Genomic DNA, 49,008 nt, shown 5'->3' with positions numbered 1-49,008 from the left:
GCCTCTTGGAATCGTGTTCTTGGCGGAACGTATTGATTACCTTAGAGATTACCATTCACTATTTTTGTTTTCAGGCCTGCCTCGTGAATAACCCGGGATGAAGTGAATGGGCTTGCCACTGACGCGGTGCTTATCGGCGTAGCCTTTGGCTTTGGAATGCCGCCATTGCCATGGTGGCCAAAACGTAGCAGCTTCGGTCCAATAGCGCTTTCGCTTGTTATCACCATGAGGTTTCTGTGTCTGAACTCACCCGCGAACAATGCCATGGCGCTGTTTATTGCCCTCCACCAGTGTGATTGCCCTTCCTCCCAGTGCGACAGGCAAACCGGGCGAGCAGGAATCGCTCAAGCAGCGTTGGGATAAGTGGATCAAGGAACTGGCGCAGCCTTCGGTACCTGCGGGTGATGAAAATCGCGTCGAGGCGACGTATCGTCTTGTGTTGTTTTTGGACAGCCACGGGCGGGCCAGAGGAAATAATAACCGCCTGTCTCAGCCATGGTGTGAATCAAGGGCGTCTTATCGACATAGCAAACCGGCCCTTGCGCAGCTTCTCAAAGGACTGAATGCCAATGGGCAGTGTCTGACAATCAGCAGATGACATTGAGGCCTCCCATGACGAAACCGTTCGCGTGTTGGCGTTGATGGGGAGTTTAGCACGGTGGTAGATAGGGCAGGTTTTGTGTGTGATGCATCGGTTACACTGACCCCAAACGATCACCAACCGACAACTGTTGAGCAGAGAGTTAGCCAAATGAAAGAGAGTGTCGTATTGCTCGATGGCGGGATGGGCCAGGAGCTTAGAAAACGCAGTAACCGTCCCGTGACACCGCTTTGGTCGGCGCAGGTCATGCTTGATGAGCCTCATCTGGTGGTGGCGGCGCACCGTGATTACATCGAAGCAGGCGCTCAGGTGATCAAGCTCAATAATTACAGCGCAACGCCGCAGCGCCTGGCGCGTGATGGCGACCCTGCCATGTTTGAGGCGTTGCATGCCGCCGCACTGAAAGCCGCGCACCAGGGGCGTCAAGAAAGTGGCCGTGAGGTTCGCATTGCCGGCTGTCTGCCACCCCTGGTGGCGAGCTATCACCCCGATAGCGTGCCCGATGAAGCCACTTGTCAGCGAGATTACCGTCGCCTGGTAGCGGAGCAGCAAGGAGGCGTTGAGCTTTTTCTGTGTGAAACCATGTCGCTGGCCCGTGAGGCGTTGGCGGCCACTCAGGCCGCGGTGGAAAGTCAGCTCCCGGTATGGGTGGCCTTTTCTGTCGACGACAACGACGGTACGCGTTTGCGTTCTGGCGAGTCCTTGGCTTTTGCAGCCCAGACGGTAGTTGACGCTGGCGCGCAAGCGGTGCTGGTGAATTGCTCGGTGCCTGAAGCGGTGACCACGGCGATGCGTGAACTGTCCGGTCTTGGTGTGCCGTTCGGGGGCTACGCCAATGGCTTTACTTCGGTCGGGCCGCTGCAACCCGGGGGAACCGTGGATAAACTAACCTCGCGCCAAGATCTTGACCCTGCCGCTTACGCCGAGATTGCCTTAGGCTGGGTTGAGCAGGGTGCCATCCTGGTAGGGGGCTGTTGCGAAGTTGGCCCAGCGCATATCGCAGCACTGGCCAAGCGCCTAGCGGAATCCGAGCGTAACGGGACGTAAGCCACGCTCTTACCCCAGGCCAATCAACAGCCGCAGATGATTCTGCGCCTGCGGGAAGGGCTGTAGAAATTCTGGCGTCGCTTGCTTATGCGCTTGATGGTTCAGGAACCTGCTCCCGACGGAATTGCTGAGAAACTCCCTGGCGGTAAGCATCAGATAACTTCTATAGTTCACTGGATATAGAAGTTCATTGGATATAGCGCATTGGATCATCAAGGACGCTACCGCTAAAGAGAGCTGCAAAATGCCCCAAACAACACTGCTTCCCACCGATGCGGTTCGCGACCGTTTCTCCAAGGCCATGTCGGCCATGTATCAAGCCGAAGTGCCGCAGTACGGCACGCTGCTGGAACTTGTGGCAAGCGTTAACCAGGAAACGCTCAGCCAGCAACCTGAACTGCATCGCCGCCTGGAAGCCCAGGGCGAGCTGGCACGTTTGAGCGTCGAGCGTCACGGGGCCATCCGTGTGGGAAACGCCGCAGAGCTTTCCATGCTTCGCCGCCTGTTTGCCGTGATGGGGATGTATCCGGTGGGGTATTACGATCTTTCCGAAGCGGGGGTGCCGGTTCATTCAACCGCCTTTCGGCCTGTCGACGATGATGCGCTGGCAATGAACCCTTTCCGCGTTTTTACCTCGCTACTGCGTTTAGAGTTAATCGAAAGCGAGACGCTACGCCAGCGTTCAGAAGCCATTCTGGCCCAGCGCGATATTTTTACCCCAGGCGCGCGGGCGCTCATTGAGCGTCATGAAGCTCAGGGTGGGTTAACCAGCGAAGAGGCCGACCAGTTCGTAAACGAAGCCCTGGAAACCTTCCGTTGGCACCAGGATGCGACGGTCGATCTGGATACCTATCAGGCCCTACATGATGAGCACCGTTTGATTGCCGATGTGGTGTGCTTCCGCGGGCCGCATATTAATCACTTAACGCCGCGTACCTTGGATATCGACGAAGTACAGCGTCGCATGCCGGCGTTGGGCATGAACCCCAAGGCCGTCATTGAAGGGCCGCCGCGTCGTGAATGCCCCATTTTGTTGCGCCAAACCAGCTTTAAAGCGTTAGAAGAGTCGATTCGCTTTGCCGGTGACGCCGAAGGGACGCATACGGCGCGCTTTGGTGAAATCGAGCAGCGTGGCGTGGCGCTAACGCCAAAAGGCCGTGCGCTGTATGACCAGTTGCTCAATGAAGGCCGCAAACAAACCGCAGGGCTGGATAATGAGGCGCATCAAGCGGTCATGGGCAAGGTATTTGCCGCGTTTCCCGATAACGCCGACGCAATGCGCCGGGAGGGCTTGGCGTACTTTCACTATCACCTGACAGCCGCAGGCCAGGCCGCTAACGAAAATGCCGGTCGCGATATCGAAGCGTTGATCGAACAAGGTCTAGTGGAAGCCCAGCCGATCACCTATGAAGACTTTCTACCGGTGAGCGCGGCGGGTATTTTCCAATCGAACCTGGGGGGAGGGCAGAGCGAGGCCTATGCGGGTAACGCGAATCGCGGTGCCTTTGAAGACGCGCTCGGTGCTTCGGTCACCGACGAACTGTCGCTCTACGCAGAGCGCGAGCGGGCATCGAAAGCGAGTGTGTTGGCGGGGTTGCAAACGGTGTGTTACTAGCGGGCGGTGCGGCAATAACCAGCTAAGTTTCTTCAACAAGACCGGGCGGGCCATTCTCAAAAAGGAATTCGAGACGGATGCTGGGGGATCAATTCGTCAATGTCATCACTGACGAAGGTGCCATAACGCAAAAACCCCGCACTTGGCGGGGTTTTTGACTTACCGGGCTAGCCGGCAATTAACATCACAGTTCGGATATTAATCCAGAACCTTGATGTTAGAAGCCTGAAGGCCTTTTTTGCCCTGAGTGACGTCAAAAGAAACCTTTTGGCCGTCTTGCAGAGATTTAAAGCCGTCTGCTTGAATTTCAGAGAAATGTGCGAACAGATCGTCGCCATTGTCTTCCGGAGCGATGAAGCCGAAGCCTTTAGTATCGTTGAACCACTTTACTGTACCAGTTGCCATGATCGAAATCCTCGATGTAGCGAAATTAAGCCGGGAAATACCCGAATTGCCGTGGGTAGAACAAGAAACTTTCACCAGACTCAATGCTATATGCTTCGATACTGCTGACAACGTTCGACTTGCTAACCAACTGCGAACATCTTGCACCTTTAATGGGGTGCCCGTCAATAGTGAATGTGAAAAATGTTAGTTGCACTCGCGGCGCTCTTTGCTGATACTGTTTTCATATACAGTTAAAGGGCCGCGAGTATGTCGTTGACCGTTTCATGGATAGGCAGGGCAGACCCCGCTGCCGTACCGCATTCATTGCCATTTTTCTCCAGTGCCGTTCGCGCGGGGTTTCCCAGCCCGGCGGATGATCACCTTGATACCGACTTGGATCTGCATCGTCATGTGGTGAAACGCCCGGCGTCGACGTATTTTGTCCGCGCCGAAGGCGACTCCATGATTGGCGACGGTATTCACCACGGGGACCTGCTGGTTGTCGACCGCAGCCTGGACGCGCTGCCAGGGCGCATCATTGTGATTGCCGTCGATGGCGAGCTGACGGTCAAGCGCTTAGAGCGCGTTGGGCAGCGGGCGTACCTGCGGGCCAGTAACCCGGCTTACCCACTAATCCCGTTGGAAGGGCGTGAGGCCCACGTGTGGGGCGTCGTCACCCACGTGCTGCACAGCCTGCCGGGAGCCCCGCTGCCATGATGGCCCTGGTGGATTGCAACAACTTCTATGTATCGTGCGAGCGGGTGTTTAATCCGGCGCTGGAAGGCCGCCCGGTCGGGGTGCTCTCCAATAACGACGGCTGCATTGTCGCGCGCTCAAGCGAGCTCAAAGCGTTGGGCGTGGAGATGGGCACCGCCATGCACCTGCTGCCCCCACCGATACGACGCCAAACGGTACTGCTATCGAGCAATTATGCGCTGTATGGCGATATGTCGCGGCGCGTCACCGAGGTGCTTGCGGCGTTTTCGCCGCATGTTGAGGTGTACTCCATCGACGAAAGCTTTATGGGGTTTCAAGGCTTCGACTCGGCGACGCTTCAAGCGCGCGGGCGGCAGCTTCGCGACACCGTGCGAAAGTGGACGGGCATCCCGGTATCGGTGGGGTTTGCCCCCACGCGGGTACTGGCCAAAATCGCCAACCACATGGCCAAAAAGCACCCGGCGTACCACGCCACCGGCGTGTGCCAATTAGACGCCGATAGCCCCGCCACTCACGCCGTACTCAACCAGCTACCGGTGACTGAGCTTTGGGGCGTGGCGCGACGTACCGCCGAACGGCTCAACGTGATGGGGATTAACACCGCTTGGCAGCTGCGCGAAGCCGACCCAAAACAAGTCCGCAAGCGATTCTCCGTGGTGCAGGAACGCATGGTGTGGGAGCTGCGCGGCCAGCCGATGATTCAGCTGGATGACATGAACGCGCCCAAACAGCAGATCATGGTCTCGCGCTCCTTTGGGCGGCTCACCGGCAACCCGCATGATCTCCGCGAAGCGCTCCGCCACCACGCTGCCCGCGCAGGAGAGAAGCTGCGCAAGCAAGAGAGCGTGACCAGTGCCGTCATGGTGTTTATGCGCACCAACCCGTTTCGCCCCGATTTGCCGCAGTACCGCCACCGCGTCATTGTCTCGCTGGATCGCCCCACCGATGACAGCCGCGACCTTATCGCGGCCGCCGTTCAAGGGCTCAGGCACCTATGGCGCAAAGGGTATCAATACCAAAAAGTCGGCGTGATACTGCTGGACCTTTCCCCCAAAGCCAATCGTCAACTCACGCTGAATGAGACGCCGCAAACGGCCGCCGAGGCAAAACGCAGCGAGCGGCTCATGGCCACGGTCGATAAGCTCAACCGTGAACTGGGTAAAGGCACGATTCAGCTGGGCTTGCCTCGCCAAGGCAACGCCTGGGCATTACGCAGCGAACGCCGCACGCCGCGTTACACGACCCAGTGGAGCGAACTCACCAAGGTAAAGCTGTAAAGCTGCGTTTATGCGTTAACGATCATCCTTGTTAATGGGTGGTGCCATCGGCGTATTATGACCTTAGCGTACAAGGAGGATGCCACGCCATGGCTCGACCCCGCACCTTATTCAATGCTGTTTTCCTGCTGCTCCCTCGGGTGGCTGGCTTCGCTTGGCGCGTACTGTGCCATTTCCTGAAAAACCGCGGGATCCTGCTGGCCGGTGGGGTGGGCTACAATATTTTGCTTTCCATCGTGCCGCTGTTTGCGTTGCTGGTCGTGCTGTTGACCCAAGTGGTGGACGAGCAGCATTTGCTCAGTGTGCTGAGCGTACAAGTGCGCCATCTCGCGCCGGCCCATGCCGAGGTTCTGCTGGACGCCGTCCGTGACCTGCTAGATTCCGGCGATGTTATCGGCATCCTCAGCTTTCCTATCCTGCTGCTTTTCAGCTCTTTTGCGTTTCGTATGCTCGAAGACGCCCTGGCGATTATCTTCCATATGCCAGAGAGCTCGCATACAAAGCGCAGTGCCTGGGTCTCCGTGATGCTGCCTTATGCCTTCATGCTGGTGCTGGGGGCAGGGCTAATGGCATTAACGTTGGCGGTCACTTTGGCCAGCTCGCTCAATACGCTGATACTGGCGATTTTCGAGCGGGAACTGCCGTTGGCCGGGCTTTCCGAACCGGTGCTTAACCTAAGCAGTTTTATCGGGATGTTTTTGTTGTTCAGTGCCATTTACAAGGTGCTCCCGGTCGTGCGCATCGCCTTACGCCGAGCGGTGATCGGGGGCTTTGTGGCAGCGCTACTGTGGGAAGGGGTGCGGCTGGTGCTAGTTTACTATTTCGCCAATCTCTCGTTCGTCAACACCGTCTACGGCTCGTTGGCGACGCTGGTGGTCGTGCTGCTGAGCTTGGAAGTGGGCGCCATCATCCTGCTACTGGGCGCCCAGGTGATCGCCGATTTGGAGCGCAATACCCGCCTTGGCCTGCCGTGGTATGTCGACCCCAAACGCCAGGCGATTACCCGAATCGACTGATCAATACGCGCGCTTGGTGGTTTTCGGGGTCTAGGTACGAAGGCTCGCCAGCGAGTCATTAATGATCGACAGACCTTGTTCCGCCTCATGGGCGGTTACCACGCAAGGCGGTACCACATGAATACGATTGGCCACCACGAAAGGCAATAAACCACGTTCGATCATGGCCGCTTTGAGCTGCCCCATTGCCTTGGCGTTCAACGGCTGCCGGGTTGCCCGGTCTTCCACCAGTTCGATGGCCTGGAAAACACCCAGCCCGCGGACGTCGCCAACGTTCTCGTGGCGTTCGGCTATCTGCTTGAGCCCTGGGGCTAACACGTTCGCGCCAATGCGTGCGGCGTTGCCGACGATGTCTTCTTCTTCCATCGTATCGAGCGTTGCACAAATCGCGGCCATGGCGAGCGGGTGGCCTGAGTAAGTCAGCCCGCCGAAGAACATGCTGTCATTAAAGTGACGGGAAATCTTTTCTGAAATGAGCACACCGCCCGCGGGGACATAACCTGAATTGACACCTTTGGCGAACGTGATCAAATCGGGCGTGACGCCAAAGTGGTCGAGTGCCAACCATTCGCCGGTGCGGCCGAAGCCTGCCATTACCTCATCAAAAATCAGCGCGATACCAAACTCATCGGCAAGGGCTCTCACGCCGGCTAGATAGCCGTTAGGCGGAACCAGAATGCCCGCAGTACCCGGCACGGTTTCAAGCAGAATGGCGGCAACGGCCGTCGTGCCCTCCGCTTCAATAACGCGGCGCAGGTGCTGAAGTGCTCGCACCGCTTCTTCCTCTTCGTTTTGCGCCCAAAAGTCGCTGCGGTAGAGGTAGGGGCTGAAGAAGTGAACGTGACCACGGGCATACTCGTTAGGCACGCGGCGGAAGTCCCCCGTGGCCGCAATCGCGGACCCCGTGCCCCCGTGGTAGGAGCGGTAAGCCGAGAGTACCTTTTCCCGCCCGGTGGCGGCACGGGCCATGCGAATCGCATTTTCGTTCGCGTCAGCCCCGCCGTTGGTGAAGAAAACTTTATCAAAGCCCGCCGGGGCGCGGGCAAGCACCTTTTCAGCCGCTAAACCGCGCGCATAATTGGCATGCGAAGGGGCTATCGTGGTCAATTCATCTACCTGCGCTTTGATGGCGTTGAGCACTTTGGGGTGCTGGTGACCGATATTGGTATTGACCAGCTGGCTGGAAAAATCGAGATACTCGCGGCCTTCGTAATCCCATAGCCAGCAACCACGGCCGCTTTTGATAACCAGCGGGTCGAGCGAACCCTGCACAGACCAGGAGTAAAATACCCCTTTACGGTCCAGCTGCTTAACCGTTTGATTGTTAAGCGCTGTATGAACAGACGTTGTTGTCATGGTTGCTACCTATCGCGTTGGCATGGGGTATGAGAGTGTCACTTTGCTAAGCGCTTAAGCAGCTGCTGGCGCCGGTCTTCGCCCATAAACGCCTCTTCAATGGCGTTACGAGTGAGACGACGAAATACCGCTTCATCCCAACCAAATGCCTCTGCACAGGCCAGATGGTTGGCCAGTAGCCCGCCGCCGAAATAGGCCGGATCGTCCGAGCTGATGGTGACGTTTAGCTGTTCCGCCAACAGCTTGGGCAGCGGGTGGTCGCGCAGGTGATCGACGACTTTCAAACTCACATTGGAAAGCGGGCAGACGGTCAGCACGGTTTGGCTTTCGCGTAAGCGCTGCACTAAGGCGTCGCTCTCTAAACAGCGAACCCCGTGATCGATGCGCTGCACGTCAAGGAGATCCAGCGCCTGCTCGATGTAGTCAGCAGGCCCTTCTTCGCCGGCATGGGCAACCCGCACCAGGCCGAGCGCTTTGGCTCGCGCAAACAGCGCCTGAAACTTCTCAGGCGGGTTGCCGCGCTCGGCACTGTCTAGGCCAATCGCGTCGAGAAACGTCCAGTACGGCGCGGCTTGTTCCAGCACGTCAAGCGCCTCGTCGGCGGGCCGGTCGCGTAAAAAGGCCATGATCATTCCGACCGACAAATCGAGCGAGGCCTCGGCGTCTTTTTTTGCGCGCAGCAAGCCCGCCATGACCACTTCCAACGGCACGCCGCGCTGAAGGTGCGCTTGCGGGTCAAAGTGCATATCAATATGCACAACGCCCTCTGCCCTGGCGCGTTTGAAATAATCCATCGCCAGGTCATAAAAGTCTTGCTCGGTTTGCAGAACGGTCATGCCCTGAAAGTAAATATCTAAAAAGCCTTGCAGGTCATGAAAGTGATACGCCGCTTTCGCCTCCGCGATGGTCGCATACGGGAGTGTCATGTGGTTCCGCTCGGCCAGCGCAAACATAAGCTCAGGCTCAAGCGAGCCTTCAATGTGCAGGTGGAGCTCGACGTTGGGTAACTGCGTTAAAAAATCCTGCATAGCGGGCGCCTTCTTGCGTAGAAAGGGGAATATGGCGCCAGTATTGGTAATCAAAGCGTTTTCAGCAAGTGGCCCGCGCAGGGCGGCCTTTAACTGCTAGGCACTTTTAACTGCTAGGGACTTTCCCCCGCAGAGCTTTGGTCTTGCCTTTACGCGTTTTGGCATCCACCCGTTTACGCTTGGCGGACCGTGAGGGGCGTGTCGGCTTGCGCGCTTTTTGCTGTTTTACCGCTTCGCGAATGATCTCGCGCAGGCGGTTGAGCGCATCCTCGCGGTTATGCTCTTGGGTGCGAAAGCGCTGCGCTTTGATGATCACCACGCCCTCTTGGGTGATGCGTTGATCCGTCAGCGCCAATAGCCGCTCTTTGTAGAAGGGCGGCAGGCTCGAACGGTGAATATCGAAACGTAAGTGGATGGCGGACGCGACCTTGTTAACGTTCTGGCCGCCGGCGCCCTGGGCGCGAATCGGGTGCAGTTCGATTTCCCAATCGCCCAGTTCCACGGTGTTGGAAATGCGCAGCATAAGGCTCCTTAACGCGATGGCTGATTGACGCTTTGAGCAGCGTGATAAAAACGTAGCTTAGCATGCCCTTTGGTTAGCTCTCTTCGACAAGCTCAGGGTGAACGAGCCCTTATGCGGGGTGAATGCGCGGCGTATAGCGCGTAAAATGGCGGACTTTTGCACTTCAACTGGACCCTTCCGTGATCGCAACCGCCAATATCACCATGCAGTTTGGGGCTAAGCCCTTGTTTGAAAACGTTTCCGTCAAATTCGGTAACGGCAATCGCTACGGCCTGATCGGGGCCAACGGGTGCGGCAAGTCGACCTTTATGAAGATTCTTGGCGGTGACCTGGAGCCGACCGCCGGGCAGGTCATGGTGGATGCCAGCGCCCGGCTGGGTAAACTGCGCCAGGATCAGTTCGCGTTTGAGAACGAGCGCGTCATCGACACCGTGATCATGGGCAACACCGAGCTTTCGCAGGTCGCGGCGGAGCGTGAACGCATCTATTCGCTGCCGGAAATGATCGAAGAAGACGGCATGGCGGTGGCTGACTTGGAGGTGCGCTTCGCCGAGCTTGACGGCTATACCGCCGAGGCGCGCGCCGGGGAATTGCTGCTGGGGCTCGGCATCCCGCTGGAGCAGCATTTTGGCCCCATGAGCGAGGTGTCGCCGGGCTGGAAGCTGCGGGTGCTGCTGGCCCAGGCGCTATTTTCCGACCCCGATGTGCTGCTGCTCGACGAGCCAACCAACCACCTGGATATCAACACCATCCGCTGGCTGGAAGACGTGCTCAAGGCGCGTAGCAGTACCATGATCATCATTTCGCACGACCGCCACTTTTTGAACAGCGTCTGCACCCACATGGCGGACCTGGACTATGGCGAGATCACGCTGTTCCCCGGCAACTACGACGACTACATGACCGCGGCCACCGCCGTGCGCGAACGCCAGCACGCCGACAACGCCAAGAAAAAGGCGCAGATCGCTGAGCTGCAGCAGTTCGTCAGCCGCTTCTCGGCCAACGCCTCCAAAGCCAAGCAGGCCACCTCGCGGGCGCGCCAGATCGACAAGATCAAGCTTGAGGACATCAAACCTTCAAGCCGGGTAAGCCCGTTTATCCGCTTCGACCAAGCCAGAAAGATTCACCGCAATGCGGTCAACGTCGAGGCGATCACCAAAGGCTACGACAACACCCCACTGTTTGAGCGGTTTTCCATGACGGTTGAGGCCGGCGAGCGCATTGCCATCATTGGCCCTAACGGCATCGGTAAGACCACGCTGCTCAAAACCTTGGCTGGCGAGCTGCGCCCGGACGCCGGGGAAGTGAAGTGGACCGACAGTGCGGATGTGGGCGTCTTCGCCCAGGAGCACGGCGACGATTTCGCCGTCGATGCCACGCTGTTCGAATGGATGGCCCAGTGGACCCAAGGCGGCGAGCAGATCGTGCGCGGCGCGCTCGGGCGGATGCTGTTTTCCAGCGACGAGATCGATAAATCGGTGAAAGTGATTTCCGGTGGCGAGCAAGGACGCATGCTGTTTGGCAAATTGACGCTGACCCAGCCCAACGTGCTGCTGATGGACGAGCCCACCAACCACCTGGATATGGAGTCCATCGAGGCGCTCAACCTGGCCCTGGAAAACTACCCCGGCACGCTGATTTTCGTCAGCCACGATCGTGAATTCGTGTCCTCGCTTGCCACCCGCGTGCTCGACATGAGCGGCGACGGCATCGTCGATTTCAGCGGCAGCTACGACGACTACCTGCGCAGCCAAGGCGTGATCTGATAAAGCGCTGATCGCTAGGCGAGCTTGTTAAACGCTTACCAGCCTTGCCTGGCTGGTGCCGTTGCCGAGCGGTTCGATCTGGATTTGCACCGGGATGCGCTCGTGCATTTCCTGCACGTGGGAAATCACCCCAACGCGGCGGCCAAGTGCTTGCAGGCCGTCGAGCGCGTCCATCGCCAGCGCCAGCGATTGCGGGTCGAGGCTGCCAAAGCCTTCATCGATAAACAGCGACTCAATCACCAGCTCCCCCGAAGCCATGGAGGCGAGCCCGAGCGCCAGCGCCAGCGAGACCAAAAACGTCTCGCCGCCGGAAAGCGAATGCACCGAACGGCGCTCGTCGGCCATGTCCAGATCCTCCACCAGCAGGCCCAGCTCGCTGCCGCCGCGCACCAGCCGGTAACGGCGGCTCAGGCCTGCCAGGTGCGCGTTGGCGTGCTCCAGTAACTGTTCCAGGTTATACGCTTGCGCGATGCGCCGAAATGCCTTGCCGTCGGCGGAGCCAATCAGCTCGCTAATTTGCCCCCAGCGGCGGTATTCAGCGCGGGCGGCGTCGAGCTCGGCCTGGCCGGCCTGCTGGCGCTCGCGTTTACGCTCGTCGTCGCGCAGCGCATGGGCGGCCTCGTCGCGCGCTTGCTGGGCCTCTGCTAGCCGCGGGGTGAGCGCGCGCTGTTCGGCTTCAAGCGCCTCAAGGCGAGGGGGGAGCTCGGCCGCCGCGCCGCTGGCCGGCGGCCCTTTTTCACGCTCAAGTTGGGCTTGGTCGTTTTGGAGTTGGGTTAACCGCTCGGCGGCGGTGTTGGCCCGCTCGTCTAGCTGCAGCGCCGTTTGCGCGGCCGCGTGCTGCTGATCGCTGGCGGTGTCGCGCGCGCGCTGCGCTTTTGTGACCTGAGTATCGAGCGCTTGCTGCCAGGCATCGGGGCTTGCGTGGTCACCAAGCAGGCTCGCCAGCTGCTGCTGGCAGGCATCCCGCTGAGCGTGAAGCGGCGGCAGCTGCGCGTCAAACGTCGTTAGCTGCTGCTCGGCGCTGTTCTTTTCGGTCTCCAGTCGCGCCAGCGCTAGCGCGTCATCGTGCAGGGCCTTTTCCAGCGGCGCCAGGGCATCTTCGGCCTCGGCCAGCTGAGTGAGCGTTTGCTCGTGGCGCTTGCGCGTGGTGTCGCTTGCTTGGTGCTGCGTTTGCAACCAGGTATCGCGCTTATCTATCTCAACATTGGCAAGCTCGTCGTAGAGCGAGTGCGCCGTGAGCGCTTGGTCGGCGGCGTCGCGCTGCTGGCGCGTGTGTTCAAGCTCAAGGGTGTGCTGCTTGAGCGCGGCGTCCACGGCGCTGTATTGGCTATAAAGCCGGTCGCGGTGTTCGCGGGCCGTGTCCAGCGCCTGTTGGGCCTCTTGCAGTTGCTGGGCTTCGTCGGCTTCTTGCGCAGCCAGCTGGGCGGCTTCTGGCGTGGCGGGTGGGTGATGGCGAAACGGGTGCTCAAGCCCGCCGCACACCGGGCAGGGCTCGCCTTCCTGTAGCGCGGCGCGAAGGGTGATAACGCTATCGCTACGTACGGCGCGGGCGCGCTCAACAAACGCGCTAACGCTATCGAAATGGCGCTGGCGAACGTCAAGTTGCTGGCGCGCCGTTTTGCCCGCGTTCAGTAGCTGTTCGCGCTGGGTTTGCGCCTGCTTACTCTGCGCGCTAAGGCGCTGGTGGGCTCGCTCAGCTTGAGTCAACGTCTGCCAGCGGTGGGCGAGCGTCTCCAACGCCAACTGGCGGTTGGCGGCGTGGTCTAGCGCCTCGCGGGTGGCGCGGCGGGCGTGATCCAGGTGTGGCGCCTCGCCGAGCAGCGTTTTCAGCGTGGCCCGCCACGCCTCAAGCTCGCGTTGGTGGGCGTGTTGCGTTCGCTGCGCCTTGTGGAAGTCGTCGGTGAGCGTGGCGACAAGGCGCTGTTGCTTACGTTGGGCGTCTTGCTGTTCGCGCAACTGCTCGTCGACACGGGCAAGGGTCAGCGCCTGCTTACGCGCTTGGTTTAAAGCGGGGGTGGCGGTCTCGCGGTTTGTGTGGGCGCGAGCGAGCGCGGCGTCGGCGTGTTCCAGCGCGGTTATCGCCTCGGCGTGCTCGGTACGGGCGCGCGCTTGGGCGCGGCGCGTTTCCTCCAGCGTGGCGGTAAGGCGCGCCGCCTCGGTGGCGATCTCAACCTGGCGGGTGAGGGCCTGGCGCTTGTCAGCGAGGGCGTTAAGCGCTTGCTGGCTTTCGCGGGTGGTGCGCTCTAGCTCGGCCCGGGCATCGGCATTGGCGGGTACGTCGTCGGCAAGCCGCGTTTGTAACGCCTCGACCGCGCGTTTGGCAGTGCTTGCGCGGCGGTAAGCCGCTTTGGAAATCTCGGAGTACTCGGCGGTGCCGGTCAAGCGCTCAAGCAAATCACTGCGAGTATTGTCGTCGGCGGTGAGAAACGCCGCGAACTCGCTTTGGGCGAGCAGCACCGCGCGGGTGAACTGGTCAAAGTTTAACCCCAAACGCTCAACGAGCAGGCGGTCGAACTCGCGTTTCTGGGTGGTTAATAGCTGATCCGTCTCAAGGTCGCGCAACGACTGCTCGACACTTTGCAGCTTGCCGTCGGCTCTCTTCCGGGCGCGGCGCACGAACCAGCGGGCGCGGTAGCGCCGCCCATCGCGGCCGAGAAAATCCACCTCGGCGTAGCCACTGGCGGTGCCGCGACGCAGCAGGGTGCGTGGGTCGCTGGTGCCGATGGTGTCTTCGCCTATGTCCGGCAGCGGGGCATTCTGCCCCGGCGCCTGGCGAAGCCGTGGCGTGTTGCCGTAAAGCGCCAAGCACAGCGCATCCAATAGCGTGCTTTTGCCCGCACCGGTGGGGCCAGTAATGGCAAAAAGCCCCGCCTCCGCCAGCGGCGCGGCGGTAAAATCAAGCTCAAGCGGGCCGGGCAGCGAGGCCAAGTTTTCCAAGCGTAGGGCGAGAATTTTCACACGCGGCCCTCCTGGGACTCAACGCTATCCTCGCCGTCGAGCACCTCTTGCTGCAGACGGTCGAAATCGGCGAGCACCTCGTCCCCCGGCGGCGTGCCCCAGCGGGCTTCCCAGGTTGTCGCGAACAGCTTGCGCGGGCCTAACGTCTCCAGGCTGACCGGCGCGGTGGCGCCTTTCTCGGTAACTTGGGGCAGGCGGCGCTCTAATCGCAGCAGGCGCAGCGCGCGGCCCTCCAGGGCGGCATCAATGCGGGAGCGCAAATCAGGCAGCGGGGCGTCGAGCGCCACGCGTACCTCAAGCCAGGGCCAGCGTTCTTTGGGCAGCGCCGGGTCGTCGTTTAAGGCGTTAAGCTGGGCGAGGACGTCGTCAAGCGGCGCGGGGCCGATGCGGTGCATGGCCACCGGGCGCGGCACCGGGATCGTCTCAATACCGGCGAGCGTATCGCCGTCAAGGGTGACCGCGACCACTTGGTGCGGGTAATCGACCTCGCTGAAATCCAGCGGCAAGGGGCTGCCGCTATAGCGGATGCGCGGCTCGCCCACGTGCTGGGCGCGGTGCAGGTGGCCAAGGGCCACGTAGGCAATCTCCGGCGGAAAAAGCGCGGCGGAAATCGACTCCTCGCCGCCGATCACAATCGGGCGCTCGCTCGCCTCTGACACCGCCGCGCCGTGCAGGTGAGCGTGGCTCATCGCCACCAGCGCCTGGCCGGGGGCGCGCTGGGCTTTTGCCGCGTCGATCAGCTCACGATGCACCCGCGTGATACCGCTCACGTAGTCGTTATCGGCGGGCTCGTGCTCCTCGTTTGGCTGGGCAACGCCCGTGACTTCCGCCGGGCGCAAAAAAGGCAGCGCCAGGCACCAAGCGCGGGTGTCGCCCGCCGCATCGGTCAACGGCACCAGCAGGCGTTTGGCATCCAGGTGGCCGTCATCCTGCCAGTTCACTCGGCCTAACGCGTGGGCGCGCAGGCGCTTCATCAACGGCGCGGGCAACTCGATACGGTTGCCGCTGTCGTGGTTACCGGCGATCAGCACAATATCAAGGCTCGGCAGCCGTTCGTGAGCGCTGACGATAAAATCATAAAACAGCGCTTGGGCGCGCAATGATGGGTTCACTACATCGAAAATATCTCCCGCCACCAGCAAGGCATCCGGCGCGCGCTCGGTGAGAGTATCCAAAAGCCAGGTAAGAAAAGCGCGGTGCTCGGCGTGGCGCTCCTGGCCGTGAAAGCTCTGGCCCAGGTGCCAATCCGCGGTGTGAAGCAGCTGCATGGGTATCCATTCCCTCATAACGGGGTCGCATGGTCGAAAAGTGCGTATACGATACCCATGATCTCAATACCGTGCACGCCCCTCTTTCGCCCGATAAATCGGGCTCTCACAAGAGCGGTCCAAGTTGGAGCGCCATTAGAAAACGTCATCATTCACCATTGCTTTGACGGTGGCGGGTAGGGTGGCTCGCGGGTATGGTGTTGAAAGTATTCCTTGTCAGGCGCGGGTGAATAGAGAGGAAAACACGATGGATATAAACGATTTACTCGATACCGTGGAAGGCATTGCCCGCGAGGCGGGTGATGCCATCATGGCGGTATATGCGCGCGACTTTAGCGTGGAAGAAAAGGAAGACAAAAGCCCGCTAACCGAGGCGGATAAAGCCGCGCATCACATTATCATGAATCGCCTTGATGCATTGCCGCAGAGTATACCGGTGTTATCCGAAGAAGATGTACAGGGCTTTGCCGGGCCGGATGTGGACGGCCGCTATTGGCTGGTAGACCCGCTTGATGGCACTAAAGAGTTCATTAAGCGCAATGACGAGTTCACCGTTAATATTGCGCTGATCGAACAGGGTAAGCCTGTGTTGGGCGTGGTGGTCGCGCCCGCGTTAGGCACGGCGTATCTGGCGGCAAAAGGCGTTGGTGCGGTTAAAATCGATGAACATGGCGTGCGCCATACCCTGCACGTGGCCGGAAAGCCCGATGCCAATACGCCGTGGCGCGTGATGGGGAGTCGCTCGCACGCTAGCCCGGCGCTTGCCGGTTGGCTTAAAAAGCTCGGCGAGCACACTATTCGGCCCCTGGGCAGCTCGCTGAAACTCTGTGTGATTGCCGAAGGCAAGGCCGATGTTTACCCGCGCTTAGGGCCAACTTGCTTGTGGGATACCGGTGCCGCGCAAGCGGTGGTTGAGCAGGCGGGTGGTCGAGTGGTAACGCTGCAAGGTGAGCCGCTTTCTTACGCCACACCAAGCGAGACACTCAACCCGGACTTTGTGGTGTGGGGTTACGGAAAAACCTAATATGATATAACTCAATGTTATTGAGCCGCTTTGTCGGCGACAATAACGTGTCACTTAATATCGAGAACGTCATGGATCCGACAACACTCCCGCTTTTAATCGCGATTTTGGCGGGTTGGGTAAGCCTTAATTGCGGCTTGGTAGTGATTTACCTGCTGTTCACGGGGGAGTCCCTGAACTTAAGTTTCGGCTTTCGTAAGCGCGCACCCCGCAAGCAAGCAGGCAGTGTGGCTAAAGCCTCAACCCCTGACGTTGATTCCCCCGTGTTGGTGGATGAAAACGCGGGGGCTTGGGGGCTTTTTGTGATGTTTGACGACCCGACCCTTGCGCTAAATGAGCGCCTGGGTATTTTGCTTGGTGCCGCAGGCGCGGTGTATGAGAGCAGCAGTAAATCCTTCACCGTGGCAGGCGAATCGCCGCGCAACCCGATTTATATTGCCAATGCGTACCCACCGGGGCGGCTACCGTCTTTTAATAATGATAACGGTCAGTTTCCGATTAAAGGCGTCAGCGTGAAGATGCTGAAAAAAAGCAGCACCTCCACCCCCAACAAGCTGCAGCTGGTACGTTTGGTGAATCTTTCAAAAGAGCTCGCCCGTGCCGGTGGCAAGGTGGTAGATGCGGAAAAGCAACCCGTGACGGCCAGCGGTCTTCAGGCCGTTATCGATGGCAACGCGAAGGTGTGAATGAACTCCATTCCTCATAACCTAGTCGTGATGTGCTATTTTCGGTAACGCTGATATTTTTTGCCGTTTCTGGGGGCGTTGTGAGCCAAGCTGTTACTAATATTTCCGCGTATGAGGTGGTTTATGACCTCGTTCCTAAACTCAACACCATGAAAAAAGAAGTGAGCACGACACTCAAAGTGTTGGTGGACGCGAGCAAAACGGCGGAGCATAAGGCGCGCTATGAGTCGCTGCAATCGGAATTTGAGCTAGAGCTTATGATGATTCGCCTGAACCTGGAGCATCTGCTAAACCGCTACCAGAGCGAATTAGAGGCCGTGACGCAAGATAAGCGCCAAGACATTTACCTAACGCTGGATGCCCACGAGACAACCGCCGTTGAAAGCGCAAAAGCGCTTTACCAGCGACTACAAGCGCTAACCCAAGCGGAGCAATAAGTGGATAGGTTGCTATGGATAGTTGCCATAGATGGTTGTGATGGATGGTTGTGATGGATGGTTGTGATGGGTCGTTGTGATGAATCGTCGCCAGCTGACGTTACATGCTGATACATAAAAAGTGGCACTTAGGGTCAAGTTCGCAATCACAACGCCGAGTGTTTACAGTATGAGTTAATTGAGCAGGGCGCATCAGGCGTCGAATGCACCATATTACGCTCCGCCGGTGTTTGTCAGTGTGGCTTAGTAGAAGCGGGTCAGTGGCTTGGCAGAAGAAGTCGCACCGCGAAAAAAAGGATAGTTGGTATGTCGATTTCATCACTTGGCATTGGCTCTGGGCTTGACCTTAACGGTCTTCTGGATCAGCTGCGTAGCGCAGAGCGCGAAAAGCTAGCACCCATTGAGCAGCAGCTAGAGACCGAGCAGACCAAGATTTCCGCTTATGGCAAGTTAGAAGGCGCGCTTTCTGAGTTTCAGAGCAGCGCCAGTGCGTTAGGCGATACTTCGCTCTACGAGAGCCTTTCTACCAACACCAGCGGCGAAGCGGTAAGCGCAGCCGCGGATGAAACGGCGATGCCGGGCAGCTACAACATTGACGTCACCTCGCTTGCCACGCGCGGCACGTTGGCATCAGATGGCGTTGATAATGCTGAAGATCCGATCTCTGGCACTGATGCCCAGCAGATGGAGTTTACCTTTGGCGATGGTTCGACGCGAAATGTTGCCATCGCAGCAGATAGCTCGCTTGAAGATATCCGCGATGCGATCAACGCCGATGAAAATGCGGGCGTCAACGCGACCATTATTAACGACGGCAGCGGCACCAATGAGTTTCGCTTGGCGCTGAGTTCGCGTGAAACCGGCGCAGATGCTTCGATCTCAAGTTTTTCGTTTGATGGTGCGGAGCCAGCGCCTTTCACCTCCGACACCGACAATACCCACCAAGCGGGTACCGATGCGAGCCTGGACGTCAACGGCATCACCATCACCAGCGCTAACAATCAAGTAGAGGGCGCGATTCAAGGCGTGACCTTGAACCTGCAAAGCGAAGGCACCGGCACGGTTTCTGTTGAACAAGATACCTTGGCAGTGCGTGAGGCGGTGACAGGCTTTGTGGATTCCTACAACTCGCTTAAAACTTCTATCGGTGAGCTGACCTCCTTTAATCAAGAAACCGGGCAGGCCGGAGAGTTAAACGGCGACAACACGGTCCGTAGGGTTGAGTCGACGTTGCGCAGCGCGCTAAGCGGCGGTGTTGCCGCGGGCGGTGATGGCTTTTCGATGCTGAGCGATATCGGTATTTCGCTGGAACTTGATGGCACGCTTTCCGTGGACGAAGGGCGTTTGGACGACGTGATCGCTAACGAACAACAGGCGTTATCGGATTTCTTCGCCGGAGGCGAGAACGCTACCGGCTTGGCTGAGCAAATCGACACAAGCGTCGGCCAAATGCTGAGCAGTTATGGCACCGTTCAGGGGGCCATTAACGGCTCTGAAAATCGGGTGGAGTCATTAGGTGATCGCTATACGCGTATGGAGCAGTCGGTTGAGCAGACCATTGGTCGCTACCGCGAGCAGTTTAGTCAGCTTGACGGCATGATCGCCGAAATGAACCAGACCAGCGACTACCTGACTAACCAGTTTGCCGCGCTAGAGTCGCAAATGAGTGCGGGTTGATCAACGCCGATAGCCTAACCGGCCAGTAAGCCCACCAAAGCCCGCTCATGAGCGGGCTTTTTGCTCTATGGCAGTGGGCGATGAGGAAAAAAGTGCTGTGTTCGCCTATCCGCTGTTACACTTAAAGAACAAAAAGGCGCTAAAGATAGCGTCTTTTTAGTCGATAGTAAAACTAACGACAATTAACCGACAGTGCGCACTGTCCGCTTTTATGCTGGCGAAGCGCAATACGTGTTGGGTTTAGCCTTGAACACTGAGGAATTCCAGTATGGCGACAATAACCTCTCTCGGTATTGGCTCCGGCCTAGACCTTAATGGCCTGCTTGATCAGCTAAAAGACGCTGAGCGCGGCAAGCTTGCGCCCATTACGCGTCAGCAAGAGCAGCAAAATGCCAAAATTTCCGCTTACGGCAAAATCCAGTCTTCCCTGGATGGGCTGAAAGAGGCCGTCGATGGGCTAAAAGACCCCAAGCTTTACCAGAGCCTTTCGGCCAGTGTGCGCGGCGATGAGATTACCGCCACCACCGACGCGGACGCGCTGCCGGGCAGTTATCGCGTGGAAGTCGCCCAGCTTGCTACCAGCGGCACCCTCGCCTCTAGCGGGGTGGCAGATGCCAGCGAAGCGCTAACGCTTAACGGTGCAACGCAGCTGGAGCTTACGTTTAATGGTAAAAAGAGCATCGCCATTGAGATAGCGGCGGATAGCAGCCTAGAAGAGATCCGTGATGCCATTAATGCCAAGAAAGACGCGGGGGTGAATGCCAGCGTGATTTTCGATGGCACAGATTACCGACTGGCCCTAAGTTCAAGCGAGACTGGCGACCATGCGTCGATTAAAGGTTTTGCGTTCTACGCTGGGGATGACCGAGCAACAGCTATCGATGTAACCGATTCGGATAACCAAACGCTGACAAGTGGCACTGCTATCAGCGGCAAAAACGCAGCTTTAACTGTTAATGGCATAGACATCACCAGCGATAGTAACGAAGTCAAAGGCGCGATTCAGGGAGTCACCCTTAACCTTGGCGAGCTGAATATTGGCGTGGACGAAACGGCAAGCAGTACCGTCACCGTCGAGCGCAATACGCTAAAAATCCGTGAAGCTATCGGCGGCTTTGTTAAAGCCTTCAATGAAATGAAAGGCACGATTGGCTCGTTGACGACGTTTTCCGGTGATCAGGAAACCGCTGGCGAGCTGGTGGGCGATAGTGCGGTGCGCACCATTGAAGGGCGGTTGCGCAGCACGTTGACAAGCGGCGTCGCCGGCGGCGAATTTTCCACGCTTAACCAGTTGGGCATTACCCTGCAGCGTGATGGCACACTGGAAATAGACGAAGGCGCGATTAGCGATCTTGCCAAAGATAACCCAAATGCTTTGAGTGATTTTTTCGCCGGCGTGGACGGTGAAAACGGCTTGGCCGATAGCCTGAGCACTACCGTCAAACAGTTGACGGGCGATACTGGCACCTTGGGTATTGCGATTAGCGGTGCGGAAAACCGCATCGAAAGCCTGGATGCCCGTTACGAACGTATGGAGAAGAGTATCGAGCGCACGATTTCGCGCTATCGGGTGCAGTTCGGCCAGCTCGACTCGATGATTGCGCAGATGAACCAGACCAGCACCTACTTGAACCAGCAGTTCGACGCGCTAGACGCGGCACTGGGTCGTAAAAAGTAATCGCCGTGCTAAATAAGCGGCACATCTCGGAAAAGGACTTTCCATGCTCGATATTCTCCACCACGGTGGCGCCGAGGGCGTCACCGGCAGCTGCCACCAGCTAATTCTCAACCATGACCATTCAATGCTAATTGACTGCGGCCTCTTCCAAGGCGAAGACGAAGCGCAAGATAGCTTTGAGCAGCTTAACGTCGATTTTGATATCAGCACGCTTAACGCGCTAATTGTCACTCACGTGCATATCGACCACATCGGGCGGCTGCCGTATTTACTGGCGGCGGGGTTTGCCGGGCCGATACTTTGCTCGATTCCGTCGGCGACGCTGTTGCCGCTGGTAATTGAAGATGCCCTCAAAATCGGTTTCACCCGCAACGCGCGATTGATCGAACAGTTTCAAGCCCAGCTTGAGCGCCAACTGGTGCCGCTGCCTTACGGGCAGTGGCACACGGTAGTAGACGCCGGCGACATGACTACCCGCGTGAAACTCAAGCGTGCCGGGCATATTCTGGGTTCGAGCTACGTGGAAGTCTCGCATCAAAACGCGCAAGGCGAGAAAGCGCGGGTGGTATTTTCCGGCGATTTAGGCGCGCCCTATGCGCCGCTGCTGCCGGCACCCAAATCGCCTTACGGCTGCGACCAGCTGGTGCTGGAGAGCACCTACGGCGACCGTCGCCACCCGGACCGCCGCGTACGTCGGGCGACGCTCAAAGCGGCCATTGAACAGGCGCTTGCCAACGGCGGCACGGTGATGGTGCCGGCGTTTAGTATCGGCCGCACCCAAGAGCTTCTTTACGAGCTTGAGACGATTATTCACCAAGAGCGCGGGGCACGTGGCCGCGCGCTTGCATGGCAGGATCTGGAAATTATCGTTGATTCGCCGCTGGCGGCACGCTTTACCGACGTCTATCGCACACTCAAACCCTACTGGGATGCCGAAGCTCAGCGCCGCCTGCGTGGTGGGCGCCATCCGCTCAGTTTCGAGAACCTCTACACGGTGGAAAGCCATGCGGCGCACGAGCAAACCGTGGCGTACCTGGCTAAAACTGGCCGGCCGGCGGTGGTGATTGCCGCTAGCGGCATGTGCGCCGGGGGGCGCATCATGAACTATCTCAGCGCGATGCTGGGTGACGCTCGTCATCAGGTATTGTTTGTGGGCTATCAAGGGGCGGGCACGCCGGGGCGCGATATTCAAGCGTATGGCCCGCGAGGTGGCTGGGTCGAGATTGAGGGCGAGCGTATTGATATCAAAGCAGGTATCACCACATTGAGTGGCTACTCCGCTCACGCGGACCAAAAAGATTTACTCAATTTCGTCAAACGCATGCGCCGCTGGCCGCACACTATTCGCCTAGTGCACGGCGAGCAGAACGCACGCGCGGCACTAAAACGCGAGCTGGAAGCGCTTTACCGGCGTAAAGGGCGTGAGGTCGAGGTGATTAACGCCGAGTAGTCGAGCGGGAGTGAAGTGCACGCTTCGACAGGCTCACTTCGACAGGCTCAGTGTGAACGGAATTCACTTTTTTCATCCTAAGTCACTGAACCCGCTCATCCCGAGCTTGTCGCGGGGTAGAGCGGGTGAACCTAATAGCCCTGACCGTTTAACTAAATAGGCCGAAACTTCCCGCATTCAGCCACATGTGGACAATGATGCTGGCGATGTAACCGAGGAAAATCACCGGGGTCCAACGCAGGTGGCCCATAAAGGTATAGGCTCCACGCGCTTGCCCCATCACCGCGACGCCGGCGGCGGAGCCGATGGATAGAAGGCTACCGCCCACACCCGCGGTCAAGGTGATCAATAACCACTGACCGTGGGACATATCCGGCTCCATGGTCAGTACCGCGAACATCACCGGAATGTTGTCCACCAACGCGGAAACAACCCCGAGGGTAATGTTCGCTGCGGTGGCGTTCCAGCCGATGTAAAGCGCCTCTGAGAGCAAGGAGAGGTAGCCCATAAAGCCTAAACCACCCACGCACATCACGACCCCGTAGAAGAACAGCAGCGTATCCCACTCGGCGCGGGCAACGCGGTTGAAGACGTCAAACGGAACGACACTACCTAGCTGCTCGAGTTTCTTGTTATCGCCGCGGCGGCTGTAGCGCTCGCGCTTGCGCTCCAACGAGCGCGGCAAGCTGCGGCGCAGGTAAAAGCCGAAGAATTGCAGGTAGCCAAGGCCGGTCATCATGCCGAGCACTGGCGGCAGGTGCAGTAACGTATGGCAGGCAACGGCGGTGACAATCGTGAGTAGAAACAGCACGATAATGCGCCGTGCACCGCGCTTGAGCCAGACATCTTCGTAGACGCTTTCGGGCTTGGCGTCCTTGATGAAGAAGTTCATGATCAGCGCCGGTATCAGGAAGTTGACCAGCGACGGTAAGAACAGGATGAAGAACTCCTGAAACTCCACCATGCCTGCCTGCCATACCATCAGTGTGGTGATATCGCCGAAGGGGCTAAAGGCGCCGCCGGCGTTGGCGGCCACGACGATATTGATACACGCCATATTGATGAAGCGCTTATCGCCCTCGGCCACTTTGGTGACCACGGCGCACATCAGCAGCGCAGTGGTCAGGTTGTCGGCGATCGGCGAGAGGATAAACGCCAGGCCCCCGGTGAGCCAGAATAACTGGCGGTAGCTGAAGCCCTTACGTAGCATCCACGAGCGAAGCGCATCAAAGACTTTGCGCTCGTCCATGGCGTTGATGTATGTCATGGCGACCAGCAGGAACAGCATCAGCTCGGTGAATTCTAAAAGCGTGATGCGAAACGCATGCTCGGAATCTGTCGACATACCGTTTTGGACGTACACCCAGCCGATCAGGCCCCAAATGATACCGGCGGCTACGAGTACGGGTTTCGACTTGCGCATGTGGATCTTTTCTTCGGCCATGACCAGCATGTAGGCCAAAACGAAGATCGCGACAGCAAAAAAGCCCACACCGCTACTGGTGAGATCGAGTTCACCAGTAACGGCGAAAGCGCTGGGGCTAAAAAAGAACAGCAGTGTAGCCAACGAAAAAAGCCAGCGGCGAAGAGATCGCGGCTGGCTTGATGGCGTATACAACTTAGTCATGGCGACGTTTTTCCTTTCAGTCAAGCGTCAAGGGGAGGGTGAAAAAGCGGCATTAGTTTAGCAATTTATACTGCAGCGCAATACAGAATAAAAACGAACGAAATCAGTTTATAGCTGCGTGATCGTGTCTTTTTTTAGTAAGTTAGTCGTTTGTGCAATGGTGTCTTAGCAATTATTGCGTTCTGTATTTGCGGCAATTTGCCGCGCTGTAGTTTTTCGCCTATCCGCCGATAACATGTCCTAGGTAACAATAAGTATCACGTTGGATTGACTGTTTATACACAATAAACGCACTATTAATCTAATACGCTTTCGCCTCTGCTGCGTCCAGGTTACTGATACGGTTAAGCCGTTAAGGCGGGGCAGCCATTAATTTTAGGGATCACGTACGTTCATGTGGCCAACTGTTTCTCTTAATAATCGCCCGCTCGTATGGGTGGCACTGGTGGCGCTTCCCGCTTGTGTGTGGATCCCTGATGCTCTTTTACGCTTGGTCGCCGCCTTTTTTGTCGTAGTGGGGATTTGGGATGCGTGGCGTCTGGTGCGTCAGCAGCGCGTGTATATGCAGCTGTCGCAAGATGTGATTAGCCTCACGGGCGATGCCGTGGTGGTCAGCGATGCGGACAATCGTGTGATGGCGGTAAACCCGGCATTCACCGAAATTACCGGCTATGAGAGCACCGAAATGGTCGGGCTTAAGCTTGAAACCCTAGCCGCGCCCCGCCACGATAAAGCCTTTTATCAAACCTTTTGGAGCACGCTGAAAAGCACCGGCCGCTGGGAAGGGGAGATGTGGAATCGGCGCAAGCACGGCGATGAGTACCCTGAATGGCTGAAAGTGCGCGCGGTGACCAATAAACGCGGCGAGATTACGCACTTTATTAGCTTATTTACCGATATCTCGGCGCAGAAAGCCCGCGAGCAGGATTTACGCCGCATCGGCTACGAAGACCCGCTCACCGGCTTGCCCAACCGCCGACGCCTGCACGATTTAATGGCGTCGCGGGTGCGCCACCTGCGCGCCGGAGAGAGCTTGGATTTGGCTTTGGTCGATATCGACGGCTTAAAAACCGTTAACGACGGGTTGGGGATTGAGCAAGGTGATCGCTTGCTGGCGCGTTTTGCCCAGCGTTTGGCGAGTTACGCGGCGGGCGGTGTGGTAGGGCGCCTCGGCGGCGATGAATTTTTAGTGATCCGCACGACGACCTTTGATGACCATGATAAGTGGGTGGCGGATCTTCGCGAGCACATGAGCAACCCCTTTGAAATTGGCGAGCAGTCGCTACGATTGGGGATTACCGTGGGCAGTTGTCGCGCCCCGGAGGATGGGCGAGATTCCGGCGTGCTGTTCCAACGCATAGAGTCAGCGCTTTATAGCGCCAAGCGCTTGGGGCGTAACCATAGCCTGCGCTTTCGCCCGGCGCTGGATAAGCAGGATAACCCGCAATTGGCGCTGGTCAGCGATTTGCGCGCGGCCTTGGTCTCTGGGGATCAGTTGGAGCTGCATTACCAGACGCAGCACCACCCAGGCTCGGGTGAGCTCACCGGGATGGAGGCGCTGCTGCGGTGGCGCCATCCGCGCGATGGTATGATCTCTCCCGGTGATTTTATCCCCTTGGCGGAACGCCACGGCCTGATGACGGAGCTTGGTACGTGGGTGATCGAGAAAGCCTGCGCGCAGCAAGCGCATTGGCAAAATAGCGCAATGCCTAAGGTCACGATTTGGATCAATATTTCCGCCTTGCAGCTGTTTCATGGGGATCTGGAGAGTCAGCTCGCGGGCTGTTTGAAGCGCTACCGCTTGCGCCCGGCGCAAATCGGGTTGGAGCTTACCGAGTCGGTGCTTTTAGATGAGCGCGCCGGCGATATGGGGCCAAGGCTGAAAGCGCTGCGCGATCAAGGCTTTCCGATTGCGATTGACGATTTCGGCACCGGCTATTCGTCGTTGGCCTATCTCAAGCGTCTGCCAGTGGATAAGGTCAAGCTGGATCGCGCCTTCATCCGTGAGCTTCCCGAAAGCCAAGCCGATTCGGCGATTGTTAAAGCGGTGCTTGCCATGGCGGAAGGCATGGGCCTGGACGTAGTCGCCGAAGGGGTTGAGACCAAAGCGCAGTGCCAGTTTTTGGTTGACGCGGGCTGTGGCATCGTACAGGGGTTTTATTTTTCTCGCCCTTTGCCGGTGCCGGAATTAGAAACACGTTGGTTGCGTAATGCGTCAGGGCACGCGGAGGCTTCATTAGCCCAGTCGACCTCTTAAACATCGACCTCTCAAACATCTATATCTTAAACATCGATCTCTTAAATACGCTTTAAGCACCTAAACACGAAGCTTAAGGTGACAGGTCGTAGCGTGGGGAAAAACGGGGGAAGTAGCGAGCCAGCATCACGCATAGGGTGCCCCAAATAACCGCCTGCGTGGGCAGCAGCCAAGGCGTTATTGCAACATCGGCTAGCATCGCGCCACCGTAATAGGAGAGGGGGCCGCTTACCGCACCACCCAAAAACGCCAGTAGCGGGTAGCGCCACAGCCATCGCAGCGAGTGCAGAATCAAAGTGGCAAAAAGTGGCCACAGCATCCATAGCCATAGCGGCATCAAGCCGAACAACCGGGTATGGCCGCTGAAATCAAACCCGCCTAACAGCGCCAAGCCGCCGTCGAGCGCAAGCCCGAGCAGCGCGAAGCCGAGAAGCAAACGCCACTCCCCGGGGGCTGCCATCACGCGTAAGTGCCAGGCGATCAGGGCGCTTCCTGCTAGCAGTGCCACCCACGAGCCTCCCAATACGCACAAAAGCCAACCCGCTTCAAAGCGCAACACATTGGCGAGCAGCGCGCGCCAAGAAGGAGGCGCTGTCGCCATTACAGGGCTCCTGTCAGCGGTACCGGTTTGGCTTGGGGTTTGGCCATCAGTAAATGGCAGGTGCCGATGGAGCGCTCCAAAAAACCGCCTTCGCAATAGCATAGGTAGTAGCGCCACATGCGCACAAAGCGTTCGTCGTAGCCTAAGTTGGACACGGCTTCTAGGTTCGCCTCAAAACGGTGGCGCCATTCGCGCAGGGTGCGCGCATAGTGCTGGCCAATCTCATCAAGCGCCACCATATTGAGCGACGTTTTGCGCGTGAGGCTTTTCAGTATGGCGTGGTGTGAAGGCAGGAAGCCGCCGGGAAAAATGTAGCGCTTGATGAAATCCATATCGCGTTTTGCCGCATCAAAGCGTTGGTCGCGAATGGTGATAGCTTGCAGCATGGCCAAGCCATCTTCCGCTAGCAGGCTGTCAATTTTGGCAAGATAGGTATCCAAATACTGATGGCCCACGGCTTCAATCATCTCTACCGAGATTACCCGGTCGTAGGTGCCACTAAGCTCGCGGTAATCCTGCTTGAGCAGGGTGATTTTATGTCCTAAGCCTTCTTCTTTGATGCGCGCCGCCGTATGGGCGTGTTGTTCCTGTGAGATGGTGGTGGTGGTGACGTGGCAGCCACGGGTTTTGGCAGCGTGCAGGGCAAGCCCGCCCCACCCGGTGCCAATCTCCAACAAGTGGTGCTCGGGGCGAACGTCAAGTTTCTCTAGCATCAAGTCGAGCTTGTAGGTCGAAGCTTCTTCTAGGCTGGCATCCGGGTAAGGAAACACGGCGCTGGAATACATCCAATGCTCGCGGTCCAGAAACGTTGAGAATAGATCGTTGCCAATGTCGTAATGGGCGGCGATGTTACGCTTGGCACCTGCGACGCTATTATGTTGAAAACGGTAAGCGTTATTGAGTAGCCAGCGGGTAAAGCGCGCGCTGCCGGTTTCCAGCTTGCGATTGACCTGCTCTAAGTTCACGGCACAAAGGCGTATTAGTGCGACAAGATCGTCGGCGTCCCAATCCTGATCCATGTACGACTCGGCAGCCCCGATCGTTCCCCCGAAGGCCATGCGTTTCCAGGCACGCGGGTGTCGAATGACAACCGTGACTTGCAACGCCCCACCCTGGCCGAGGCGGTGGCGTGTCGTGCCTTCAATCAGGGTAATGTGACCGCCCTGAAAGGCATCGAGCTGCTTGAGTAAGCGCGGCTTTAACCAGCGCGTCATACGATCTGTTGGCGCGGCGGATGAGCTGGCAGCCGGTGCAGCTGCGTCTTTCGTAAGCGCAGAAGCGGTGGTCGATGTCGTCGACGAGCGGGACGTACGCAGGATTGTCATTATCGTGTCTCCTTGCGTTGAGGATGGTCGTAAAGGGGGACGCGCTTGAGCCACAGCTTGAGCGCTTGAAAGTGAATGCCCGCTACCGTTTTCAGGCTGATCCACGGTTGGCGTGCCAGTGTGCTTAGCAGCACGCGCCGAGTTGCCGGAGCGGCGGTTAGCGTCAGGGTGGCATCAAACTGCAGCGGCGGTGCATCCGGCGCAGGGGCGTTGTGCCAATTTTCCATGTGGACGAGCAGCTCTTCGCTTGGCGTGTTGAAGCGCCAGCGGTACGTCATGTCCATGGGGTTAAACGGCGAGACGTGCATACGCTTGGCAAATTCCGCCTGGTGGCTATGGCGTTTGGGGTCAACGTTGCAGGCGTAGGCAGTTCGTTCGCGCCAGGGCATGTTGGTGACGTCACCCAACACCGCCCTGAGCCGGTCATCGCGGTCGTAAACGTAATAAAGCGTGACGGGGTTAAACGCAACGCCGAAAGTGCGCAGCTGGGTAAGCATAAAAACACGCCCTTCAGGGGCGCTGCCTAGCTGACGAGTGAGTTCAGCGCGCACGGCCTCTTTCAGGGGGATATCCGTCGGAGCGAGGTAGTCTTCGCGGCGAAAGCGCGCCAGCGCCGGGCGGCGGGCGCTAAAGCCGGGGACGCCGTCGAACAACGTGGGCAGCTCGTCAAGATCCAGCCACGCCATCCATATTGAATAACGAAACGCATGATGACGGGGCGTAAAGCGTCGGTGGCGCAGGGTGCCACGATAAATACGCGAGCGAACCGTGTCTGCCGTGATGCTCATCCGAGCCCGTCTCCCACGCCCGCATGGGGCATTAGTTCATGCGCGGGCAGGGCTGAAAACGCGCTGAGTGGCGAGGCGGCTTCGTCGCAGCCTAACGCGCGGGCGACGCGCAGTGCGCTCCATACGCCGTCTTCGTGAAAACCGTTGCGCCAGTAAGCGCCGCAGAAGTGGGTGCGGCCAAAAGTGGCGGGGGCGCCGGAAATCTCACCATGGCGCTGCTGCGCGGCGTAGCCCTTAAGGGTGAACTGCGGGTGGGCGTAGGTAAAACGCCCCAGCACCTTGGTGGAGTCGATGCTCTCGCTGTCGTTTAGCGTCACGCAGAACGTGGTATCCGCGTCTAAACGCTGCAGAATGTTCATGTCATACGTGACCGAAACGCGCGCTTGCGCGTCGCGCTGATCAAGGCGGTAATTCCAGCTCGCCCAGGCGCGCCGCCGCCGTGGCAGCAGACGTGTATCGGTGTGTAGCACGACATCGTTGTCTTGATACGGCATCGCGCCGAGAACGTCGCGCTCAGCGGGCGAGGCATCGGTCAGCATTGAAAGCGCTTGATCGCTATGGCAGGCCAGCACCACCTGATCGAAACGTTCCTCGCCTGACGGGGTGGTCAGCGTGACCCCGGCACTATCGCGCTGGATGGCACGCACCGGCGTGTTCAACCGAATACGCGACGCGTAAGGCGCGGTGAGCGCAGGAATATAGGCCCGAGAGCCGCCGATTAACGTGAACCACTGCGGGCGGTTACTGATGCTTAAAAGCCCGTGGTTGCGGAAAAAACGCACGAAAAACGTCAGTGGGAAGGCGCGCAGATCACTGATGCTTGCCGACCAAATGGCCGCGCCCATGGGCAGTAGGTAGCGCCGCTGAAACGCCTCGCCGTAGCCATTGCGGTCAAGGTACTCACCTAGCGTCAACTCGGCGGGTAGGCGCTCGCTTTCCAGGTCTTGGGTCGCCTCGCGGTTGAAGCGCATGATATCGCCCAGCAGTCGGTAAAACGCCGGGCGCAATAGATTGCGCCGCTGAGCGAACAACGAGCCTAGCGTGTGGCCGTTGTACTCGAAATCGACCTCGGTTTCGTGCACCGAAAAGCTCATCTCGGTGGCCTGCGTTGCAACCCCCAGGGTTTCAAGCAAGCGCTGAAAGTGGGGGTAAGTCCAGTCGTTAAAAACGATAAACCCAGTGTCGATGGCGTACGAGTCGCCGCCGACTTCCACGTCGACCGTCGCGGTGTGGCCGCCCAAACGCTCGGCGGACTCAAACAGCGTCACTTCGTGCTGCGCTGAAAGGTACCAAGCGGCGGCCATGCCGCTGATGCCGCTGCCGACGACAGCAATGCGCTGCGAGGCATGAAACGGGGCAGGCTGGTTCATGCGTGCTCTCCTTGCGAGCGGGCCAAGCGCAGTCCGATGGCGTGGCGAAGCCCTGGCGGCAAAATGCCGATTAGCTTAACCAGGTACGTGAAACGGCGCGGGAAGTGAATATCCAGCGTGCCTTTGGCCAGGCCATTGAGAATGGCCTCGGCTGCCTGATCCACGCTGACGCGCATTGGCATAGGAAAGTCGTTGCGCTCGGTTAGCGGTGTTTTCACAAAGCCAGGGTGGATAAGGCTAACGCCGATGCCCTCTGAGTGCAGATCAAGGCGCAGGGATTCTAAAAAATAGCTCACCGCCGCTTTAGACGCACCGTAAGCCTCAGCGCGGGGCAACGGGAGGTAGGCGGAGGCGCTAGAGGTGGCGGCAAGGCGAGCCGGGCGCCCTTCCTGACGCGCGGCGCGCAGCAGTGGCAGGGCAACTTCTACCCCGTAAAGCGTCCCGTACAGGTTGGGGGTAAAGACCCGTTCAATCAGCGCCATGTCAAAGTCGGGCATGTCCACGTACTCGCAGGTACCGGCATTAAGCAGCACCAAATCCAACGCGCCGAGCTGCTCGCGGATTGTGTCGCCAGCGGCAAGCACGGCGTCTCGGTCGCTGATGTCCAGCGGCAGCGCCATGGCGTTGGCGTGGTGAGCGCACAGCACGTCAAGTTTATCGGCACTGCGGGCGCTCAACACCACGTGGTGGCCTTCATCAAGCAACGTTTTCGCCAACGCTTCACCGATCCCGGAGGTGGCACCGGTCAACCAAATGCGTTGCGGCGTTTGCCATCGACTCATGTGACACTCCGTTAACTGACGTCTTGTCGTTATTTGATGCGTCGCTTAAGCAGGCGTATTAAGCGGCCTAAAATGGGGACGTGCTCGTACAGCATGGCGCCTGCATCAAAGTAGTCCCGATGCTGTGATACGCGCCCGTCGTCTGCGAATATTAGGTGTGAGCACCCTTCTACCGCGATAACCTTGCCACTCGCCAGCGACGGGTGCGCAAAATGCATGGTCCACGTCACAAAAGCGGTATTCCCCTGACACACCTTTTGATAATAGGTGAAGCGACACTCGGTGACATTTTCGTACATCGCCGCAAAGTAACCTTCCAACGCAGCGCGACCTTCAACGTGATGCAGCGGATCGCGAAAGACGATATCGTCAGTATATACCTCGTATAGCTTTTCTGTACAGGTGTTGTCTAGTTTATTAAAAAAAGCACAAAAGGTCTCTAATGCTGTTTCGTGAGGCATGAGGGTCTCCTTAAGGGTTCGCGCTACTTCAGCGCCTTGAACGCCTCAAGCGCACGTTGGCGCGCCACTTTGTGCTCAACAATCGGGGCAGGGTAGTCGAGCCGAGTCAGCAAGTCAGCGGGAGGCGCGTGGCGCGCTTTCGCTGGCAGTTCGGCAAGCTCGGGCAGCCAGTGGGCAATAAAGTCGCCTGTTGGGTCGAAACGAGTGGACTGGGTGGTGGGGTTGAAAATGCGAAAGTAGGGCGCGGCGTCGGTGCCGGTGGAAGCGGCCCATTGCCAGCCGCCGTTGTTGGCGCAGAATTCGCCGTCGATGAGATGGCGCATGAAAAACGCCTCGCCCCGGCGCCAGTCGATGAGTAAGTGTTTACTCAAAAACATCGCGGTGACCATGCGCAGGCGGTTGTGCATCCAGCCGGTGGCCACCAGCTGGCGCATGGCGGCATCCACCAGCGGGTAGCCGGTGCGCCCCTCGCACCAGGCGTGAAAGTTTGCGTCATCGTCACGCCAGGCAAGCGCCCGGGTGTGGTCCTGAAACGGCTGATGGCGGCACACCTTGGGAAACCCGACGGTCACGTGGTGGTAAAATTCGCGCCAGATCAGCTCACTCACCCAGGCGGTTAACCCCGCATCGCCGTCGGCCAAGTGGCCGCCGTTCTCGCTCATGACCGCCTGCAGGCACTGGCGGTAAGAGATCATCCCTAGCGCCAGGTAAGGCGACAGCCCGCTGGTGCCGCGCACCGCGGGGAAATCGCGCTGATCGTGATAATAACGGCCGCGAAAGCGTAAAAAACGCTCAAGATGATCGGCCGCGGCATGTTCACCCGCTGGCCACTGCCGGCACTCCACGGGAGTGTCGTCAAGTGCGGGAAGCGCCGGTAGCGGGTCGCTGTCGATATCAAGCGGCGTTTGCGGCGAAGGCGTATCGCGCAAGGTAAGCTGCTCGGGCTGTACGTTTTTATGCCAGGCTTTCGCGAACGGGGTAAAAACCCCGTAATAATCGCCTTTGCCGGTGAGCAGCGTGCCTGGGGCGAAGGCCACCGCATCGTGGTAGCCGTGAATGTCGATGCCGGCGCGATGAAAGGCGTTAAAGACAGCCCGGTCGCGGTGCTGCTCGTTGAGCGGGTACTCGTAATTCATATGCAGCGCCGCCACTTGATGGTCGCGAGCAATCTCCAAAAGCGCGTGGGGGGCGTTATCGAAGGTGTCGATGTCGCGGTGCAACAGGGGAATATTCAGCCCTTCCAGGGCCTCTTTTAGCGCGGCAACGCCACGGGCGTAAAAGTCGAGTTTATTAGCGCCGTGGTCGTGGGCTTGCCACTGTGTAACGCTGCGCAAAAACACGGCGACCACGGACCCCTTTGCCGCCGCTGCCGCCAGCGCGGTGTTGTCAACAATGCGTAAATCGCTGCGAAACCAAACCAGCTGCCGTGCCATATTGCCTCCATTAAGGTCAGATAGCGCCGCGAGGCGCCGCGCTATAGTACGCCCGAATCGCGTAGCAGCGGGCGCAAGCGTGAGATCGCTTGCGGCAGGTCGCCCCCCAGCACATGGACCGAATCGTCGGTGAACGCATGCTCACGTAGGCGTGCCACTTCGCCACACACGCCCAGCGGCACGTTCAGGGTTTTCGCCGCGTTGGGTAGCGCGTCGCGAATGTAGCTATCGCTCTCTTTTTGGCCGCTGGCCAGCAATACCATCGAGGAGTGCAAACGGGCGACCGCTTGCGGGAGGTCTTCCAGCGGTAGGTTGTGATCTAACATCTGCACGCGGTAACCCTGTTCACTGGCCATCAGGGCGGCCATGAGAACCCATAGCGGGCCGGGGTCGTCGGGCATCACGTTGAGCAGAATCAGCGGCCCGCGCGTGGTCTGGTTGGCATAATGCAAACGGATACCGACTTGGCTGCGCAAAAACGCTTCCAGGGTACGCCGTACCAGTATGTCGGGTGTCCTGGCCCACTGAGCTTCCAAGCTGAGTATCACCGGTTGCCACAGCTCGTTAATCGCCACGCTAACCGGGTAGAGGGAAAGGCTTTGGTAATACAGCGATTCAAGCTTTGGCAGATTTAGGGCTTCGATGGTGCTCTGCAACTGCTCGCGTTGGCTCTCCCAATCGCCGCTGGCGGGTGTTGGGGTTTCCACTTTTTCCGGCTGGTCGAGCAGATCGCCCACCTGGCTAACCGGCACACCACGATTTAGCCATTGCAGAATACGCTCAACCCGCGTGATATCGTCCTGCGCATAAAGGCGATGCCCTTTGGGTGTGCGTTGAGGTCGAATGAGCCCGTATCGCCTCTCCCACGCGCGCAGAGTCACCGAGTTCACCCCCGTTAAACGGGACACTTCCCGGATCGGATAAAGTGGAGTATCGGGTGGATGGGTCGCCTTGTGGCTCATGGGCGCGAATGCCTCTTCATTGTCGTAACCGCGAATAGTTGTCGTAACGCTACTAGCGCCTTGGGTAATTTTGGCACGTATTATACATGATCTCTTTGTACAACTTGTTGCCGCTGGGTACAACCACTCAGCGCGGCGAGGCCGTTGATCTGCCTTCTTCGAGCAGCGCTTGGGCAAGTTGGTAGCCTGAAAGCCAGGCATCTTCAACGCGGCCGCCGCGTAAACTGTCGCCACAAAGTGCCAGGCCTTCGTGGCCGATAATAAAACCGTCCGCGGGCATGTCGGCATCCTCGGCAGGCTGCGAGTAACGCCAGCGGTGGGCGCCGATGTCGGTCACCTTAGGAAACGCCAGCGGCGCGGGGAATAAGCTTTTAAGTGCGTCAAATAGCTGCTGGGCGATAATGTCGCTTGGGTCTTCCAGGTGCGCTTCACTCCAATCGAGCTGAGCGATGAGGCTGACGCTTTCGGGCTCGGCTTCACGCCCGGGCTTGGTGTGGTTACGTGAGATAAGCCGTAGCGCGGGGTGCTGGGCGCGTGCCATTTGCCAGTCAGACGCAACGCCGGGCAGCGCCGGAAGCGGCGTCTCAAATACTGCCCAGCCCGCCCAGCAGCTTCGCTGAGGTAGAGCCTTACAGTGCGCAAGCAAGGCGTTATCCCAGGGTTGTACCAGCGGCTCGGCTTGCGGTGGTGGTACGCTGATCACCACCTGTGTATAAGGGCCGAGGACATCGCCATTCTCGCAGGTTAGCTCCCAGCCGGCCGCCGTCTTGGTCAGCGCCGTGATGCGTGTGCCGCTATAAAAGGTAGCGCCTTGTGCGGTGAGCGTTTTGGCGAGATGGCGCGTGATCGCGCTCATTCGCGGCGCGCCGGTATAGCGTGTTTGCCCATCGTGATGCGTCTGCCACCCATTTGGGCTAGCCTGATAAATTAAGGTGGGCCATTTCGCGACACAGCCGGCGTTGTGCCAGCGCTCGACCTCCGCAGCAAAGTCGTTGTCGCGAACGGTGAAGGCCTGGGCACCGAGGTCCAGCATGGCAGCAGGGCGGCGCTTGCTTGACATACGCCCCCCCGGCCCGCGTGCTTTATCAAACAGCGCAACGCGATGGCCCGCCTGCGTGAGAGCGCTGGCACAGGCAAGCCCGGCAATACCGGCGCCAATCACCGCAACGGTAGACGACTTAGCGCGAGTGGGCGGCGTGACATGGTTAGCTGACATAACGAATATCCTTAAATAAACCTGTCTTATTGCAATTGTAACAGTATGGTATAAATATTGTTTAATTAGATAGTGGCGACATAATACGTACGACAAGATAAATACGATAAGACAGGTACGACTAGACAGTTACGACAATTTTAGCATTTACCGCGCCCAGTGCGGTGTGATTCAGGAGTTCTCAATGCGTGTACTCATCACGGGTGGTAGTGGGTTTGTTGGTCAACGGCTGTGCGAGCGCTTAGTCGCCGAAGGGCATGAGCCTCAAGTGGTATCGCGCTCACCGAAGGCCGCGCGCGAGCAGTTGCCGAAAGCGTGTGATGTGCGCGAAAGCGCTCAGGCGTTTCTTGATTCACCGCCAGAAGCGCTAGTCAACCTGGCCGGCGAGTCGATTGCGGCAAAGCGCTGGAGCGAGGCGCAAAAAAAGGAGCTGATCCAATCACGGCTGAAAGCCACGCAACAACTGGTGGTGCTCTGCGAGCAGCTAAAGGATAACGGCCAGCCGCTGCCCAAGGCCATGGTGTCGGCCTCCGCCATGGGCTACTACGGTGATCAAGGTGACAACAAAGTCACCGAAGAAACGCCGCCTAATGATGAATTCGCCCATCGCTTGTGTGCCGAGTGGGAATCCGCGGCCAAAGAGGTCGAAGCATTTGGGGTGCGCTTGGCGATCTTGCGCATTGGCTTGGTGCTCGATGCCGGTGGCGGCAGCCTACAGAAAATGCTGCCGCCGTTTAAGCTCGGCCTAGGCGGGCGCTTTGGTGACGGCACGCAGTTTATGCCGTGGATTCACCGCAACGACCTGGTCGAGGCGATTATCTTTCTGCTGAAAGAAGAAAGCCTAAGCGGGCCGTTTAACGCCAGTGCCCCGAATCCGGTCACCAACGCCGAATTCACCAAGACGCTGGCGAAAACGCTCCATCGCCCGGCGATATTTCCCGTGCCCGCGTTTGTGCTGAAAGCGATGCTGGGGGAGATGTCGCGGCTGTTGCTAACCGGGGCCGATATGCGCCCGGCGCGCTTGGAAGCGGCTGGGTTCACCTTTCAGTATCCTACGCTCGATAAAGCGCTGGACGCGATCTTGCGCTGATAACCCTTTCACCCTTCGACGGGCTCCCTTCGACGGGCTCAGGGGGATCGAGACGTATCCGTTCGCGCTGAGCTTGTCGAAACGCGCTTAACGTTCGGCATCCACGGTAATCACCACCCGCACGGCGTCTAAGCGCAGGCGGGTGTTTTCGATGGCATCGCTAAGGGCTCTGCGCTCCTCTCTCAACGCTTGGATTTCGGCGTCGCGTACCGCGGGGTTGTGCTCGGCGAGCGCCGTTAAGCGGGCAAGCTCGTTATCCAGCTGGGCGCGCATACGGCTTTCCGCGGCTTCAATGATGCTGGGCAACTCGCGTTCGGCTTCGCCTTCGCCCTGGGTTAAAAGCGCGCGGAGCTGTTCGTGGCGGCTTTTGATCAAGTCTCGCGCCAGCGATTTGTTGACCTTCTGCACGTTTTTGGAAAGCCCGGTGAACGAGATTTTGTCGGTCAAGTTGGCGCCGGATTCATCGAGCAGTACGCGCACTGCCGTGGGCGGCAAAAAGCGGTTCAGGTGCAGCCGTTTTGGCGCCGGGCAGTGGGTGCGAAATACCAGTTCCGCCATCAGCCGCCCGCTGGGAATGGCCGGGTGGCGCAGTAGCGCCAGCGCGCTGTTGCCCATGGTGCCGTCGATCACTCGGCCCATCATCTCGCGCAGCAGCGGGTGCTCCCAAGAAAGGCGCTGAATGTCATCGCGGGCAAGCGCCACATCGCGTCGGTAGGTGGCGGAAAACCCTTCCTCGCCTTTGGCCAGCCCCGGCAGCCCGTCGAGCATCTGCTGGCTGGGCGAGAGCAGCATGATATCGCCGCCTAAGTCTTGGCTATCCACGCCGAAAATATCCAATGCGCGTTCAACAAAACGCGGTAACGCCTTGTCGTCGTCCAATTCGCGCACGGCGTCGATTACCGTTTGCGCGTGGGCCGGGCGGCAGGCGTTAAGCTCCAGCAGACGATTGCGCCCAGCATCGCGCTCGGCGAGTTTGGCCGCGAACATCTCGCGGGTTTCCTCGACGATCTCCGTGAGCATTTCGTCATCGAGCAGGGCATCGGCAAGGGCGTCGCCAAAGGCATCGAACAGGTCACTGCCCACGCCGTGGGGCGCGCTGAAGGCGTCCATGCCCTCGTGGTACCAGCGCAGCAGACGCTCGCCAGGGCTACCCTCAAAAGTGGGTACGTGAAGCTCGATGGCGTGCTGCTGGCCGATCCGGTCGAGACGCCCGATGCGTTGCTCAAGCTGATCCGGGTGCTGGGGCAAGTCGAACATCACCAAGTGGCGGCAGAACTGGAAGTTGCGCCCTTCAGAGCCAATTTCCGAGCACACCAGTACCTGGCAGCCGTCTTCTTCGTCGGCAAAGGAGGCGGCGGCGCGGTCGCGCTCGATCAGCGAAAGGTCTTCGTGGAACACCGGGGCGTGATAGCCGCCGAGCACGCGCAAGCCCTCGGCGATGCCTTCGGCGGTTTCGCGATGGTGCGCAATAATCAGGATTTTGTCATCGGCAAAGCCGGACTCGCTGTCGTCGCTGAGCTTTTCTAATAGCCAGTTGATGCGCGGGTCGATGTGCCACCAGTCTTCGGCGTTGAGCGGGTCGTTGGAGAGTTCGCGGTACATGGCGTCCGGGTAGATCAACACATCCGGATGGTCCATGCCGGTTTCGATTAAAAGCTCGTCGAGGTAGTCCTCGTCGCGCTCAAGGCGGCGTACCACCCGACGGTAGGCCGAGGGCATCGCCAGGGGCACGGGGTGATAACGCCGCTCGGGGAAGCCACCGACGTGGCGGCGGCTGTTGCGAAACATCACCCGCCCGGTGCCATGACGGTCGAGCAGCGCGTCGCGTAGTTGCGCGCGGGCGGCATCGTGTTGCTCAGCGTTTGCTTCGCGGTTGGCAAGCGTTTCGAGCAGCGCTTGGCTGTCGCGGTCGTCAGCCACCACGTCGATTTTAACGCGGGCTTGCGGGTCGCCGGGCAAGGCATCAAGCGCGTCGATGGCGCTGGCGACCTCAACGTAGTGGCGCTCTTCTTGCTTAAAGCGTTCGAGGTCGTGGTAGCGCTCTGGGTCGAGCAGGCGCAGGCGGGCAAAGTGGCTTTTTAGCCCCATTTGCTCCGGGGTGGCGGTGAGCAGCAAAAGGCCGTCGATATCGGCCGAAAGGCGCTCCACGCACTGATACCCGGGGCCGCTGCCCTCTTCGTGCCAGTCGAGGTGATGCGCTTCATCGACAATTAACAGGTCAAAGCGGCTGGCTTGGGCCTGTTCTTGACGCGCGGGGTTGGCAAACAGCCAATCTTGGCTGGCGAGAATCAGCTGGCCGCTATCGAACGGGTTGTTGCTGCCGTGGGCTTGGCTCTGGCTTTCATCGAGCAGCGTAACGCTAAGCGAGAAACGGCGCAAAAGCTCCACCAGCCACTGGTGGGTGAGGCTATCGGGGACCAGAATCAGGGCGCGCTCAACGCGCCCAACGAGTAGCAGACGGTGAAGGATCAGCCCGGCTTCGATGGTCTTGCCCAGGCCAACCTCGTCGGCAAGCAGCACGCGCGGCGCATGGCGACGGGCGACTTCATCGGCGATATAGAGCTGGTGCGGGATCAAATCGATACGCGGCCCGGAAAAGCCCAGCGCGCTGTGCTGTTCGATGCGTTGATGATGGTGCAGGGTGCGAAAGCGCAAATCGAACCAGTCGTTGCGGTCGACCTGGCCGGTCAGTAAGCGATCCCGCGCCTGGTCGAACTGCATGGTATCGGCAAGCTTGGCCTCGGGCAGTTCGCGAAGCTCACCGCTGTCATCTTGGCCGATGTAAGTGATCAGCCCGTCGTGCTCTTTGCTGTCATCGACAAGCAGCTGCCAGCCGTCGGCGGAGAGGATGCGATCACCGCTGCCGAACTGTACGCGGGTCAGTGGTGCCTGGCGGGTGTTGTAGGTACGGGTTTCCTGGCTGGCACTGAACAGAATGGTCACACTGCGGGCGTCACAGTTGAGCACGGTGCCAAGTCCAAGCTCGGCCTCGCCGTCGCTGATCCAGCGTTGGCCGGGAGAAAAATCGCTCATGGTGCCTCAAGGATGCTAGAAACGGGTCGACGACCGCCGGATGGGTGGCCGGCGGTTAATGGGGCGGGGGATTTTAACGCAAAGGGCCAGAGGGATTAAGCGCTAGTCGCGTTAATCTGGGTTTTCCCGGTCTCACTCGTTTAACCACTGATCCAACTGCGCGCGGGTGAGCTCGCCCACGTGCTGGGACAGCGCGCGGCCGTCAGCGTCAAACAGCACCGTGGTGGGCAAGCCAGGAGACTCAAATGCCACCATTAACTGTTGGTTTGGGTCGCGTAGCGCATAGCGGAAGGCGAGGCCCTGTTCGTCAAGATAACGGGTGATGGGGAGCAAATCTTCGCCTTGGTTGGCGACGACGACGTTGACGCCTTCGCGTTCGGCGGCATCGGCAAGCAGCGGCATCTCACGCAGGCAAGGCGGGCACCACGTCGCCCACAGGTTGACGATGACTTTGTCATGGCCATTGGCAAGCGCGGGCAAGTGCACCGCGTTGCCGTCAAGGTCTTCTAGCGTGATGTCAGGTAGCGCTGCTACCGTGGTGCCACCGCCCAGCGGTGAGAGGGTCATGAGCACCAACCACAGGCTGGAGGCGCCGATCACCATCGCCATGGCCCCGCCCATGGCAATGATTCGCTCGCGTAGCGTCCAGGCGCTCCAGATAAGCCCTGCCAGCATGCCCCATAGGCCGTGATACCCCGCTTGCCACAGCTTTAGGACATCCCACGGGGCGGCGGCGTAACTCTCCGCGTTAAGCGCAATATGCCCCGCGCGGGCGCCAATGAGCCAGGCAACCATCAGCCCAGTGAACCAACGCTGATAAACGGGCTTGGGCAGGCCGAGCAAATAGCGCGCGGCAATAATCAGCAAAAGCGCACTGGCAAAGGCGTAAAGACGCGGTAGGGACAGCAATACAGGACCTAGGGCAATAGCATTCATGGTTATCCTAAATTGTCGTTACACTAGAGGCGGTCACAAACCCTATCACGCAATCACACACATTCGGAGACATTATGCCCCAGCCAACTTTTGATCCGTTACGGGCGCTAGCGATTGGCTCGCAGGCGGTTGGGCTGATGGTGATTATCACCCTCGATACCGTGCTACGCGATGCCGCGCGGCCCTGGCAGGGCGTGACGCTGGCCGTGATGTTGGCCTTTGCGCTGGGTATTGCGGTTATGCGGCGTTACCGGCGTAACCAGGCGCGCAAGCGTCAAGCCGAACGGGCAGAGGAGGAAAATAAATGAAGGACGTCGCACGGACAAAAGTGACGCTAGGGCTTTTTCTAGGGCCGCTTCTCGCCGTGTTGCTATTGCTGATGGCGGCGCCCGCGGATATGCCGCCTGCCGCGTGGAGCGTGGTGGCGCTGACGGCCTGGATGGCGGTGTGGTGGATTTTGGAGCCGGTGCCCATGGCGGTCACAGCACTCTTGCCGGTGGCCCTTTTACCGCTTCTGGGCGTGGGCGATATTAATGCAGCGGCGGTGCCTTACGCGAATCCGCTGATTTTCCTCTTCTTGGGCGGTTTTATGCTGGCCGAGGCGATTCAGCGCTGGAATTTGCACCGGCGAATCGCATTGGGTGTGCTATCGGTGGCGGGCAAGCGCCCCGATCATTTAGTGGCCGGTTTTATGGCGGCGACGGCATTTCTCAGCATGTGGGTGAGCAATACCGCAACGGCGGCGTTGATGGTGCCGATCGGCATGTCGGTGCTGGCGCTGATGGAGCGCGACGCTGAGCTAAGCGTCGAGCAGCAGCGTGCGCTTTCGTTGTGTTTGTTGCTGGGGATTGCGTTGGCGGCCAATATCGGTGGCATGGGAACGCTGATTGGCACGCCGCCCAATGCGTTATTAGCGGGGTTTATCGGCGATAACTACGGTATTCAGATCGGTTTTGCCCAGTGGATGCTGGTGGCCGTTCCGCCGGCGGCGCTGATGTTGGTCGCGGCCTGGTGGCTTTTGACCTTTACTATTTTCCCGGTGTCGCATGCGCCGCTGCACGGCATCAGCGCCATGTTGAGCCAGCAGTCAGACGATTTAGGCCATATGAGCAGCCCCGAAAAGCGGGTGGCGGCGGTGTTTGCGTTGGTCGCGGTGGCGTGGATTACCCGCCCACTGCTGCAAGATTGGACCGGGTTAACGCTCAGCGACGGGGGGATTGCGGTCATGGGGGCGCTGTTGCTGTTTGTGGTGCCTGCGCGCTGGCGCCAGCGTCAATTCTTGCTCGATTGGGAGAGCGCGAAGAATTTGCCCTGGGGCGTGCTGCTGTTGGTGGGGGGCGGCTTAAGCCTGGGCACCGCCATTGAAAGTTCGGGGCTTGCTGCGGTGGTCGCCAACGGGCTGGCGGTGTTCGGCGCTTGGCCAACGTGGGCGATGATTTTGATGGTGGTGGTCATTGTGATGCTAATGAGCCACGTCACCAGCAATAGCGCCACCGCCGCCGCGATTCTCCCGCTGACCGCCGCGCTCACGGTAAGCCTTGATGCTAGCCCGTTGCTGTTGGCGATGCCGGTGGCGATGGCCGCCTCGTGCGCGTTTATGCTGCCCGTGGCCACGCCGCCCAATGCGGTAGTGTTCGGCAGCGGCAAGGTCCGGGTAATGGACATGCTGCGTGCCGGGGCCGTGATGAGCGTTATCGCCGTGGTGGTGATTTGCTTGGCGATGTTTGCGCTCGCCATGCCGATCTTGGGCTTTGGCTGGGCGGCATAGTCCGTGAGGTTGGCGCGTGACTGCGTTAAAAGACGCAAGTTGTATTTTTTCCGGTTTGGTTCCAAATTGTAAGTGGGTCTTTTTATTATAAAGCCCTAATGCGGGACTTTTAGGGATTCATTTATCGGGAGTGCCAAATAACATGATCAATAAACGCATACTCGCCAGTGCCGTGGCCGTGTCTTCGCTGGCCTTAGCGGGGGCGGTCAACGCGGAAGTGAAAGTGGGGTTTTTAGGGGGCTTTACCGGCAGTATTGAAAGTTTAACCCCGCCGATTTTCGATGGGGCGAGCCTGGCGGTGCAGCAAATCAACACGCAAGGCGGCCTTTTAGGTGGGCAAGAGTTGGTGATGCCGTCGGGTGATACGACCTGTTCGGATGCCTCGGCAGCCTCAAACGCCGCTGATCGTATGGTGAACACCGAGCAGGTAACCGCTATCGTGGGTGCGCTGTGTACCGGGGCGACAATCGCCGCGGCCAACAATGCGGCCATTCCCGGTGGTGTGTTGATGGTATCGCCCGCCTCGACGGCACCGGCGGTTTCAGAGCTAGACGATAACGATCTGGTCTTTCGCACCGTCCCTTCGGATGCGTTTCAGGGCGAAATGCTAGCGAAGCTGTTGCTGGATAAAGGCATCGACTACGTTGCGGTCACCTACGTCAATAATGATTATGGCCGTGGCGTTTCCGAGGCGTTCGTTGACGCGTTTGAAGCCGGTGGCGGCACCGTGGCGGATAACCTTGGCCACGAAGACAACCGGGCTGATTACCGCGCGGAGCTCGGTTCCCTTGCAGCGACCGGTGCCGACACCTTAGTGGTGCTGGCGTATGCCGATAGCTCAGGGCAAACGGTGATGCGCCAGGCTTATGAAAGCGGGATGTTTACTCAGTACGTCGGTGCAGACGGCATGGTCGGGGATAGCCTGGTCGAGGCGATTGGGGCCGATGTGCTCGACGGCATGATCGCCACGCGCCCAGGTAGCCTAGACCTGCCGGGGGCGGATATCTTCAACGCCGCCGCAGAAGAGGCCGGCTTTGATCCTAGCGCGGTCTTTGCCGCTCAGGCGTATGATGCCGCGTTTCTGGTAGCGCTGGCGATTGAACAAAACGGCAGCGCTGAGCGCGACGGCCTAAGCGATGCCTTGCGCAGCGTCGCGAACGCCCCAGGCGAAGTGATTCTTCCCGGTGAATGGGAAAAGGCCGTCGAGCTGATCGCTCAAAGCAAAGAGATCAACTACGAAGGCGCTTCGGGCACCCACGAGTTTGATGAAAACGGCGACGTGTCAGGCGTTGTGGTAGAAATGACGGTGGAAGACGGTCGCTTTGTCAGCAAGGGCTTTGTCGATCTTTGATCACGGCTTGCGAGCCGGTGATTCCTCTCATGTAACGCCCTAAAAAACCGCTCCCCCTGATACGGGGAGCGGTTTTTGTTGGTGCGCCATCGTTGCACGTATGCCATCGTTAACGGCCACGGCCGACAATCGGCATGGCGCTAAAAGCTCAATCGTGGTGGCGTATTTTTTCCGGTAGCAGCCCTTTGGGCGCGAAGCGCAGCACCGCGGTAATCAGCACGCCAATCACTAATACCCGTGCCTGCAGGGCGCGGCTGTCCATATTGCCCGGGGCATCCCAGCCGAAGGCGCCTTCACCGAACGCGACGGCCAACTGCATCAACCAAAGCGCCAGTGGCTCCGACATGATCCAGATAATGTACACGGCCACTGCGCCGAAAATTGTCCCCAGGTTGTTGCCTGGCCCGCCGAGGATCACCATGACAAGGACCAGGAAGGTGTGGTTAAGCGGCAGATAGCCGTTAGGGTCAAACAGGCTGTTAAACGAGGTCAGCATGCCCCCGCCGAGGCCCATCAAAATACAGCCGAGGATAAAGATTTCCAGACGCCGCCGGTTGATATCTTTCCCCATGGCCGCGGCGGCGACTTCGTTATCGCGGATAGCGCGGATCATGCGCCCCCACGGGGCGTGATAAGCGCGGTGGAGCAAAAAGAAGATCGCCGCAATCACCATCGCGGTCACCGACAAGTAAAGCGCACGCGCCAGGGTGAACCCCAGCTCGGAAGGACCGGGGGTTGGCCACGGCAGCGGTGAGACGGTGGCGGTGCCGCGCGTTAGCCAGTCAGAGTTTTTCAAAAACGCTTTGATGATTTCAGCAATGCCCAAGGTGGCAATGGCGAGGTAGTCGCTGCGCAGCCCCAAACAAATGTGGCCGATGAAATAGCCCACCCCGCCGGCGAGCGCTCCGCCGACGATCCAGCCGACCCAGGCGGGCAAGCCAAAGCCCCCAATAAAGCCAGCGCGTGATTCGATCTCGCCGGTCACGTCGCGCAGCAGGCTGACCACGACAAGATAAAGTATCAACCCCAAGACCACGGCGATCACCGTGCGCAGCGTTTTGGGGACACCTAAACGGTCTAATCGCGAGGCGCCTATCACCAAAAGCGTGGCGGCAATGGCGTAAAGCAATACGCGGCCAAGTTCGCCGGGCAGTTCAGTCCCCCAGAAATCGTCGTTGACCGGGACGCTAAAAAGCATGGCGCAGAAGCCACCTAAGGCCACAAACCCCATCACGCCGGCATTGAACTGCCCGCCATAGCCCCATTGAATGGTTAAGCCCAGGGCTAAAATGGCGTAGCAGGCAGCTTCGACCAGCATCCGCGTGCTGTAGGCCGCGCCCATGGCCGCATAGACCCCTAAAACGGCGAGCAGCAGCGCGGCAAAAAGCAACACTTCGCGTAGCGGGAAACGCGAGGGGGCGGCGACCAAATCTTCTCGTTTAGGCTGTGTGCTCATCAGATCACCTTACCTTTGAACAACCCGGTGGGGCGCCATATCAAAATAGCGACAAGAATAAAAAACGGCACCACAATTTTGTACTCGGTGCTGACGAACGCGAGGTCGGTAGGCAGTTCCAGCCACGCGGGGAAGCTGTCGCGGAAGGGACGTAAGAGAATATTCCAGTTGAATACCGCCAGCGATTCGGCAAACCCCACCACGAAACCACCGGCTATGGCCCCATAAGGGTGGCCGACCCCGCCGACAATCGCCGCGGCGAAAATGGGCAGTAACAGAAAGAAGCTCAAATCCGGTTTGAAGGTGACGTCCAGCGAGAGCAAGGTACCGGCAATGGCCGCGAGCCCCCCGGCAATGACCCAGGTAACGGCGACGATTAAATTGGTGTTGATGCCTGACGCTTGAGCGAGCTCGGGGTTGTCCGACATGGCCCGCATGGCTTTGCCCAGCCGCGAGCGGTTTAAGAACAGATGTAGGGCAATCACGGCCACCAGGGTAATGACGAACAGGTAGAGTTGCGGCTCGGTGATCACCACCGGCACACGCACGCCATCAAACGGCAGCGCCAAGCGAAATATCTCTTTGCGGTCATCGACATACAGGCTTTGCCCGCTAGTGCCCGCGAATAGGCGAATCAAGCCTTGTAGAATCAGCGTCACGCCAAGCGAGCCAATGACCATGACAATCGGTTTAACGCCATGGGCGCGTAGTGGCTTATAAAATACCTTATCGATACCGACGGCGAGGGCGGCGGTGAGCACCATCGCTAGCGGTAGCATGATCAGCGCAGTGGGTATGCCAATGCTTGCCCCGGCAGCAGGAAACGCCGTGGAGAGCAGCAGCGCCATCAACGCGCCGAATGTCATCAAATCGGCATGCGCAAAGTGGGCGAAGCGCATAATGCTGAAGATCAGCGTCACGCCCACCGCACCGATGGCGTAGATAGAGCCGGACACGCTGCCGGCAACCACCACGTTATTAATAAAGAAAACCAGTTCGTTCACGGTGTGTTTCTCCAGTACTGGCTCTAGCGGCTAGCCACCGAGGAAGCTCTTGGCGACGTCTGGGTCGGCCAGCAAGGCTTCCCCGGTATCGGTAAAGCGGTTTTGACCGGCAGCGAGGACAAAGCCTTTATCGGCAATTGCCAGCGCCTGCTTGGCGTTTTGTTCGACCATTAAAATGCCCACCCCGGCCGCATTAATCTCTTTAACTCGGTCGAATATATCGTTCATGTAAAGCGGCGAAAGCCCGGCCGTCGGCTCGTCAAGCAGCAGAAGGCTTGGTTCGGCCATCAGCGCTCGGCCCATGGCCACCATCTGGCGCTGGCCGCCCGAGAGCTCGCCGGCGGGCTGGCGGCGTTTCTCATAAAGTGGCGGGAAGAAGTCGTAGACTTGAGCCAGCATCCGCTTGACGTTGTGCGGTTTGAGAAACGCGCCCATTTCCAGGTTTTCTTGCACCGAGAGGCTGGGGAAGACGTTTTTCTCCTGGGGGATAAAGCCCATCCCACGCTGCACCAACTTGTTAGGCGGCAGGTTATGAATGGGTTCGCCCAACAACAGGATCTCGCCCTGGTTAACGTGCAACTGGCCAAAAATGGCTTTTAGCATGGTCGATTTGCCTGCGCCGTTGGGGCCAACGATGACCCCGACTTCATCGGCTTCCAACGTCATGTTGACGCCGTTGAGGATGTTCATGCTGCCGTAACCGCCGTGCACGTCGCGTGCTTCAAGTAATGGCATGGTCGTGATGTCTCAAAGTGGTACCTCAGAATGGTGGTGGGCGTTAGGCAGCGCTGCCGCCGAAGTACGCTTCTATCACCTCGGAGTTATTCTGAACGTCATCTATGCTGCCCTCCATCATCACGCTACCTTGGGCCAATACGATCACGGGATCGCATAGCCGCGCGATCATGTCCATGTCGTGCTCAATGACCAAAAAGGTATAGCCCATCTCTTGGTTTAGGCGCTCGATATTGCCGATTAAGTCGCCCAAAAGCGTACGGTTAACGCCGGCGGCGATCTCGTCGAGCAGCACAACCTTGGCATCGGTCATCATGGTGCGGCCTAGTTCCAGAAGCTTTTTCTGGCCACCGGATAGGTTGCCGGCGAGCTCGTTGCGAACGTGGTAAAGGCCGATAAAGTCGATGACCTCCAGCGCCCGGCGGCGCACCTCGGCATCGTGAGCCCGAACCAGCCCCGGCTTGAACCACGCCGTAAATAGGTTCTCACCGGGTTGTTGCGAGGGCACCATCATCAGGTTTTCCAGTGCGCTCATGTGGCTGAATTCATGGGCAATCTGGAAGGTGCGCAACAGGCCTTTATGAAACCGCGCGTCGGGACTGAGAGCGGTGATGTCTTCGCCTTCGAGCAAAACGTGGCCGCTATCGGGCGTTAGCGCGCCGGCAATTAGGTTAAACAGCGTCGATTTCCCCGCGCCGTTAGGGCCAATCATGCCGGTGATGGAGCCTTTGGCAACCTGTATCGAGCAGTCATTGATCACCTTGAGGCCGCCAAACGCTTTGTTAACCTGCTGCACCTCGATAATGGGTGTCATGATGCTACCTCGTTGGTATTGGTGAAAATTATGGGCGCGCGGTACTGGCCATAAAGGTGCGCCCCGCGGCAAAGGCGCCCACGATAACGATGGCGCCAATCGCCGGGATCCAATAACCCTCGACTTGCGGCAGGGTGCGCAGGAACACAAACGCCACGGCGGCTGGCGCGATAAAGCGCACTAAAAAGCGCCATACGGCAAACCAGGTATCGTCACCGCCAAGCTCTTTGGCGACTTCGCTTTGGGTCAACGCCCAGCCGGCGAACAAGGCAATCAATAACCCGCCGAGCGGCATGAAGATATTGGTCAAAAGCTCAATAAACTCAAAGGCGTTGCGGCCAAAGAGCGCGTGGAAAATCGTGCCTTCCGCCCACACATTAAAGCTCACCACGGTAAGAAGTCCTAGCGCCCAGCTGGCAATCACCATGATGGTGACGGCCTGCGGACGGGTGAGATCAAAGCGCTCGACCAAAAACGCCGCGACCGGCTCGATCAGCGAGATAGACGAGCTCAGCGCCGCCCCCAGCACCAAGATAAAGAACACGCCGCCGACCAGCGCGCCAAACGGCATTTCGGCAAAGGCCATGGGGAGGGTGACAAACATCAGTCCCGGCCCTTGACCGGTCTCAAGTCCCGCCCCAAAAACCAGCGAAAAAATGGCAAGCCCTGCCACCAAGGCAACGGCGGTATCGACAAACGCCACCGACAAGGCCGTGCGGGTGAGGGAGGCATTGCTCGACATGTAAGCGCCGTAGGCCATGATCGCGCCCATGCCCAAACTTAAGGTAAAGAAGGATTGCCCCATGGCCTGAAGCCACCCCTCCAGGCTTAAATCGGCAATATTAAAGGTAAATAAGAAGCTCGCTGCCGCGCCGATATCGCCATTGACCACGCTATAGCCTAAAACCACCAGCAAAATGACAAAAAGCGCCGGCATAATGATGCGCAGGCCCGCCTCGATGCCCCGGTGAATTCCCATGCCGACAATAAACGCAGATAGTGCGATAAACAGGGTGTGATAGAGCGTCATCAGCCCAGGCGAGGCCAACAGTTGATTAAATCCGGCGTTGATGGTGTCGGCATCGGCACCCGCGAGCGAGCCGGTCAGCATCTGCCAGGTGTAGTGCAGTGACCAACCGGCGACCACCGAGTAAAAGCTCAAAATAAGAAACGCCGAGGCCGCCCCAAGCCAACCAATGGTTTCCCACGCCCGCGACGTTTGGTGGGTTTTGGTTAGGTGGCGCATGCCCATGATGGGACTTTGCCGGCTTGAGCGGCCGAGCATGATTTCCGCGATTAAAATAGGAATACCCACGGCAAAAATTGTCAGGGCATAAACCAAAATAAAAGCACCGCCGCCGTTTTCGCCGGTAAGGTAAGGGAAGCGCCAAAGATTCCCCAGGCCCACGGCAGAACCAACGGCCGCGAGCAAAAAAGTTCCCTTGTGTGTCCAGACGTTGTGACCGCTCATGTAAGGAGTATCCGTGT

At 58.8% G+C, this 49,008-nt stretch carries 40 protein-coding genes; 17 read left to right on the top strand and 23 right to left on the bottom strand.

From position 1 onward, the window contains the following. Positions 1–751 precede the first annotated feature (751 nt). Both QC823_RS08665 and hglS read left to right on the top strand, forming a co-directional pair. Positions 752–1,648 (top strand): homocysteine S-methyltransferase family protein, encoded by an 897-nt coding sequence (locus QC823_RS08665; RefSeq protein ID WP_309655946.1) that lies wholly within the window; start codon positions 752–754, stop codon positions 1,646–1,648. Positions 1,649–1,892: 244 nt separating this feature from the next. After that, positions 1,893–3,263: a 2-oxoadipate dioxygenase/decarboxylase HglS gene (hglS, locus tag QC823_RS08660; RefSeq protein ID WP_309655945.1), complete on the top strand. Its 1,371-nt coding sequence runs from the start codon at positions 1,893–1,895 to the stop codon at positions 3,261–3,263. Between the two features lie 198 nt (positions 3,264–3,461). On the opposite strand, the gene QC823_RS08655 is transcribed toward hglS, so the two are convergent. Next, a complete protein-coding gene (locus tag QC823_RS08655; RefSeq protein WP_179929056.1) occupies positions 3,462–3,668 on the bottom strand; it encodes a cold-shock protein in 207 nt (68 codons plus the stop codon). Positions 3,669–3,917: 249 nt separating this feature from the next. Here QC823_RS08655 and QC823_RS08650 point away from each other — a divergent pair, with 249 nt between their 5' ends. From QC823_RS08650 to QC823_RS08640, 3 genes are all read left to right on the top strand, one after another. Continuing rightward, positions 3,918–4,367 (top strand): LexA family protein, encoded by a 450-nt coding sequence (locus tag QC823_RS08650; protein WP_309655944.1) that lies wholly within the window; start codon positions 3,918–3,920, stop codon positions 4,365–4,367. Then, positions 4,364–5,644, top strand: coding sequence for a Y-family DNA polymerase (locus tag QC823_RS08645; RefSeq protein ID WP_309655943.1), 1,281 nt, complete (start codon positions 4,364–4,366; stop codon positions 5,642–5,644). Before QC823_RS08650 ends, QC823_RS08645 begins: the two co-directional genes overlap by 4 nt. An 89-nt stretch (positions 5,645–5,733) precedes the next feature. Further along, positions 5,734–6,660: a YihY/virulence factor BrkB family protein gene (locus tag QC823_RS08640; RefSeq protein ID WP_309655942.1), complete on the top strand. Its 927-nt coding sequence runs from the start codon at positions 5,734–5,736 to the stop codon at positions 6,658–6,660. Between the two features lie 30 nt (positions 6,661–6,690). On the opposite strand, the gene QC823_RS08635 is transcribed toward QC823_RS08640, so the two are convergent. From QC823_RS08635 to arfB, 3 genes are all read right to left on the bottom strand, one after another. After that, positions 6,691–8,016 (bottom strand): aspartate aminotransferase family protein, encoded by a 1,326-nt coding sequence (locus QC823_RS08635; RefSeq protein ID WP_309655941.1) that lies wholly within the window; start codon positions 8,014–8,016, stop codon positions 6,691–6,693. A gap of 38 nt (positions 8,017–8,054) precedes the next feature. Beyond that, positions 8,055–9,044 (bottom strand): adenosine deaminase, encoded by a 990-nt coding sequence (locus QC823_RS08630; protein ID WP_309655940.1) that lies wholly within the window; start codon positions 9,042–9,044, stop codon positions 8,055–8,057. Between the two features lie 106 nt (positions 9,045–9,150). Then, positions 9,151–9,567, bottom strand: a complete 417-nt coding sequence (gene arfB / locus QC823_RS08625) for an alternative ribosome rescue aminoacyl-tRNA hydrolase ArfB (protein ID WP_309655939.1) — start codon at positions 9,565–9,567, stop codon at positions 9,151–9,153. A gap of 179 nt (positions 9,568–9,746) precedes the next feature. Here arfB and QC823_RS08620 point away from each other — a divergent pair, with 179 nt between their 5' ends. Continuing rightward, on the top strand, positions 9,747–11,333 hold the full coding sequence (locus QC823_RS08620) for an ABC-F family ATPase (RefSeq protein ID WP_309655938.1): 1,587 nt from the start codon (positions 9,747–9,749) through the stop codon (positions 11,331–11,333). Between the two features lie 27 nt (positions 11,334–11,360). Here QC823_RS08620 and QC823_RS08615 read toward each other — a convergent pair whose 3' ends face one another. Together QC823_RS08615 and QC823_RS08610 are read right to left on the bottom strand one after the other, a co-directional pair. After that, positions 11,361–14,291 (bottom strand): AAA family ATPase, encoded by a 2,931-nt coding sequence (locus QC823_RS08615; protein ID WP_309655937.1) that lies wholly within the window; start codon positions 14,289–14,291, stop codon positions 11,361–11,363. After that, the gene (locus QC823_RS08610; protein WP_309655936.1) at positions 14,288–15,559 is read right to left on the bottom strand and encodes an exonuclease SbcCD subunit D; all 1,272 of its coding nucleotides are present in this window, start codon (positions 15,557–15,559) and stop codon (positions 14,288–14,290) included. The genes QC823_RS08615 and QC823_RS08610 overlap by 4 nt, the downstream gene beginning before the upstream one ends. Positions 15,560–15,806: 247 nt before the next feature. Here QC823_RS08610 and cysQ point away from each other — a divergent pair, with 247 nt between their 5' ends. The 6 genes from cysQ (at position 15,807) to QC823_RS08580 (ending at position 22,511) form a co-directional block, all read left to right on the top strand. Continuing rightward, entirely contained in the window at positions 15,807–16,583 is a 777-nt protein-coding gene (cysQ, locus tag QC823_RS08605) for a 3'(2'),5'-bisphosphate nucleotidase CysQ (protein WP_309655935.1), read from the top strand. A gap of 71 nt (positions 16,584–16,654) precedes the next feature. Next, a complete protein-coding gene (locus tag QC823_RS08600; RefSeq protein ID WP_309655934.1) occupies positions 16,655–17,269 on the top strand; it encodes a hypothetical protein in 615 nt (204 codons plus the stop codon). 80 nt (positions 17,270–17,349) lie between these two features. Next, positions 17,350–17,706 carry a hypothetical protein gene (locus QC823_RS08595; RefSeq protein ID WP_309655933.1) on the top strand — a complete coding sequence of 119 codons (357 nt, stop codon included), beginning with the start codon at positions 17,350–17,352 and terminating at the stop codon, positions 17,704–17,706. A gap of 306 nt (positions 17,707–18,012) precedes the next feature. After that, a complete protein-coding gene (fliD, locus tag QC823_RS08590) occupies positions 18,013–19,383 on the top strand; it encodes a flagellar filament capping protein FliD (protein WP_309655932.1) in 1,371 nt (456 codons plus the stop codon). Positions 19,384–19,651: 268 nt separating this feature from the next. Next, positions 19,652–21,061: a flagellar filament capping protein FliD gene (gene fliD / locus QC823_RS08585; RefSeq protein WP_309655931.1), complete on the top strand. Its 1,410-nt coding sequence runs from the start codon at positions 19,652–19,654 to the stop codon at positions 21,059–21,061. Positions 21,062–21,104: 43 nt separating this feature from the next. After that, entirely contained in the window at positions 21,105–22,511 is a 1,407-nt protein-coding gene (locus tag QC823_RS08580; RefSeq protein ID WP_309655930.1) for an MBL fold metallo-hydrolase RNA specificity domain-containing protein, read from the top strand. Between the two features lie 148 nt (positions 22,512–22,659). On the opposite strand, the gene nhaD is transcribed toward QC823_RS08580, so the two are convergent. After that, positions 22,660–24,138, bottom strand: a complete 1,479-nt coding sequence (nhaD, locus tag QC823_RS08575) for a sodium:proton antiporter NhaD (RefSeq protein WP_309655929.1) — start codon at positions 24,136–24,138, stop codon at positions 22,660–22,662. Positions 24,139–24,532: 394 nt separating this feature from the next. On the opposite strand from nhaD, the gene QC823_RS08570 reads away from it, so the two are divergent. Continuing rightward, on the top strand, positions 24,533–26,395 hold the full coding sequence (locus QC823_RS08570) for a putative bifunctional diguanylate cyclase/phosphodiesterase (protein WP_309655928.1): 1,863 nt from the start codon (positions 24,533–24,535) through the stop codon (positions 26,393–26,395). 73 nt (positions 26,396–26,468) lie between these two features. On the opposite strand, the gene QC823_RS08565 is transcribed toward QC823_RS08570, so the two are convergent. The 9 genes from QC823_RS08565 to QC823_RS08525 form a co-directional block, all read right to left on the bottom strand. Further along, on the bottom strand, positions 26,469–26,996 hold the full coding sequence (locus QC823_RS08565) for a DUF2878 domain-containing protein (RefSeq protein ID WP_309655927.1): 528 nt from the start codon (positions 26,994–26,996) through the stop codon (positions 26,469–26,471). Beyond that, positions 26,996–28,210, bottom strand: a complete 1,215-nt coding sequence (locus QC823_RS08560) for a cyclopropane-fatty-acyl-phospholipid synthase family protein (protein WP_309655947.1) — start codon at positions 28,208–28,210, stop codon at positions 26,996–26,998. The genes QC823_RS08565 and QC823_RS08560 overlap by 1 nt, the downstream gene beginning before the upstream one ends. Before the next feature lie 110 nt (positions 28,211–28,320). Further along, a complete protein-coding gene (locus QC823_RS08555) occupies positions 28,321–29,109 on the bottom strand; it encodes a DUF1365 domain-containing protein (protein WP_309655926.1) in 789 nt (262 codons plus the stop codon). Further along, positions 29,106–30,479, bottom strand: a complete 1,374-nt coding sequence (locus tag QC823_RS08550; RefSeq protein WP_309655925.1) for an NAD(P)/FAD-dependent oxidoreductase — start codon at positions 30,477–30,479, stop codon at positions 29,106–29,108. The genes QC823_RS08555 and QC823_RS08550 overlap by 4 nt, the downstream gene beginning before the upstream one ends. Beyond that, positions 30,476–31,261 (bottom strand): SDR family NAD(P)-dependent oxidoreductase, encoded by a 786-nt coding sequence (locus tag QC823_RS08545; RefSeq protein ID WP_309655924.1) that lies wholly within the window; start codon positions 31,259–31,261, stop codon positions 30,476–30,478. The genes QC823_RS08550 and QC823_RS08545 overlap by 4 nt, the downstream gene beginning before the upstream one ends. 29 nt (positions 31,262–31,290) lie before the next feature. Further along, on the bottom strand, positions 31,291–31,722 hold the full coding sequence (locus QC823_RS08540; RefSeq protein ID WP_309655923.1) for a nuclear transport factor 2 family protein: 432 nt from the start codon (positions 31,720–31,722) through the stop codon (positions 31,291–31,293). Between the two features lie 23 nt (positions 31,723–31,745). Beyond that, a complete protein-coding gene (gene phrB / locus QC823_RS08535) occupies positions 31,746–33,155 on the bottom strand; it encodes a deoxyribodipyrimidine photo-lyase (protein ID WP_309655922.1) in 1,410 nt (469 codons plus the stop codon). A 41-nt stretch (positions 33,156–33,196) separates the two neighbouring features. After that, positions 33,197–34,117, bottom strand: coding sequence for a MerR family transcriptional regulator (locus QC823_RS08530; RefSeq protein WP_309655921.1), 921 nt, complete (start codon positions 34,115–34,117; stop codon positions 33,197–33,199). A gap of 127 nt (positions 34,118–34,244) precedes the next feature. After that, positions 34,245–35,333 (bottom strand): NAD(P)/FAD-dependent oxidoreductase, encoded by a 1,089-nt coding sequence (locus tag QC823_RS08525; protein ID WP_309655920.1) that lies wholly within the window; start codon positions 35,331–35,333, stop codon positions 34,245–34,247. A gap of 184 nt (positions 35,334–35,517) precedes the next feature. On the opposite strand from QC823_RS08525, the gene QC823_RS08520 reads away from it, so the two are divergent. Then, positions 35,518–36,423 (top strand): TIGR01777 family oxidoreductase, encoded by a 906-nt coding sequence (locus QC823_RS08520; protein ID WP_309655919.1) that lies wholly within the window; start codon positions 35,518–35,520, stop codon positions 36,421–36,423. Between the two features lie 87 nt (positions 36,424–36,510). Here the strand turns inward: QC823_RS08520 and rapA are convergent, their stop codons facing one another. Further along, positions 36,511–39,456 carry an RNA polymerase-associated protein RapA gene (rapA, locus tag QC823_RS08515; RefSeq protein WP_309655918.1) on the bottom strand — a complete coding sequence of 982 codons (2,946 nt, stop codon included), beginning with the start codon at positions 39,454–39,456 and terminating at the stop codon, positions 36,511–36,513. A 132-nt stretch (positions 39,457–39,588) separates the two neighbouring features. After that, positions 39,589–40,392 (bottom strand): redoxin family protein, encoded by an 804-nt coding sequence (locus tag QC823_RS08510; protein WP_309655917.1) that lies wholly within the window; start codon positions 40,390–40,392, stop codon positions 39,589–39,591. Positions 40,393–40,466: 74 nt separating this feature from the next. Between QC823_RS08510 and QC823_RS08505 the strand changes: the two genes are divergently transcribed. From QC823_RS08505 to QC823_RS08495, 3 genes are all read left to right on the top strand, one after another. Continuing rightward, positions 40,467–40,700 (top strand): hypothetical protein, encoded by a 234-nt coding sequence (locus tag QC823_RS08505; protein ID WP_309655916.1) that lies wholly within the window; start codon positions 40,467–40,469, stop codon positions 40,698–40,700. Continuing rightward, the gene (locus tag QC823_RS08500; protein ID WP_309655915.1) at positions 40,697–42,160 is read left to right on the top strand and encodes an SLC13 family permease; all 1,464 of its coding nucleotides are present in this window, start codon (positions 40,697–40,699) and stop codon (positions 42,158–42,160) included. Before QC823_RS08505 ends, QC823_RS08500 begins: the two co-directional genes overlap by 4 nt. Positions 42,161–42,302: 142 nt before the next feature. Continuing rightward, positions 42,303–43,511, top strand: coding sequence for an ABC transporter substrate-binding protein (locus tag QC823_RS08495; RefSeq protein ID WP_309655914.1), 1,209 nt, complete (start codon positions 42,303–42,305; stop codon positions 43,509–43,511). 148 nt (positions 43,512–43,659) lie between these two features. Here the strand turns inward: QC823_RS08495 and QC823_RS08490 are convergent, their stop codons facing one another. Genes QC823_RS08490 through QC823_RS08470 form a run of 5 tightly spaced genes read right to left on the bottom strand, consistent with a single transcriptional unit; the run spans position 43,660 to position 48,991 of the window. Continuing rightward, entirely contained in the window at positions 43,660–44,967 is a 1,308-nt protein-coding gene (locus tag QC823_RS08490; RefSeq protein ID WP_309655913.1) for a branched-chain amino acid ABC transporter permease, read from the bottom strand. Next, positions 44,967–45,971, bottom strand: coding sequence for a branched-chain amino acid ABC transporter permease (locus tag QC823_RS08485; protein ID WP_309655912.1), 1,005 nt, complete (start codon positions 45,969–45,971; stop codon positions 44,967–44,969). Before QC823_RS08485 ends, QC823_RS08490 begins: the two co-directional genes overlap by 1 nt. 30 nt (positions 45,972–46,001) lie before the next feature. Beyond that, positions 46,002–46,706 carry an ABC transporter ATP-binding protein gene (locus tag QC823_RS08480; RefSeq protein WP_309655911.1) on the bottom strand — a complete coding sequence of 235 codons (705 nt, stop codon included), beginning with the start codon at positions 46,704–46,706 and terminating at the stop codon, positions 46,002–46,004. A gap of 43 nt (positions 46,707–46,749) precedes the next feature. After that, positions 46,750–47,520: an ABC transporter ATP-binding protein gene (locus tag QC823_RS08475; protein WP_309655910.1), complete on the bottom strand. Its 771-nt coding sequence runs from the start codon at positions 47,518–47,520 to the stop codon at positions 46,750–46,752. Positions 47,521–47,548: 28 nt separating this feature from the next. Further along, a complete protein-coding gene (locus QC823_RS08470; RefSeq protein ID WP_309655909.1) occupies positions 47,549–48,991 on the bottom strand; it encodes a sodium-dependent transporter in 1,443 nt (480 codons plus the stop codon). Positions 48,992–49,008 lie beyond the last annotated feature (17 nt).

Source organism: Vreelandella vilamensis, assembly GCF_031451755.1.
GTDB classification, from domain to species: Bacteria; Pseudomonadota; Gammaproteobacteria; order Pseudomonadales; family Halomonadaceae; genus Vreelandella; species Vreelandella vilamensis.
This window is presented reverse-complemented; position numbering and strand designations above follow the sequence as displayed.

Excerpts from the sequence above, each read along its gene's own strand:
- QC823_RS08470 (WP_309655909.1), bottom strand. The coding sequence starts at position 48,991 with ATGAGCGGTCACAACGTCTGGACACACAAGGGAACTTTTTTGCTCGCG.
- QC823_RS08640 (WP_309655942.1), top strand. The coding sequence starts at position 5,734 with ATGGCTCGACCCCGCACCTTATTCAATGCTGTTTTCCTGCTGCTCCCT.
- QC823_RS08550 (WP_309655925.1), bottom strand. The coding sequence starts at position 30,479 with ATGAACCAGCCTGCCCCGTTTCATGCCTCGCAGCGCATTGCTGTCGTC.
- QC823_RS08610 (WP_309655936.1), bottom strand. The coding sequence starts at position 15,559 with ATGCAGCTGCTTCACACCGCGGATTGGCACCTGGGCCAGAGCTTTCAC.
- QC823_RS08480 (WP_309655911.1), bottom strand. The coding sequence starts at position 46,706 with ATGCCATTACTTGAAGCACGCGACGTGCACGGCGGTTACGGCAGCATG.
- QC823_RS08600 (WP_309655934.1), top strand. The coding sequence starts at position 16,655 with ATGGATCCGACAACACTCCCGCTTTTAATCGCGATTTTGGCGGGTTGG.
- QC823_RS08630 (WP_309655940.1), bottom strand. The coding sequence starts at position 9,044 with ATGCAGGATTTTTTAACGCAGTTACCCAACGTCGAGCTCCACCTGCAC.
- QC823_RS08505 (WP_309655916.1), top strand. The coding sequence starts at position 40,467 with ATGCCCCAGCCAACTTTTGATCCGTTACGGGCGCTAGCGATTGGCTCG.
- hglS (WP_309655945.1), top strand. The coding sequence starts at position 1,893 with ATGCCCCAAACAACACTGCTTCCCACCGATGCGGTTCGCGACCGTTTC.
- arfB (WP_309655939.1), bottom strand. The coding sequence starts at position 9,567 with ATGCTGCGCATTTCCAACACCGTGGAACTGGGCGATTGGGAAATCGAA.
- QC823_RS08500 (WP_309655915.1), top strand. The coding sequence starts at position 40,697 with ATGAAGGACGTCGCACGGACAAAAGTGACGCTAGGGCTTTTTCTAGGG.
- QC823_RS08655 (WP_179929056.1), bottom strand. The coding sequence starts at position 3,668 with ATGGCAACTGGTACAGTAAAGTGGTTCAACGATACTAAAGGCTTCGGC.
- cysQ (WP_309655935.1), top strand. The coding sequence starts at position 15,807 with ATGGATATAAACGATTTACTCGATACCGTGGAAGGCATTGCCCGCGAG.
- QC823_RS08530 (WP_309655921.1), bottom strand. The coding sequence starts at position 34,117 with ATGAGCCACAAGGCGACCCATCCACCCGATACTCCACTTTATCCGATC.
- QC823_RS08560 (WP_309655947.1), bottom strand. The coding sequence starts at position 28,210 with ATGACGCGCTGGTTAAAGCCGCGCTTACTCAAGCAGCTCGATGCCTTT.
- fliD (WP_309655932.1), top strand. The coding sequence starts at position 18,013 with ATGTCGATTTCATCACTTGGCATTGGCTCTGGGCTTGACCTTAACGGT.
- QC823_RS08490 (WP_309655913.1), bottom strand. The coding sequence starts at position 44,967 with ATGAGCACACAGCCTAAACGAGAAGATTTGGTCGCCGCCCCCTCGCGT.
- QC823_RS08475 (WP_309655910.1), bottom strand. The coding sequence starts at position 47,520 with ATGACACCCATTATCGAGGTGCAGCAGGTTAACAAAGCGTTTGGCGGC.
- phrB (WP_309655922.1), bottom strand. The coding sequence starts at position 33,155 with ATGGCACGGCAGCTGGTTTGGTTTCGCAGCGATTTACGCATTGTTGAC.
- QC823_RS08510 (WP_309655917.1), bottom strand. The coding sequence starts at position 40,392 with ATGAATGCTATTGCCCTAGGTCCTGTATTGCTGTCCCTACCGCGTCTT.
- QC823_RS08650 (WP_309655944.1), top strand. The coding sequence starts at position 3,918 with ATGTCGTTGACCGTTTCATGGATAGGCAGGGCAGACCCCGCTGCCGTA.
- QC823_RS08665 (WP_309655946.1), top strand. The coding sequence starts at position 752 with ATGAAAGAGAGTGTCGTATTGCTCGATGGCGGGATGGGCCAGGAGCTT.
- QC823_RS08540 (WP_309655923.1), bottom strand. The coding sequence starts at position 31,722 with ATGCCTCACGAAACAGCATTAGAGACCTTTTGTGCTTTTTTTAATAAA.
- QC823_RS08565 (WP_309655927.1), bottom strand. The coding sequence starts at position 26,996 with ATGGCGACAGCGCCTCCTTCTTGGCGCGCGCTGCTCGCCAATGTGTTG.
- QC823_RS08520 (WP_309655919.1), top strand. The coding sequence starts at position 35,518 with ATGCGTGTACTCATCACGGGTGGTAGTGGGTTTGTTGGTCAACGGCTG.
- rapA (WP_309655918.1), bottom strand. The coding sequence starts at position 39,456 with ATGAGCGATTTTTCTCCCGGCCAACGCTGGATCAGCGACGGCGAGGCC.
- fliD (WP_309655931.1), top strand. The coding sequence starts at position 19,652 with ATGGCGACAATAACCTCTCTCGGTATTGGCTCCGGCCTAGACCTTAAT.
- QC823_RS08555 (WP_309655926.1), bottom strand. The coding sequence starts at position 29,109 with ATGAGCATCACGGCAGACACGGTTCGCTCGCGTATTTATCGTGGCACC.
- QC823_RS08495 (WP_309655914.1), top strand. The coding sequence starts at position 42,303 with ATGATCAATAAACGCATACTCGCCAGTGCCGTGGCCGTGTCTTCGCTG.
- QC823_RS08525 (WP_309655920.1), bottom strand. The coding sequence starts at position 35,333 with ATGTCAGCTAACCATGTCACGCCGCCCACTCGCGCTAAGTCGTCTACC.
- QC823_RS08580 (WP_309655930.1), top strand. The coding sequence starts at position 21,105 with ATGCTCGATATTCTCCACCACGGTGGCGCCGAGGGCGTCACCGGCAGC.
- QC823_RS08545 (WP_309655924.1), bottom strand. The coding sequence starts at position 31,261 with ATGAGTCGATGGCAAACGCCGCAACGCATTTGGTTGACCGGTGCCACC.
- nhaD (WP_309655929.1), bottom strand. The coding sequence starts at position 24,138 with ATGACTAAGTTGTATACGCCATCAAGCCAGCCGCGATCTCTTCGCCGC.
- QC823_RS08635 (WP_309655941.1), bottom strand. The coding sequence starts at position 8,016 with ATGACAACAACGTCTGTTCATACAGCGCTTAACAATCAAACGGTTAAG.
- QC823_RS08570 (WP_309655928.1), top strand. The coding sequence starts at position 24,533 with ATGTGGCCAACTGTTTCTCTTAATAATCGCCCGCTCGTATGGGTGGCA.
- QC823_RS08645 (WP_309655943.1), top strand. The coding sequence starts at position 4,364 with ATGATGGCCCTGGTGGATTGCAACAACTTCTATGTATCGTGCGAGCGG.